Here is a 57,671-nt window from a genome sequence, read left to right as displayed (position 1 = left end):
TCCATAAGCGCCACCAAAAATGGCAAGTACTAAAGCAACCAGCGAGCCTATAATCACTCGTTTATTTTTATAGAGAGGTTGATTAGCATCTGCAGTTGCTAAAGCGATGGTCTCATTTGGTTCAGTTGGTACAGCAGTCTCACTGACTTCCTCATCATTTGGAAGAGGAATCTCTTCTGCGAGGTCAGTTTCCTCTTCCACAACCTTGTCAACTTCCGCAGGTTCACTATCCTCATTGACTGGAATATCAGATGGAGTCTCTTCACTGTCGGTTGAAACTTCTTCTGCTGAGTTCTCTTCCTCTGCTTGTTCCTCATCCTCAGCCATTAGTTGCGATAATTCTTCGCGTTGTTTTTGAATGAAGACATCTAAAGCTGCTGTGTCTAATTGCTCAAAATCAGTTGCCTTAGCCTCAAATTTTTGCGAGGCAACCTCTTCTCTATGCTGTTTGATATACTTATCTAAAACACTATCTTCCTCTGTCACGCCCGCTTTAAGCTCTGATTCCTTACGCATAGCATCACCAACGGTCATATTTTGTGCTTCCTTAAAATCAATGCCTTCATGTTCTGGAGTAACTGAAGACGTCTTATTTTCGTCTGACATGCCCTCTCCTTATTGCTTCACTTGGCGTTTCACACGTTCGCCATAATATTGGTACAAATCAACTCTCAAAGTACCGTTATACAATTTACGTTTTTTATCAGCTTGAGCTCCGTATTTTTTCTCGAACCCTTCATCGCTGGTCAGGATAAACTTACTCCATGTTTTAAGCGGAGCGAAGGTCTGTCCCATTTCATTATACAAAACATCAACTGCTTTGTCATCCAGAAGTCGCTCCCCATAAGGTGGATTTGAAATAATAACCCCGTTAATTTTGTCTGTTCGGAGGTCCTGCAGACGCATTTGTTTCAATTTGATAACATCTCCGAGTCCAGCCTCTTCAGCGTTTTGCTTGGCAATCTCAACCATACGACCATCAATATCAAATCCTGAAATATCAAGTTCGACATCATAATCAGCCTTGCTTTCTGCTTCATCGCGAACAGCTTGGACAAGGTCTTTATCAACCCAGTTCCATTCTTCAAAAGCAAAATCACGATTAAATCCAGGAGCAATATTCATTCCAATCATGGCAGCTTCAATACAGAAGGTTCCAGAACCGCATGTTGGGTCAATGAAAGGCTTGTCTGGGAACCAGTTAGACAGCTCGATAATAGCGGCAGCCATATTTTCCTTAATCGGTGCGCCACCTTTTTCCGTACGGTAACCGCGTTTAAAAAGGCTTGAGCCGGTCGTATCAATCATAACCGTCGCCTTATCCTTCAAAATAGAAACTTCGATTTTAAATTCAGCTCCGTTTTCTTGTAAAGGAACACCTTCTGGGCGATGGTAAACTTTTTGAAGCTTTTTCACCACCGCTTTTTTAGAAATGGCCTGAACACTTGGCTCGTTATGCAATTTTGATTTAACACATTTGGCTTTGGAAATAGGAAACTTGGCTCCGAGTGGCAAGTAATTTTCCCAATCCAAGGCAAACACACCTTGAAACAATTCTTCAAAAGTGCGCGCCGAAAATTCACCGACAACAATTTTCACACGATCAGCTGCGCGCAACCAAAGATTGGTCTCAGCAATAGTCTTTACATTTCCTTCAAAAACGACCTTCCCATTTTCGACCTGACAATCAATACCCATGTTGCGAATTTCTTTGCCGACCACCGCTTCTAGACCAGCGGCAGCTGTCGCAACTAATTTAAACTGTTCTTTCATATTTTCCTCTGATTTCTGATACTCAATCTACTTTTAAACTTAAAAATGGGCTGAGATTTGTAATCCCAGCCTGAAACCTATTATGCAATTTTCTGTAAGCCATGTTTTGTTCCAGAGGCAACTAGGAACTTGCCTCCTTCGATAATCATCTGTCTACTGTAAAACAGTCAGGATAGATTGTTCTGCTTCCTACTATCCCGTGCCCCTACCAAAGTTTGGGTTGCTAGCTTGAGGGGTTTACCGCGTTCCACTTCCTAAGTTTCCCTAGAAACTACGTCACTGTGGCACTTTTCAAAGCTATTAAAGCATATCCGAAGACTTAGCTCGTTCGCTTGCCGTAAGGTATCGCTACCTCCCTAGGCTTATTGATTCGCCTAGCACAAACACTACCGGCATCACAGCCAGTGCTAGCATGGACTTTCCTCATGATGGTAATCCATCACGCGATTATCCAAAAATTGCACATTGCCTCTACTCGACAATCTGTTTGCCAAAAACTTCCTTTTCCAAGCGACTGATACGCTTCAAAATATCAAAGTTAGTTGCTGATTGTGTGACTGGCTGATGAGGTTCCAACACTGAAGACCCTACTGTTGAACGAAGCGGAGTTGATGGTGTTTTCTCCTTAAGTTGTTGCTTTAAACGATTATTTTCCGCTTGTAGATTTTCAAGTTGCTCAATATAACTCTCGTAATCTTTGATAACATTATCAAGAAATTCGTCAACTTCTTTTTTATCATACCCGCGCATACTGTTCTTAAAATCTTGCTCAAAAATATCTTTTGGGCTATAAATAATACTTGCCATTCTATTCTCCAAACTGGTCAAATCGCCGTTATATTACATTTTAAACATTTTATAACAGTATAAATGATACCTAAAATAAACGAAAAAATCAAGCAGAAACGTTATCAAAATGAAAAAGGTCATTCTACTCTTCTAAGAGTTCATTCAAACGGTCAAAGGTTAAAAAGTGAATGTCGTAGCCTGGTGTTTCGGTCATCTGAGCAAGTAGATATTTCAAATTTGTCTCATTTTCCGGGTTATAAAATATGTAGGCCTCGTCGGTATTTGCAATCATAAAGTGGTTATACTGTCTAAACTGCGATGGATTTTCATAGCTTGGATAGGTGTATTTGACAAAATCGACCTGCTTGAAAGCCGCTAATTTTTCTTGATTGGCTTCGTTCCAATTGGCTCCCTGATTTTCAAATGTAAAGATGGTCGCAATCTGAAAATCATAGTCGCTCTGCAATTCCTTTGCTACTTCTAGCGCCCAATACTCAAAGCCAAGATTCCCCATGAAAATAAACCACTCCGCACCATCGTCCAAATAGCGCTCAAAATCCTTTCGAATCGCTTTTTTAATGATAGAAACTCTCGGATCCTTGTCTTGGAAAATGCCAAGTTCAAAACTTTTGTAACCCGTTACCAGAATCGTAGTCTTCAATTTGTAGTCCTCTCTAAAATTATGGTATAATAGTGGTGCTTTTAATAGCACTAAGTTTATGATGTTAGGAGAAATATGGTTAATTACCCTCATCATCTTACTCGCAAACCAGCAAAGACCAACACTAAGAAAAAGACGGTTAATTTTGCTAATCGCGGTATGTCCTTTGAATCAGCTATAAACGCCACCAATGATTTCTATTTATCACGTGGTCGAGCTGTTATTCATAAAAAACCAACCCCAATTCAGATTGTCAAGGTCGACTATCCTATGCGAAGTCGTGCTAAGATTGTCGAGGCTTACTTTAGACAAGCATCAACAACTGACTATTCTGGGGTTTATAAAGGACATTATGTCGATTTTGAAGCTAAGGAAACTCGTCAAAAAACAGCCATGCCTATGAAAAATTTTCATGCTCACCAAATTGAGCACATGGCTAACGTTCTTAAACAAGACGGTATTTGCTTTGTACTCCTTCACTTCTCTGCGCTAAAAGAAACTTATCTTTTACCAGCCTCGCATTTGATTGCTTTTTATCAGATTGATCACGGCACCAAATCAATGCCACTTGATTATATCAAAAAAAATGGCTTCTTGGTAAAAGAGGAGGCTATCCCTCAAGTTCCTTACTTAGACGTTATAGAAGAAAAACTATTAGGCGGTGAATCATAAAATGAAAACATTTCTCAAGGTACTAAAATACGGATTCGGTATCTTCATGGGACTGGTCATTATTGGAATCATCTCTGGTGGGCTACTCTTTTCTTACTACATTAGCAATGCCCCAAAATTATCAGAGAAATCTCTCAAATCGACCAACTCCAGTCTAGTCTATGATAGCAGTAATAACCTGATTGCGGACTTGGGTTCAGAAAAACGTGAAAACGTTAGTGCAGATAGCATTCCACTTAATCTAGTTAATGCTATCACCTCTATTGAAGATAAGCGTTTCTTCAAACACCGCGGAATTGATATCTATCGTATCATGGGAGCTGCCCTTCATAACTTGACAAGCAGTTCTACCCAAGGTGGGTCAACCCTTGATCAACAGTTGATTAAATTAGCTTATTTCTCTACCAAAGAATCTGACCAAACCATGAGGCGTAAGGCCCAAGAAGTTTGGCTAGCTCTTCAAATGGAACGTAAATACACCAAAGAAGAAATTCTAACCTTCTACATCAACAAGGTTTACATGGGAAATGGGAACTATGGAATGCGTACAGCAGCCAAGTCTTACTTTGGTAAAGATTTGAAAGATTTGTCAATCGCTCAATTGGCACTACTTGCTGGTATTCCACAAGCTCCTAGTCAATATGACCCTTACACTAACGCTGATGCTGCAACAACACGTCGTAATACCGTTTTGGAAGAAATGTATGAAGACGGAAATATCACTAGGAAACAATATAAAGAAGCAGTTGCAACTCCTGTAACAGATGGTCTTCAAACTTTAACAGAGCGTACAACTTATCCGAAATATCTTGATAACTACCTCAAACAAGTTATCGAAGAGGTTAAGACAAAAACAGGACAAGATATCTTCTCAGCTGGTCTTAAAGTTTACACAAACGTTAACACAGACGTGCAACAGCATCTATGGGACATCTATAATTCAGATACTTATGTTGCATACCCTGACTCTGACTTGCAGGTGGCTTCTACCATCGTTGATGTATCAAATGGTAATGTCATTGCCCAATTGGGTGCTCGTAATCAGGATACCTCTGTTTCATTTGGTACCAATCAGGCTGTCTTAACCGACCGTGACTGGGGATCAACAATGAAACCAATCACTGACTATGCGCCAGCTATTGAAAACGGTGTTTATAAGAGCACTGCTGCAACTACCAGTGACACAATCACTTATTGGCCTGGCACATCAACTCAGATTTACAACTGGGATCGTCAATATTATGGCTCTATGACTATTCAAACAGCCATCCAACAATCTCGTAACGTACCCGCAGTTAAAGCCCTACAAGCCGTCGGTCTTGATGAAGCTAAAACTTTCCTTGAAGGTTTGGGCATCTATTATCCTGAGCTTTACTACTCTAACGCTATTTCAAGCTCTACCAGCTCATCAGATAGTAAATACGGAGCAAGCAGTGTCAAGATGGCTGCCGCTTACGCCGCTTTCGCTAATGGTGGTACTTACTATGAGCCTCAATATATTAACAAAATTGAGTTCAACGATAATACCAGCAAGACCTATGCAGCAACTGGTAAGCGTGCTATGAAAGAAACAACGGCTTACATGATGACCGCTATGATGAAAACGGTATTGACATACGGTACTGGTACAAATGCTGCTATTTCTGGTGTTTATCAGGCAGGTAAAACAGGTACATCTAACTACTCAGACGATGAACTTGCTCAAGTCCAAGCTAACACTGGCATCTATAATAGCGTTGTCGGTACCATGGCTCCTGATGAAATGTTCGTTGGCTATACCAATAAGTATGCTATGGCTGTTTGGACAGGTTACAAGAATCGTCTAACACCAATCTACGGCGATGGGCTAAATGTTGCATCAGATGTTTATAAAGCAGCACAGCTTTATCTAAACCAAAACTTTGGTAGTGGATCTACAGACTTCACAATGCCTAGTGGTCTTTATGCAAGTGGTGGTCATTACTATTTAAGTGGAACCAAAACAACCAATAGCAACACATCATCTGTGTACAATAATCTTTATAGTAGTACGACTACTACCAGTGAAGAGGCAACTTCTGATAATGATACCAAATCTAGTTCGTCAGAAACCTCAAGTAGTGATGCTACAACTGAAACAAGTACCTCTGACAAGGGCAATACATCCGTTGATTCAGGAACAACAGATTCCTCAACAGATAATAATAATGCCAATTCTAATAACTAATATGAAAAAGACTTGGAAAAGCAAATTTCCAAGTCTTTTTCATTTCATCCATCAATAATTGACTTATTTAGCCAAAGCTCCCATTGGATCCCATGGTGCAAGAACTTGTGGTTCTGCTTCATAAGCTGCTAATTCTTCGGCAGTTAGCAATTCTTTGCGGACAACAATTTGGTAAGTGTATTCGTCCATCCAAGCGTCAGAGGCAACGAAGTAGCCTTTTTGACCAACCTTGTCTCCCCATGAATTTTCGACTTTCCATTTGACAGCTTTGCCATTTTCATCCAAATCGACACCCGTCAAGACCATGGCGTGAGTCATGAGGCTTTCGCTGTAATCCAAACGACCAGCTTTATCTTGCGTCAATTGGATGTCCATGCTAGCACCAAAATCGTAAGTGTTGGTAGCAAGGATACCTTTTTGACGGTCAGAAATTTGACCGACATCAGAACCAAACCAGACAGTCTCACCTTGTTGCATTTGAGCGATAGCAAGCTCTTTGAAGCGTTTCATATCAAGGTTGATGTAACGAACCGCACGACTACCAACGACATTACCAAGCATATCAACCGTGTAAGATTTACCATAAGGTTTGTCAGCTGTTGGGGCATTGATAACTGAAACATAGTCTGACAATTTGAGACCAACGTATTTTTCATAAAAGGCTTGTGGTGTGATATTTTTTTCAGCTTGATAATTGTTATCTTTATCACGGTAAGCAAAATCAAAAGTGCGTGGTGGCAAACCCAAGTTCATAGCAAGGAAGTTGAAGATTTCTTGAAGAAGGGCTTCTTTTTTGCTTTGAACGGCTGTGCTATCTGCTCCGCCTGCAATGAGCTCGCGCAAAATCTGAGCATCTTGGCGCAAGAGTTTGTTGAGGTATTGGTTGAGCTCGCGACTGGCGCTTGAAGAAATGGATTCAGGGTAAACTGATTTTGGTACGACACCATATTTTTCAAAAAGAGCCACGACCATATCCCATTGACCACCGTCTTGTTGGGGAACGTCCAAAAGGAACTTAACCTTACGGCTACCGAGCTCTTGGTCAGCAGTGGCAATCACTTGTTCTAAGAACCAGTTTGATTTTTCGTATTTGTCCCAGAAAAAAGTGTGGGCTTGTGACAACTCAAAGTTTTCCAATTTAAATTCTGAAATCAATTTGTGGCGGAAAGTGTTGAGTGCTGCAAACATCCAGCAACGACCTGATGCTTTCTGATTAGCCACTTCGTCTTTGGTCAAGTCAATTGAGAAAACATGGTCGTTTTCCACTTCACTTTGACGTGTTTCCAATGATTTCAAAAGACCGTTATGAGTAACGGCATTTTCAACTGCGCGGAATTTAGCGTTAGCTTCATAATCCGCAAAAAGTTTATCAGTAAATTGTGTTGATAATTCTGACATAAAATCCTCCATTCTTATTCCTTTTCTATTATATCTCTTCGTAAAATTTATGCAAGCGGTTTTCATAAATAAAAAAGTAGACTTAAGAAACTCCTTAAGTCTGCTTTATAGCTATTCTCATTTCCAAAAATCATCAAAAATGGTGATTGGTAGGTGACGTTTGTGTTCGCCTTTTCGCCACCAGTTTTCAATAGTTTCTTGGGCTTGTGCTGAAATTGTTTTACCTTCCAAGTAATCATCGATTTCATTGTAAGTGACACCTAGGGCAACTTCGTCTGCGATTCCTGGTTTGTTTTCTTCCAGATCAGCTGTTGGGACTTTTTCGTACAATCGTTTGTCAGCGCCTAGCTCAGCTAGTAATTGTTTACCTTGGCGTTTGTTGAGACGGAAAATTGGTAAAATATCGGCACCGCCATCACCGTATTTTGTGAAGAAGGCTGTGATATTTTCTGCGGCATGGTCTGTTCCGATGACAGCGCCAGCCATTTGTCCCGCAACAGCATACTGACTAATCATACGTTGACGAGCTTTGATGTTTCCTTTGTTAAAGTCCGATACTTCAATACCAGCAGCAGCGAGCGCAGCTACCTGCCCTTCAACTGCCTCTTTGATGTTGATTGTCAAGCTGACATCAGGTTTGATGAAGTCAAGGGCACGTTGGGCATCCTCTTCATCAGCCTGCACACCAAACGGAAGACGAATGGCAACAAATTGATAATCTTTGCCTGTTTCATCGCGGAGTTCTTCCATAGCTAGCTGTGCCAAACGACCTGAAAGGCTTGAATCTTGCCCACCAGAAATTCCCAAAACATAAGTTTTCAAGAATGGGTGTTTGAGCATGTAGGCCTTAAGAAAATCAATTGATTTACGGATTTCTTCTTTGGCATCAATTTGTGGTTTGACGCCAAGTTCTTTGATTATGTGTTCTTGCAAAGTCATTAGTTTACCCCTTTTGCATTCGCTTCTTTACGGATACGGTCGATAAGGTCCATTTTATTTTGCCAAACATCACGTGCCAAATCGACTGGATAATCTTGCGGATTTAAGACACGCTTGTATTCATCCCAAAGTTTGTCAAATTCCTTGCGAGCATAAGCTTTGATTTCTTGAAGGCTTGGAAGCTCATAGACAAGCTCCCCCTTATCATAAATATCAACCAAGAGTGGGATTGCATCAAAGTTACGAACGGTCTTATTGATGTAAGTGTAGGTTGGGTGGAACATTTCAATTTCATCCAAGGCGGTGACATCGGTATCAGAGAAGGTGATGTAGTCTCCTTCTGACTTCCCTTTTTCGCAACTGGTGATGCGCCATACTTGCTTCTTACCAGGCGTAGAGACTTTTTCAGCATTGTTTGAAAGCTTGATGGTGTCACGCATTTGACCATTGTCATCTTCGATTGAAACAATTTTATAGACAGCACCAAGAGCTGGCTGGTCATAAGCCGTAATCAACTTAGTCCCGACACCCCAAACATCGATTTTAGCTTTTTGCATCTTGAGGTTGAGGATGGTTGTTTCATCAAGGTCATTTGAAGCGTAGATTTTGGCATCTGGGTAGCCTGCGGCGTCCAATTGTTTACGCACTTTCTTGGAAAGATAAGCAAGGTCACCCGAATCTAAACGCACACCGATGAAGTTAATCTTATCACCCATTTCTTTTGCAACGCGAATAGCATTTGGTACACCGACACGAAGCGTATCATAGGTATCCACCAAGAAAACGCAGTCTTTATGGGTTTGAGCATAGGCTTTGAAAGCTTCGTAGTCGTCACCATAGGTTTGAACAAGGGCATGGGCATGCGTTCCAAGAACAGGAATATCAAAGAGTTTGCCTGCACGAACATTGCTTGTCCCGTTTGCTCCGCCGATAACAGCTGCGCGTGTTCCCCAGACAGCAGCATCTAATTCTTGAGCACGACGTGTTCCAAATTCCATGAAGGGATCATCATCAATCACAGAACGGATACGAGCGGCTTTGGTCGCTACCAATGTTTGATAATTGACGATGTTCAAGATAGCTGTTTCAACCAACTGACATTGCGCGAGCGGTCCTTCAATCTGAACAATCGGTTCGTTGGCAAATACCAAATCTCCTTCACGAGCTGAGCGGACACTCAATTCCATTTTAAGATTTTTAAGATAATCTAGAAAATTCTCTGGATAGCCTAGACTTTCCAAATAAACCAAATCTGTCTCTGAAAAACGCAACTGCTCCAGATAACCAACAATTCTTTCTAAACCAGCAAAAACGGCATAGCCATTTTCAAAAGGCTCCTTGCGGAAATACACTTCAAACACGGCATTTTTATTATGAATGCCTTGGTCAAAATAGACTTGCATCATGTTAATTTGGTACAAATCCGTATGTAGGGTCAAACTGTCGTCTCTAAACATGGGACTACTCCTTTGTGATGCTGAGGCTAAGCCAAGCTTCTTAACCTCTAATGATAATTCTTATGATTGAGTGTGTGAAACAAGTTGGAAAATCTGTTTCAAACTAACAGTACCGTCAGCGTCAAACCTTGGTTCCGACGCTACTTGTCTATCATTATAGCACAAAACGTCTCAAAGAACCTCACTTTGTAACGTTTCGTGCAATCTTTTTCCGAAAACTTTCTTAGAGGATTCTTCTAAAAAAGCTCTGCTATTGCTAACAAAAAAAGAAACTCCGAAGAGTTTCCTAAAGGTCCTATTTTCTAAACTTAAAGTAACTGTAACCACCAAAAGCGATAACCCAAATGGTTGCTCCGATAGCTCCGTACAAGGTTGAACTTTGCATGAACAAGGTTACAAAGACGAAAGCGAAGAAGACCAAAGTCACAGGTGTCAACACTTTATAGGCTGGCATGAGATAGCCGTCTGCCATAAAGTCTTCTGATTTACGGTACTGCCAGTGAGCCAACATAATCAAGGCGTAAATAGAAATATAAACACCCGATGATGATGCTGTAATCAAGGCAAAGGCGTCTGAGATGCCCGGAATGACACTGATTAAAGCTGAGGCACCAACAACGATAGCTGAAGTGATAATGGCTGCGCTAGGAACACCTTGACGTGATAAGCGGTCCAAATTAAAGCGTTTGGTAAAGCTATTTGGCGTTTCGCTAGCCATTTGGAAGAGTTGGCGACCTGTTGAGAAGAGGGTTGAATTTAGTGATGAAGCTGCAGAGGTCAAGACAACAAAGTTAATTAGCGCTGCTGCCCATTTGATACCAGCCAATTTGAAGACCATAACAAATGGTGACGCATCTGCTGGCAACTGACGCCATGGGAAGATTGACATGATGGCAATTAAAGAACCAACGTAAAAAATAATGATACGGATTGGGAGGTCCTTGATAGCTTTCGGCAGGACCTTACGAGGATTGGCTGTTTCAGAAGTAGTAATTCCGACAAACTCGATAACCAGGTAAGAGAAGAATACCATTTGGAAGGCCATGATGAAGCTCTTAGCTCCATTTGGGAACATATGGAAATTATCCGTAATATTAGCTAATGAGACAACACCTTGGTTGGTTTGGAAATTCGTTAGCAACATGAAGATGGCTGTTACAATCAGCCCAACGATAGCCACGATTTTAATCATTCCGAACCAGAATTCCATTTCACCAAATAGTTTAACGGCAATCAGGTTAACCATACTTAAAACGACCAAGAAAACAATTTGGATAATCCAGGCTGGCCAGGATGGGAACCAGAATCGAACGTACTCTCCAACCGCTGTCAGCTCTGCCATTCCAATAAAAATCAATGACAACCAGTAAGATAGACCTGCAAAGTAGCCATAGCCTGGCCCTAGATATTTCCCAATAAAATGAATGAAGGTGTGCTGATTTGGGTCCCTATAGAGCAATTCTCCAAGGGCGCGCATCATGAGGAACATGAAACCACCCGTAATCATATATACCAACATAATAGATGGACCAGTCAAACTAATGGAACGTCCTGCACCCAAGAAGAGACCTGTACCAATCGTTCCAGCAATCGCAATCAATTGGACATGGCGATTCTGTAGACCACGGACCTTCTCGTTTTCAGGCGCCTGTTGACTGCCCTGAGTTTGTTTAGACATAAGTGTCTCCAATCTATAAAAACTTTTACTATTATATCCCTAATTTCAGAAATTTTCAAATCCTTATTTTTCAGCGAATAAAATACAAAAAGTCGAAGATATTCTCCTCGACTTCTGCCATTCATTTTATTTTAAAAATGTTCAACGATGTATTGGTAAACACCTTGACCAGCGATAGCTCCTTCGCCGACAGCTGTCGCGATTTGACGGAGGTCTTTTTGACGCACATCACCAATTGTAAAAATACCGGGACGGCTTGTCTTCATGTCAGTATCTGTGATAATCCAACCAGTTTCATCAGTGATACCAAGGTCAGCTACCATGCTTGATACAGGATTCATACCGACATAGATAAAAATACCACCAAATGATTTTTCCGTCACCTCACCTGTCTTGACATTTTTAATTGTGACGCCAGAAACCTTGACATCGTCTCCCTTAATCTCTGTAACAACAGAGTCCCAAATAAATTTGATTTTTTCATTGGCAAAGGCGCGGTCTTGAATGACCTTTTGGGCACGTAGTTGGTCACGACGGTGGATAATCGTCACCGATTTTGCAAATTGAGTGAGGTAGATGGCTTCTTCAACAGCGGAGTCACCACCACCGACAACGAGAAGGTCTTGGTCACGGAAGAAGGCACCATCACAAACAGCACAGTAGGAAACACCACGGCTAGTAAATTCTTCTTCACCTGGAACACCTAGCAGACTATTTTTAGCTCCGGTTGCAACAACGACTGTTTTAGCTTCGTAAGTGGCATCTTCAGTGATGACGCGTTTGACCTTGCCTTCACCATCATCTTCAACTTTTTGTACGATACCGTAGATATTTTCCACTTGGAATTTTTCAAGCGGTTCGTACATTTTCATTGATAATTCAGGTCCAGAGATGTGATCATAACCTGGGTAATTTTCAATTTCTGAGGTGTTGTTCATTTGGCCACCTGGGGCACCTTGTTCAATCAAGCCAACTTTGAGGTTTGAGCGTGCAGCGTAGAGCGCAGCTGTCATTCCCGCAGGACCTGAGCCGATAATTAAGGTATCGTACATAATTGTCTCCTTTGATTGCTTATGTTCCTATTGTATAGCAAAGTCCTCATTTTTCCAAGAACTATGCCTTGAGCATTAAAATAATGGCTACAAAAGCAAATGATAAGATAGGTGCTGTCATGAGGCTCATCATGAGGACATCGTATAAGAAGGCTTGTCTTTCCTTGACAGTCTTGTCCAAGTGGCGACGCGCCCGCCAAAATGTCCATAATCCTCCTATCAATAGCACCGTAATCACAGAAGCAACTAGACCTTGCATATAATAACTCGCAATTTGTAAAAACATTGTTAATCCGTTGTGGGCAAGCCACGTACACTTTCATTTCATTCTAAGGCTAGCAAAAAGAGGCTAGACCAGCTAACCTCCATTATATCAAATATTCTAGTCTTTTAGGTAAGATTTATTGTAACTAGCAAAAAATTCTTTGGTACGTTCTTCCTTAGGATGGTTGAAAACTTCGTCCGGTGTTCCTTGTTCAAGGATGTGACCTTTTTCAAGGAAAAGAACTTTATCGGCTACTTGGTAAACAAAGTTCATGTCATGGCTGACTAGAACCATGGTCTGACCTTGCTTGGCAGCGTCAGCAATTGATTTTTCAACCTCGCCAACCAATTCTGGGTCAAGTGCTGATGTTGGCTCATCTAGAAGAAGGACATCTGGTTTCATGGCAAGGGCGCGTGCTAGTGCCACACGTTGTTTTTGTCCACCTGATAAATGGCGTGGGTAGTGATTTTCACGGTCAGCCAAACCGACTTTTGCTAGCTCTTCTTTGGCAATCTTAGTTGCTTCTGCGTCAGAGATTTTTTTGACAACCTTAAGACCTTCTTTGACATTATCCAAGGCTGTGCGACGTTCAAATAAATTGAACTGTTGGAAAACCATGGCTAGCTTACGGCGGAGAGTCAGAATCTCATCCTTGCTGATATTTTGAAAATCAACCTTAAAATCGTCGATTTCAATCGTTCCAGCGTCAGGTTCTTCTAGGTAATTCATACTGCGAAGGAAGGTAGATTTCCCAGCACCTGAAGCACCGACAAGGGCAACAACTTCTCCTTTTTGGATGTCAAGGTTTAGTCCGTCTAAAACCTTCTGACCAGAAAATTCTTTGGTTAAATTGGTAATTTTAATCATTAACGGACACCTCCCATAAGCGTTGCTTCTGAGTTATCTGGAATTGGAATTTCCATGCGTTTTTCAATGAAGCGACCGACCTGTTCAATGATGATACTGATGACCCAATAAATGATGGCAACTGAGATGTAACGTTCAAAGTAGCGGTAGTCACTACCACCTGTAATTTGAGCTTGGGCAAACATTTCCACAATTCCTGCGTTGAAGGCAAGTGATGTTCCTTTAGTCAAGCCAATCAAGCCATTGATAAGAGTTGGTGTGGCAACAACAGCCGCATTTGAAATAATGACACGACGATAAACTTGCGCAGAGGTCATCCCCAAGCTACGCGCAGCTTCAATTTCCCCAGAGTTAACAGACTGAATCGCGGCACGAAGAGTCTCACTGGTGTAAGCTGCTTCATTGAGCGCAAAGGCCGTCACGGCAAAGATTGACGCTGGAATAGCGTTGATGTTCCAGTTCAAACCGTATTTTTGGTTGAGGAATTTAAGGAACAAGGGGATTCCGTAGTAGGTCAGCATCAACTGAACCAAAATCGGTGTCCCACGCAAGAAAGAAACAACGACCGCTTGAATCGGGTAGAGAATCTTCACACGATTGATTTTGACAATGGCAAATAGCAGAGCTAAAATCAAGCCAAAGAAAGCACCAGCCACAGTCAAAGTAAGCGTAGTTGGAAGATGCTGTAATATGGTCGGAATAGCGTCAAACACCGCACGCCAAGAGAATAATTTTCCAGCTGGAATATTGGCGACAAATTTATCGTACCAGTCCCAGCCACTTGCTAACAGAATATTGTTCATACGAGGGTCCTTTTCTAAAACTTTAATCGTTACACTATTCTAACACTGATTCTATTGCCTTGTAAAATATTTAAATCCTATCAGCCGATAAAGAAAACCTATCGCTTGATAAGGATAGGCTATTACTCTAATTTTTAAGGCTTGAAACGTAATCTCCGCCAAAATAGGTCTTGCTTAATTTAGCTAGAGTACCATCTTTCTTCAGCGCTTTGATACGTTTGTTAATGAAGGTTTGTAATTTTTTACCATCTTCATTTTTAGGAATCAAGAGGTATTCTAGTCCGTCTGTCGATTCACCGAGACTGTCCTTGACCTTAGAGACTGTCAAATCCATTCCTTGGTCTTTGACAATATAAGCTGATGAAATAGCATCATAAAGAATGAAATCAATTTTACCATTTTCAATATCTTTCAACCGATTCGAAATCCCTGTTGTCCCTGAAACGTAATTGACTTTGATTGGGGCTTTATCTGGATTTTCCTTATTCCAGTTTTCTAGGATTTGAGCATAATTTGAACCTGACAAGACCTCTGTTGTTTTGCCTGAAAGGTCATTGAGCGATGTGTATTTCTTCCCTTTGGCTGCAGTGATGGCATAGTTTGATTTAGAGATAGGGTCTGAGAAATAATATTTTTCAGCACGCTCTTTATTGTAGTTGTAATCGTTGGCTGAAAAATCATACTTGCCAGCATCAATTCCCGTTGGAATGGTGTCAAACGGAACTGTCTTAAAGGTCACTTGATAGTCTGAATCTTTAAAAATAGCTTTGACTACATCAATATCATAACCTTTGAACTTGCCATCCTTCTTGTAAGTAAAAGGAGCGGTATCAGAATCTGTCGCTACTGTTAATGTCGTCTTACTCGCAGCCTGTGCATTTACTGAAAACGCAAAGCCCGCTAAGCCTGCCACTAGTCCTACCAACCATTTTTGATATCTTTTCATTTCTTTATCTCCTCTAGTTTTGCTGTTACTAGTAGTTTAGCACCCCTTATCCGATTTGACTAATACCAATTCCTTATCTTTTGATAAGAAAAAGCTATCACCCCAAAAAACTCCCGATTTCTCAGGAGTTTCTTGTCGCTTAGAAGGACTGTTTCTTAGCCTTACGTTCTGCACGACCCTTGGCACGGTTGCTGGCACGGCGCTCACGTTTACGCTTCTCGTCAACCTTCCACTGAATTTTCTTCTTGTAACCAGGCTTGATTTTCTTCTTTTTCTTCTTAACCAGACCAATCATCTCTGTGTCCAGTTTTTGATATGATTTCTCGCGATTAGCACGACGGTCGCGGTCATAAGTGTCTTGGAATTCACCATCTTTGATGACTTTTGGCACAAAGGCTACGCCCATCTTCTCAAGCTCTCTGATATCAGAATCGTCACTTGGTTGATAGAGCGTAATGGCTGTGCCCGGAAGCCCATTACGGCCTGTACGTCCGACACGGTGCACAAAGAATGATAAATCCTGAGGAATAGCATCGTTGATAACGTGACTTATCCCTTCAATATCAATCCCACGCGCTGCCAAGTCAGTAGCTACAATGTATTCGAACTCAAGATTCTTGACTTGGTTCATGATTCGCTTGCGTTCACGTGGCGGAATACCACCGTGGATTTTGGCTACCTTAAGCCCATTAGCAGACAAGAAAGCATGGAGCTCATCGGCGCGTTCCTTGGTATTAACAAAAATCATAGCCAAATAAGGTTGCAAGATTTTTGACATGGCAAGGATTTGAGCATTCTTATCACGCCCCTTAGTTGATACCAACCAGTTATCAATGGTATCAGCGATAACTGTTGACGTCTTGATTTTTTCCATGACTGGGTTCGTCAAGTATTTCTTCAAGAAAGGTTGTAATTTTTGTGGAATAGTTGCTGAGAAGACCAAGATTTGAACATCTTTAGGAAGTGTTCCAGCAATCTTATCAACCGTATCTAAGAATCCCATATCAAGGGTCATATCCGCTTCATCCACAACAAAGGTATGAGCCTTGTGAATCTCTAAGTCACCTGATTTGACCAAGTCATAGATTCGACCAGGTGTTCCGATAACGATATGGGGTTGGTTGGCTTTCAATTTTTCAATCTGACGAAGTTTATCGGTACCACCCACATAATTGACCACACGAATTTCTTGCTCTGAATGGTCCGCAATTTGCTTGCTTGCTTGGTAAATTTGCGTTGCCAATTCACGACTTGGCGCTGTGATGACAACCTGAACATCCTTGCCTGATTCGTCAATTTTTTCAAAAATCGGAAGCAAGAAAGTGTGGGTCTTCCCTGAGCCCGTCTTTGATTCACCGACTAGGTCACGTCCTGAACGAACGACTGGAATCAGTTTTTGTTGGACATCCGTTGGGTTGACAAACTTCAGCTCGTCAAGCGCTTCTTGGATGTAGCTTTTAAAATTAAAATCTTTAAATGACATGTTTATTTCCTTATTTGTGTTTTCTTCATTATATCATTAAATACTGGCTAACACAAAAAGCATGCCAAACTGACATGCTTTGCTCTGCTATTTTACAAATAAAGAAATGCTAGGGTAATAAGGCTGAGCACTGCTCCTACTGTCCATAGGAAGGCATCAACTTTCCACTCAGACCATTTAGCTCCATTTCCTGAGAGACCTCCAAGTTCCAAATGATGGTGGAATGGGGTCATACGGAAAATACGTTTTCCTTCACCTGTTTTCTTCTTGGTGTACTTGAAGTAAGACACTTGAAGCATAACAGAGGCTGTTTCAAAGACGTAAACAAATCCAATGATAAGAAGGGTCCATTCTTGGCGAAGAGCAATTGAGATTGCTGCTAACATAGCACCGAGGGCTAGTGAGCCGACATCACCCATGAAGACCTTGGCCGGTTTGTGGTTGAAAACGAAGAAACCAAAGAGGGCACCAATCATGGTAACAATCAAAAGTAAGATGTCAAATTGACCTTGGACAAAAGCAATAACGCCATATGCTGCCAAACTAATGGCCACTGAAATGGAAGCTAAACCATCGATACCATCTGTCAAATTGACCGCATTTGAAAATCCGACTACCCAGAATAAAACGAACAAGGCATAGAAAATACCGAGGTGAAGGTGGAAACCGAAAATATTGATGGCATCTGTTCCACTTGGCAAGACATGGACAAAGTAGAAAATCAAACCAGCAATAATTTGGAGACTCATCTTTTGACCTGGTGTCAATCCTTCATTGATTTGTTTAAAGATTTTTAGGAAATCATCTAAGAAACCAATAATTCCGTAGATAATAACGACGGAGAGAATCCCAAGAGTTGCACTCATCTGAGCGTGCCCCTCTTTAGCAATAAACAAACTAAAGATAAGACTGACTAAAACAGCAACAACTAGAAAGACCGTTCCTCCCATGGTTGGCGTTCCCGCCTTAGCCAAGTGCTGCTTGACATCTTCGTGCATCTGCTGTCCACCAATTTTCTTGACTTGGTAGAAGCGGATAAAATATGGCATAGCAACTATGGTAAGCACAAAAGTTACCAAGCCCGCCATTAGACTTAAAAACATGTTAATCTCCTATTGTGATTTTTAATTTCTTAACTTTATTGATATCGGTACCAGAATCGACACTTTGTCGGGTGACTTTTCCAGACGACTTACCTTTATAGGTAATCTTGATACCTGTCCATTTAGCGAACTGCTTGACATTTTTCTTGGTCCAGCCATACATATCAGGAAGTTCTGTGACTTTATTAGTAAGTAGCAAAATTTGCTCATTTTCAGCTAAATTGCTACCAACTTTTTTAGAGGTTTTCGTAATTTTGCTTCCGTTTCCGATAACAACTGGTTGAACAAGATTGCGACGGAGTTCTTCAGCTGTGTCGCCTGGTTGCTTACCAATGACATTTGTCAAGGTGTACTTGGTTTGCTCGGAAGATTTATTGGCTACTGGAGTTTGCAAGGTTTCCTTCATTGCTTCAGCCTGTTCCAAGACTGGGTTGAAAATATCAGAATAATTGGTAATACTGAATTTTTGAGGTTGTTGAACCGTCACATACATAATGAAATCTGGATCATCTGATGGCACCATAGCTACGGCAGAGTTGATAGTATCATTCTCTCCTTGAAGGTATCCGCCCCCATCTTTAGCTGACGCGGCAATCTGAGCCGTACCAGACTTAACCGCAACAGAGGCATTGCCAACTTGGATAACTGGTCCTGATCCACTTGCATAAAGTGTACCATAGTAAGAGTCCGTTCCGACAGCTACCATGTAGTCGCGAGTCTTGCTAGCAGCAGTCTTAGAAACAGGTTTACCAACTATTTCTGAGGTTGCTGAACGTGTCGTACCTGAATTAGGATCATAGATTTTACTAATAAATTGTGGTTCAAGCATAACACCATTATTTGAAATGGCAGTGAAAGCACGAAGCATCTGTGCTTGTGTGACACCAATCCCTTGACCAAAGGCCGTTTGTGCAACAGTGGCTATATTATTTGATGGGAATAAACCACCGTCTTCATATTTCATACCAAAACGTGTTGGGTAACCAAATTTGAATTTAGAAAGGTAACTCAACCATTTATCTTGACCCATTTTTTGTTCAAGAGTGACCATACCAACGTTACTTGAATGGGCAAAGCCTTGCGGGAAGGTCATATATAAACCTGATGTGATACCTTCATTAACGTCCCAGTCTTTAATAGTAGAATCAGCAATTTTATACTCACCACTGAAGTAAGTTTCAGTTTCACTGAAATTACCGGAATCAATAGCCGCCGCCACTGTCATGACTTTCATGGTTGACCCTGGTTCGTATTGACTTTGGTAAAGTAGAGTACTCCAAGTATTGAGGTTTTCCTTATTATAACCATCTAAGGTCTGTGGATTGTAGGTTGGACGTTGGCTGGTTGCTAAAATTTCGCCTGTTTTGGCGTTAACAACTGTGGCACTAGCGTAAACCCCTCCCGTTTTAGCTTGGAAGACATCCATTTGCGTTTCCAAGACCGTTTGAATGGGTTCAGACAAGGTTGTATAGACATCCTTACCATCTACAGCCTGTTTGACTGTTGTTGCTGTTCCTAGAAGAACATTGCCGTTTTTATCTTTTTCGTAGGTCACTTGACCATCTGTACCAGATAAAATGCTGTTCAAAGACGCTTCCACACCTGTTGTCCCAACAAGTTTTGTCCCATCTTCTTCCTCTTTAGATGATGTGAAACCAATAAATTGTGAAGCAAAAATACCATTTGGATAAAGTCGTCCTGGACTTTGACTGAAGCCAATTCCCTCGATTTTTTCCTTCTTCATGGCGTTCTTGATTTCGGTCATGGTCGTGTAAGACAAGCCTGATCCCGATGTTCCGAAGGAAACTTGGAAGAGTTTCTTTTTATTCAGCTGCTTCAAAATATCTGACTTGTCGATACCCAATTTTTCATTAAGAATAGTGGCTACCTTATCATATTGGGAAGACTGCACGTACAACTTTTTCCCCGTCGCCGTGGTGTAATTTTTAGAAATGATGGCGTAAACGCTGTAAGTCGTTGCGTCCTCCGCGATAGCATTCCCATTTCGGTCGTAAATCGTTCCACGCTTGGCTTGGACCTTCACCGTTTGCTGGTAAACCTTCTTAGCATTTTTTGATAAATCGACACCAAATTTTCGGTCCGTCCCAACAATGATGACAAAGTTAATAATGAAAACAAAGAACATGAAGACAGCAAGAATCATCAAATTCTGTCCGACCCGTTCTCGGTTCTTTGCTGGTGTTTTCCGATCTCCGACAACATAGTTCAAAAAGAGTCTAGCTAATTTTTTCATTGGCTAACCTCACGTTGAATATTGCTATTATTGATGGTCAGACCAGCATTTTGTGCAATTTTGGTGATGCGATCACGGTTTGACAGTTCATTCACTTCCTGCTTGGCATTATTATAAGCAGTTTGTTCTTCATTGATTTGACTATTAAGACTGTTGATTTCTTGCTTCACCTGCAAACTACGACTCTGCAAGAAAATGATACCGACAGCCATGGTTATAGCCGTAATAATGATGCTACCGTAGAAAATTTTCTCAATCCGAGAAAAGATTCGCACATGCTTTTGGAGGGCCTTAGTAATCGCCTCACTACGTTTTTCATTTGACATAAGGTTCTCCCTTATTTACGAACTTTACGCGCCACGCGCAATTTAGCTGAGTGGGCACGGTTGTTAGCTTCTAGTTCTTCTTGATTTGGCAAGATGGGTTTGCGATTAACCACTTCCATCTTAGGTTGCATATCTTCTGGAATGAAAGGCAAGCCTTTTGGCACTTCCACCGTTGATGCTTCTTTGAAGAGTTGCTTGGTCAAGCGGTCCTCAAGTGAATGGAAGGTGATAACCGAGATACGACCGTCAAGGGCTAGCAAATTCATAGCTTGTTGAATAGACTCATCTGCCGCACCCAATTCATCGTTGACTTCGATACGGATGGCTTGGAAAATCTGTTTGGCAGGGTGTCCCTTCTTCTTCAATTCCTTTGCAGGCTTAGCTGATTTGATGAGCTCTGCCAATTCTGTCGTAGTCTCGATTGGTTTGACCTGACGGACCTGCTCAATCTTACGAGCAATCTGTTTTGAAAACTTGTCTTCACCGTATTTGAAGAAAATACGCACCAAGTCATGGTAGTCGTAAGTATTGACCACATCATAGGCCGTCAGGCTCTGCTCCCGATTCATACGCATGTCCAGCGGAGCATCTTGCTTGTAAGAAAAACCGCGCTCGCGCTCGTCAAGCTGAGGGCTAGATACCCCCAAATCATAACAAATGCCATCAATCTCATCCACACCGAGGGCATGAAGATTTGAGGCTAAGTTTCTAAAATTATCTTTGATAAATGTCACCTGACCCTTGTCCACATAATCTTTTAAACGAATATGAGCATTATCAATTGCTTTTTGATCCTGGTCGAAGGCGTACAAATGACCATTCGGTCCCAATTGCGATAGTAAGTATTCACTGTGCCCAGCACCACCCAAAGTCGCGTCAACATAGACGCCGTCTGTTTTGATGTCGAGCATGTCAATTGTCTCGTGCAAGAGCACGGTAATGTGATGAAAATCATTTGCCATGACTTTTATTTTACCACAAATACTGAGGTTTATACAAAAGAAAAAAGAAGTGAGTGGCTAAGCCAAATAAGGTCTGGTTCCCCTCACTTCCTAATCTAAATCTCCGATAGTTCCTGATTAACTTGGGCAAGAAGCTGTCTGACATCTTGTTCAAGTTTCTTAAGATTTTGCTCTGTCTGCTTCAACTCACCTTGCACACGAAAATTGGTAATGATATTGTCAGCCTAGATATCCCATAATCGGTCGTTCCTGCTGTCAGCAATCCCAGTCACTAAGGTCAGATTAACATCTGCCAATTCTTTTTGAGCACGCTTGAGCTTTTCTCCTACAAGTTCTATACCTTCGTTGACTTTTTGAATCCTTCGGCGTTTGAGCATACTGGTTAGGAAATCGCCACCCAGAATATCAAGAATGCCCCAATTTTTAGCAGCTTCTAACTCTGTTTGAGTCTCTGTAATAGCTTTGAGAACCTTCTCCAAGGATAGGCGGACCTCTTCAAGTTCTGTCTTTCGTTCCATCCTAACTTACTACTTGCGAACCTGACCGTTTCCGTTGATGTAGAACTTGGTTGAGGTCAAAGCCTCAAGCCCCATTGGGCCACGCGCGTGCATTTTTTGAGTGGAGATACCGATTTCGGCACCTAGTCCGAAGACAAAACCGTCTGTGAAGCGGGTTGAGGCATTGACATAGACTGCTGCAGCATCCACCAAGTCTTGGAATTGTTCGGCGTGTTCCAAATCACGGGTCACGATGGCTTCTGAGTGGTGGGTGGTGTAGCGGTTGACCCAATCCACGGCCTCTTCAAAGTTGTCTACAACCTTGACGGACATAATGTAGTCCAAAAATTCTGTGGCGTAGTCTTCCCCTGTTGCTGGCACTGATTTTTGGAAAATGGCTTGCGCTCTGTCATCTGCACGGAACTCTACTGGTTGAACGGTTGCTAAAGCTGCTTCTAATTTTGGTAAGAAGTCTTGAGCGACTGCTTGGTGGACAACAAGACTTTCTGCCGCATTACAAACACTTGGACGTTGTGTCTTGGCATTGATAACAATCTTGGTTGCCATGTCAAGGTCTGCAAATTCATCCACGTAGATGTGGACATTGCCGACACCTGTTTCGATGACTGGGACTTTTGATTTTTCCTTGACTGTTTGAATGAGACGGGCTCCACCACGTGGAATGAGGACATCCACGTAATCAACGGCCTGCATCAATTCTTCAGCAACAGCGTGGCTGGTATCCTCTACTAACTGTACCGCATCTGGTGTTAAACCTTTCGCTTCAAGTGTGGCGCGGATGCAATTGACCAAGGCGGTATTTGAAGACAGAGCGTCACGACCACCACGCAAAATGATAGCATTACCAGTCTTGAAGGCTAGGCTGAAAGCGTCCACTGAAACGTTGGGGCGGCTTTCAAAAATCATAGCGATAACCCCTAGCGGAACGCGCTTTTGAACAATCTTTAAGCCGTCAAGATTGGTGTAACCACGCACCACTTGGCCAATTGGGTCTGCTAGGTCTGCCACTTGGCGCACCCCTTCTGCAATGCCTTCAATGCGGCTGGCATCCAGCTTCAAACGGTCCACCATGATGTCTGAAATGCCGTGCTCCTTAGCCTTGGCAATGTCTTTGGCGTTTTCTAGCAAAATCTGGTCAGTCTGAGCAATCAAGTCACGAGCAACCTGGTACAAGACCGCATTCTTAGTGGCTGTGCTCAGTTGCGCCATCTTCTGACTAGCTACCTTAGCCGCCTTACCTAAATCATCAATATAAGTCATCTTACTACCTCACTTGGTTTTAGCAAAATAAGTACCGAGTTTCTCACCGTCAAGCACACGAAGGATGTCACGCGGATTTTCCCCATTCATCAAGACCATCTGCCCGTCGATGTCGAACATGATTTGAGCGCTCTTGATTTTGCTGAGCATGCCACCTGTACCAAATTTGCTACCAGCACCGCCTGCGGACTTGATAATCTCGTCGGTGATTTTAGGCACATGGCTGCGCAAAACCGCATCTTCATAGACATTAGGATTTTTATCGAAAAGCCCGTCAATGTCAGACAGCATAATCAACAAATCCGCCTTGGTAATCTTAGCAACAATGGCAGACAAGCGGTCGTTATCACCGAACTTGGTCTGGTGGTCCATTTCATCAACGCTGGTCGCATCATTTTCATTAACAATGGGCAAAATCCCCATGCTAAGCAAACTCTCAAAGGCATTGGTTACATTGTCCAAACTCTCTGGATAGACCACCACATCGCGGGTCAGGAGAATTTGAGAGACGTTGGTCTGATAATGAGCAAAAATCTGAGAATAGAGGCTCATCATGGCCACCTGTCCGACACTGGAAACAGCTTGTTGCTGGGCAATGTCAGTCGGTCGCTTTTCCATTTTCAAGACATCAAGCCCAAATCCCATGGCCCCTGATGAGACCAAGATGACTTCTAAGCCCTTGTTCATGAGGCTTGAAATCACAAAAGCCAGCTGGTCAATCTTGGTCAGATTGATTTTGCCAGTCGGCATGACAAGGGAAGAAGTTCCCACTTTAATCACAATTCGTTTGACAGTTTCAAAATTTCGTTTCATAGTCAGATTATAGCATATGAAGAGCTTTTAAGCCATGATTATTCTGAAAATTGAGACCATTTACCAATAATAAAAGCCACTTCATGAAGAATAAGCAAAACTGATTGTTGATATTTTCTAACGTAGCAAGTTTATCAATAATTAAAATCACTGATAAACTTCGGTAAACGCTATGGCGACTTACCTAGCTACCTTACTAACTCCATTTTCAAAATAATATCGATTTTGAAAATTCCGTGTCGTTAAGTAGTGCGGACGCAAGCAGCTTCCTTACGGAATCTCATTGCTAATCTTTGAGCCCAAGGTCTCAAAGATTCCGTTATCAGTGACACTTACTGCGAAAATATCAGGTTTGGATCACTTCGTTCGCTCTCATCTATGAGAGTTACTGTGTTTGTAAAGCAAGTTCAGTTTTGATTTCTACTTAATGTAAAGTGACTTTCTATACTATTTAGAGACCAGCCAAGATTTACTAATCCTAATCTAACTAGTCTTTGCTGTTTTCTTCTGCTTTGGTAGCTGCTTTAGCTGATTTGCTTCCAGCTTGTCTTGCGATTTTGTCTGCCATGTACTTGCGGCCTGCGTTGTAAGGTGTTAGGAGGTCGATGGCAATGGTGTCATTGATTGTAGCTGCCCTAATCGCTAGGTAGTCGCCTAAGGTGCGGTAGCTTTTTAGCAATTGCTGACGTAGGGTCTTACTGTCATAGGTGACCTTGTGGCTGTTAGCTGTTGCTCGCTACTCAAAGTCAGCTTGGCTATTGACCAAACGATTGATATAAGTCTTGATGTTTAAAAGGGTGACAGCCTCTTTATTGGGGCTAATCGCTAGCTTCTCCAAGAGGCTTTTAATCATGCTAGACTCACGCTCGTAGTCGGTGTCCTTAGCAGACTTAAAGGTTTTAAAGAGGCGATTGAGGTCCTCGTAGGCGCGCTTCTTCTCCTCGTCCTCCTCATAGCGATAGAGACCGATGGCATCAAAGAGCAACTGCAAGGTTTGGTCACGCAGGCGGTCCAGCTGGCTCAACTTAGCTGAATCACTGCTCCCCTTGACCTGATTGAGACTCTTTTGAAAGGTCGGCAAGGTCTCGCGAATCTGTCCCTGTGTCACAAAGCGCTGCACCAATTGAGCAGCATCTACATTCGACAAAAGTCTAACATTTAGAGCGGCTACCATATACTTATCCATAAATTTTACCCCCATTAGTTGGTTAGCCGTTCTTACTCTCAGAGCTTCTCTTGCTTTTAGATACTTTTGGAAAATAGCAGAGCAGTTAAGTTGATTGGTTCCTCAGCAGACAGCTGGTGCACCGTGTATCTGACCAGAACCACATGTCGGACAAGTTAGTACACCGTGTATCTGAGGGACAAACAAGTCAAACACCCCTGCCCCTTAGCCAACAAGGAAAGCCACTCCCCTATCTCCCCAAAAACCTCCGCAGTTAAGAAGAATGCTGAAAGAGTTTCCATGATACCATAGGAAAGCAAGCCCTGACAAGATCAAATTCGCATTTTTCAGAAAATTTCGAGTAAAAGGGATTGTGTGTATCCCTAAATTAGCCCCAAGCTGATACATTTAGACTGGTACTTTTAGCACACCCCTACAAACAAGCAAGCCGATTTCCAACAGACAGAAAGAAATCAAGCAACTCATGCTCATCTTAAAATCCATCTATGAAACAGCCAAAAAGGACCATCATATCATGCAATGATCCTTTTGATAGGCTTGTTGTAGGAGGGCTAATGATTGAGATAGAAGCCTTGACTTTCTCATTTTTCAGTTTGGCTTACGAGCTAGCAAGTCAATCCAACTGCCCCCAAAACTGACGATTGACCGTCCATTGTAAGCTAGCCAGTAAGATGGCAAGTAGCGCTAATAGGCTGATATTAACGGCAAGAACATTGATTGCTTGCGCTAAAACGATACTGATACCAATCAGGATAGTCCCAAGAATCATATTCCCAAAAACAAGACCGAAAACTAACCACTGACCACTACCACGATTGAAGAGCTGGGTGACTTCCTGCCAGTTAGTTTCCAAATGCTTATAGTCGCGTTTAAACATGAATTGACCTTGAATAATGCTCATGCTGACCATACCTGCTAGACAAGCAAGCACTACTAGGATTGGAAGTTTCAAAACTACCAATCCCACCAAGCCATAAACGATGAGGGGAACAATCACTTGCGCCCCAAGCAAGACCATGAATTTTTCTTTTAAGAAGGTCTTGAAGGAAAAGGGAAGGGTTTTGATAAAGTAAAAATTAGCCCGTTCCAAAGAAATCCCCACCCCAACGAAGGACATTGGCGTTGCGCAGATACTACCAATCAAGCAACCTAGTAGGAAAGCTACGCCAAAATACTGCCAAGTGATAAGGTGGCTAAATCGCGCGCCATCATTGATGATAGGAACCATGAACATGATGACGTATAAGAGTGGCATCATGTAGGTATTGGTCACTAGGGTGGTCTGTTGCAGGGTTGAGAGGTGGTGTTTGACCATGACGCGCTTCAAACTTTCAGGCTTGGCGCTAGCTTTAGCTTTTGAAGCCTTTTTAACCTTTGCGACTCCCTGATAAAGCACTTCTTGATAATAAGTAGGCATGACCTTGATAAAAATCCCTGCAATCATTAGGCCGACCAGCACTAGCGGAAGCCAAAAATTCAAAAGGCTTGCGCTTGAGAAAGGAGCGACAGCGATGTCATAAAAGCCTCTAAAATAAGGAATGATAGGTCTGTCCACCAAAGTTAGGCCGTCCACTGCTGCCGGTGTCATGTTCAAAAAGAGGATAGGGATAACGGCACCAAAGGTCGCAAGGGTCATGAGGACGGTGGAAATCAGCTTGCGATGAGCACTGCGCACGATGATTCTGCCAATGAAGCTGTTAACCCAGAGGGCCAGAGTCATCGTTGTTAGAAAGAGGAGAGCAAAGCTCACCAAGCCCAAGAGAATGCCCAGTGGTCCTATGAGTCTCCAGTAGGTGATGAGAAGCAAGGTCAAAAGGGGCATCAGGAAAATCATCCCTTGACCTAGAGTCGATACGAATTTAGCTAGGTAGAGCTCCCGAGGTTTGACGGGTAGGTAAACCATAGTCTTAACATCGTTACTTTCATAAAAGACGCTATACATGGCAATGAAGGCATTAACCATTGCCATTAAGGTGAAAACAGCCATGTAAAAAGTGAAGTAACCCGGGTATTTGACAAAATCAATCATGCCAAACACAAAGATATAGAGCACAGAGAAGAGCAAAATCTGAAGTAGCTGACTGCGCATCATGCGCTTGTAGGCTGAGAAGTTCTTCTTTTTCTTCTTGACCTGCTGTTTTCGCAGCATGGTCAAAGATTGAGGATTGGAGTAGAGAATATTGATTTTAATCAGTTCCCAAATACGAGACTTGTCCATAAACTAGCCCTCCTTCTGTGCCTGACGACCCGCTAGTTCCAAGTAGATGGTCTCCAAGTCCTTGTCAGGATGATTGGCTTTAAGCTCTACGATGCTCCCCACAAAAATCAACTTGCCATGCTTAAGAATGCCGATACGGTCGCATAATTGCTCCGCGACGGCCAGAACATGGGTGGAGAATAAAACGGTCTTACCAGCTCGGGCATGAGCCCTCATCATCTCTTTCAAATCAAAAGAGGCTTGCGGATCCAGACCAGTCAAGGGTTCATCCAAAATCCAAATATCAGGATTGGAAATAAGGGCACCAATGACAATCACCTTCTGACGCATCCCATGTGAAAAGCTATCAATGACATCATCCACCTGTTCCTTCAAATCAAAGAGGGCTACCAAGTCAGCCAAGCGCTTCTCCGTCTCATCGTCTGCAACACCGTAAATCTTGGCTAAAAAGTGCCAGTATTCATTGGCTGTCAGATTGAGGAAAATATCTGGTGAATCCGGCACATAGCCGATTTTCTTCTTAATCTCATCCCGATGCTCTGCTAAAAGCAGGTCATCCACATAAACCTGACCGTAAGTCGCTTCAATAATGGAAGTCAGAATACTAATGGCCGTTGTCTTCCCAGCACCATTATGCCCAATCAAGCCAAAAATCTCACCATTTTCGATAGTCAAGGACACATCACTGAGCGCCTCTTTATCTCCATATAATTTCGAAACATGTTCAAATCTAATCATTATAATCTCCTATTTCTTCCCAAAACCAAATAAAGTTAGCATTACAGAGGGCACCTTGGCTACCCTATAATTCTGAGCCTCAACTTGCAACTTCTGCTTTAAAACAAGCATAGCCTGAGGTAATTTCAAGGCATGACTAGCCAAATAAAGGTCCAACTGACGATTAAGACGCGCAGCCACCAGAGATACATTTTCCGACCGAATCAACTGGTTAGAAGCAGTCAGCAACATTTGGGACAGTTCCTCATTTTCTCTAATGCCAGCATTTCCATAGGACAATTGAATCTGTCTGTAAAGACTATGACATTCCTTATTCATGATGCGACCTCCATTCTTAGTTATGCAGTTCCCTTGTATTGTCAAAGTGATACAAGCTTTAAATTATCATTAATATACCACCAGCTAAAAATCTTGTCAAACGTTTTCATCACCTAAAAAACAGAGCCCAAGGTCATGGATTCTGTCTTTAGCTTATTCTTTAACACACTAATTGCGCTGCATCTTCTTGGCAGTTGTCATCATGAGGCGGAGGCGGTTGAGTTGGTTAACTTCTGATGAGCCTGGGTCGTAATCGATTGGGGCGATGTTAGCACCCTTGTATTGTCGGCGGAGCTCTTTGAGCATTCCTTTACCGACAATGTGGTTTGGCAAACAACCGAAAGGTTGCAAGCAAACGATATTAGGAACACCACTGTTCAAGAGCTCAATCATTTCACCCGTCAAGAACCAGCCTTCACCTGTGTGATTCCCGATTGAGATAATCTTGGAAGCGTCGCTGGCAATGTCATAAATAGACTCAATACCATCAAAACGTTCTGATTTTTCAAGAGCCTTGTTCATCGGTTTTTCAAGGAGGTTGATGGCATCAATGCCTAGCTTGGCAAAACGTTTGCTCTTTTGACTCATGTTGAGCTCGTCAGCCTTCCAAATTTGATTGAAGAGGGAATAATTCATGAAACCAATCAAGTCTGGCACGACGGCTTCGCCCCCTTCATTTTCAATCAGACCGACAATGTCATTATTGGCAGTCGGCGCATACTTGACCAAAATTTCACCGACAACACCGACCCTTGGCTTGCTGCCGAAATCATTGGTTGGTAGCTGGTCGAAGTCTCGGATGATGCGTTTCATATTGCGATTAAACTCAAAGTATGAACCCGTCGCAACATTGTGGCGCGCAATTTCTAGCCATTTGTCATAAAGGGCATTGGCAGAGCCTTTTTCAGATTCATAAGGGCGCACACGGTAAAGAAGGCGTTCAAAAAGGTCACCGTAGAGAACGCTAATGAGTAGGCGTTTGACGAAACCGTAAGACAAGCTCCAACCTGGTGAAGTTTCTGTCCCTTGATTCCCCATGGAAATGGAAACAACCGGAATCTGTGGGAAACCTGAATCTTTCAGAGCCTTACGCAACAAAGGAATGTAGTTAGTCGCCCGACAACCACCCCCCGTTTGGGTTAGCATGACACTGGTGTTATGAAGGTCATAATCGCCACTTTGCAGAGCTTCAACCAGCTGTCCAATAGTGATAATGGCTGGGTAGCAGGCATCATTATGGACAAACTTCAAACCAACATCAACAGCTTTTCGGTCTAGAGCAGGCAAAACAACCACCTGATAACCAGCTTGTTTAAAGGCTTCTTCGATGAGCCCATTTTGGTGGATGGGTGACAACATTGGCATAAGAAGCGTGTGCTTTTTCTTCATTTCCTTGGTGAAGACAGGTTCTTCTTCCTCAACCTCGTCAATTTCAGGAACCTGATTGAGATTTGGATGATAGCCACTTTGTTGCCACTTCTTATCTCTTTCTTCCACGGCTGCTTTCAAAGAACGAAGGCGGATTCGGATGGCTCCCATATTGCTACCTTCGTCAATTTTGAGAACCGTGTAAAGTTTGTGGTGTCCGCGCATGATTTCTTCCACTTGGTCGGTTGTGACAGCGTCCAGTCCACAACCAAAGCTATTAAGCTGAACCAGTTCTAGATTAGGATTTTTAGCCACAACCTTGGCTGCTGCGTAGAGGCGTGAATGGTAAACCCATTGATTAACCACGCGCAAGCCTGACACTTCTTCCAAACCTGACACCATATCCTCAGTCAAGACATGGAAACCTTCTTGGGTGATGATATTAGCAATCCCGTGATTGATTTCAGGGTCCAAGTGATAAGGACGCCCTGACAAGACGATGGCCTTTTCTTTTTTCATGGCAATGGTCATCAAGAGCTCATCTGCTTTTTCTTGAATGTCTTTTTTGAAATCACTGAGCGCTTGGAAACCATGTTCAACCGCCTTGCGGATATCGTCTTCATTGATGTCTCCGTAGTCAGCGAAAGCCTTAGACAGAGAGAAAACCAGCGTTTCAGGGTCTGCCAAATTCACAAAAGGATGGTAGAATTTGACCTCACTATCGCGGATAGGGTCCATATTCTTTTCAATAACCTCTGGATATCCTTGCACAATCGGGCAATTGTAGTGATTGGGAGCCTTGCTATTTTCAATTTGTTCGTAGATGACACTTGGGTAAAAAATTGCATCAACCTTGCGGTCAATCAAGGCTTGAATATGACCGTGAACCATCTTAGCAGGATAGCAAACCGTATCAGAAGGAATGGTTTCAATCCCCTTTTCGAATAAACGTTTATCAGATTTTGGCGATAACTGCACACGGAAACCTAAGTCCGTCAGAATTGTATGCCAAAGAGGATAGTTTTCATACATGTTGAGCACACGAGGCACCCCAATAATCCCATGAATAGCTTCCTTTTTAGATAAAGCCTTGTACTTAAAGAGTTTTTTGTACTTGTAATCAACGAGATTTTCTTTTTGATTGCTTCGGTCAAATTTAATTTTAGTAACTTTCTCAGCACCACGTTCACAACGGTTACCCGTTACAAATTTTGAACCATCATTGAAAATCGTCACCGTCAAGGCACAGTTATTTTCACATAAACCACAGCGGGTGAATTCTTTTTGTGCTGAAAAGCTATCAAGCTCATCCAAGCCCATCAAGCTAGACCCTGTTTGTCTTGTTATTGTTTCTACCATTTCTCCAACTCCTAGGCGAGAACAGCTGGCGCTTCTGCGACAAGAGCCATCTCATCCTCATATTTTTCTTGTGAAATCAAAGCGCAGCCATAAGCTCCCATCAAACCTGCGATACTTGGACGAACGACCTCGCGTTCACTGACCAATTCAAAGGCTCTAAGCACCGCCTCATTGTAGAAGGTCCCCCCCTGCACTACAATCTTTTGCCCTAAATCTTCGGGACGTTTTACTTTGATAACCTTGTAGAGTGCATTTTTGATGACGGAGTAAGACAGCCCAGCTGAAATATCAGCAACGGTTGCCCCCTCTTTTTGAACCTGTTTCACTTTTGAATTCATAAAGACGGTACATTTTGACCCCAAATCCACTGGATGCTTAGCAAGCAAGGCCACTTGAGCAAAATCCTTCACATCGTATTTCAAAGACTTGGCAAAGGTTTCAATGAAAGAACCGCAACCAGATGAGCAGGCTTCATTCAACTGAATACTTGACAAAGCCCCATCCTGAACACTCATAGCCTTCATATCCTGACCACCAATATCCAAAATGAAATCAACACCTGGATTGAAATAATTGGCTGCCTTAAAGTGAGCAACGGTTTCAACCTCACCGTAGTCCACCCTAAGCGCTGCCTTGATGAGTTGTTCCCCGTAACCCGTCACACAAGAGCGGGCGATAAAGGCATCATCAGGCAACTGACGGTAAACTTCCTTCAAAATCTTGATAATATTTTCTAGCGGTTGCCCTTCATTATTGCCATAATGTTGGAAAAGGATACGCCCTTCAGTGTCAATTAAAATCACCTTCGAGGTCGTAGAACCCGCGTCAATTCCCAAAAATGTTGGACCAGAGGCTGTGGCGATATCCGCATATTGAGCGCTAGCCTCATTGTGGCGTTCACGCCACTCACTAAGCTCCGCCTCATCCTTGAAAAGAACGTCCAAAGTCTTCTTAGGTACCAATCTGTCTGAGCTATTGTTCTCCAAGTTGTGGATAATTTGCAACAAGGTAAGCGTCACTTGATTGTCATCAAAAGCTGCACCCATAGCCACGAAAAGTTGCGGATTTTCTGGAAAAACCACGTGATCTGGGGTGATGTTTAGCGTTTCGATAAATCGCTGGCGCAACTCACTCATAAAGAAGAGAGGACCGCCCAAAAAAGCGATATTTCCGATAATCTTCCGACCTGACGCCAAGCCAGCAATAGTTTGATTAACCACCGCTTGGAAAATAGATGCCGCAATGTCTTCCTTACGAGCTCCTTCGTTGATTAAAGGTTGAACATCGGTTTTAGCAAAGACACCGCAACGACTAGCGATTGGGTAAATTGTTTCATAGCCCTTGGCTAGTTCGTTGACACCATTGGCATCTGTTTTTAAAAGCTCTGCCATTTGGTCGATAAAGGCACCCGTACCACCTGCACAAGTACCGTTCATGCGTTGTTCAAGAGAATCGCCAAAGAAAGTCATCTTAGCATCTTCCCCTCCCAACTCAATGACGACATCTGTCTGTGGAATGAGTTTTTCAACAGTCGTTGTTGCGGCAATCACTTCCTGAACAAAAGGAATAGCTGCGACATCTGAGAGCCCCATACCACCAGAACCAGTAATAGCAATAGAAACGGTCTGGTCTCCAAGCTCTGCAATGACTTCATTTAGCACCTTAATCGTTGCCGCCTTTACATCTGAAAAGTGACGTTCATAACGTGAAAACAACAAGTCATTCTTTTCATTTAAAACAACTAACTTAACTGTCGTTGACCCGACATCAATTCCTGCTCTATTCATCATTTCACCTAACTTTCAAAACCTTTTTGCCAACAGATTGTCAATGAACCTACAAATCGTTGCTTATCAAACAGTCTGTTTGTTATAATTATTATAAGACTAAGATTTGAAAATTCAATCGCTACTTTTTTGGAAATTGTTGTTTAAACAACACATAACCAACTATCTGTCGTTTATCTAGGAGATGGATTATGAAATTCACAGATATCCGCTATTTAAGAACCGAAAAACTCATTTTTGATGCCTTCACAAAATTGCTCAGCCAAAAACCTTATGACAAGATTACTATCCAAGACATTGCTGACGAGGCCATGATTAACCGCACCACTTTCTATGCTCATTATGCCGACAAGGATCAGCTTCAAAAAGGTATCCAGGAGCAAATGATGATGGAGCTCTCTGACATGATTGACGCTGCGCAGATTACCAAAGGTGATACGGTCAAGGTGAAAAAAGCTGAGCGTCTGCTGACCAACTTCTATCGAACCCTTGAAAAAAACCAAGCTATCGCTAAAATCGTTCTGCTGAGTATTTCTCACGAAATTCTCCAAGCTAACTTTGCCAAACTCCTCCACGATAAATACGCCGATATTTTGGACAAACTCAATGTCATTGAATCTGGTGGAAGCGTTCCAACTGATTTCGTGGTTGCCTATCTCACTAGCATTTTCACAGGTACTCTACTCTGGTGGATTAAATCTGATTTTGACATGTCAGCCAAAGACCTTGCCCACCTGGTCATCACACTCATCAGCAACGGTCACCTCACCGTTATGGGAATTACCATCAATCGTGATGACGAAGATTGATTGATAAAAAATAGGCTCATTGTCACCTGTAGTGGGTGACAATGAGCCTTAATTTTCGTTGTGTGCATTTTCTGAAATCAATAGTTCCTTCATACGTTTGACGTGACCGTTCTACCGATTATCATGCTAAAACAAAAGACCTGCACTGAATGTATCGCAACCTCAGTTATCTTAGAATGATTTATAAAGGGCTACGGTATTATCAACTGTGAAACCGTACTCTTCAAAGATTTTAGTTCCTGGGGCAGATGCTCCCCAAGTATCGATGGTAAGTGTTTTACCTTGGAGACCAACGTATTTACCCCAACCAAAGCTTGAGCCAGCTTCGATAGCAAGACGTTTTGTGACTGCTGCTGGGAGAACTTCTTCTTGGTAAGCTGCATCTTGTTCGTCAAAAAGGTTTTGTGATGGCATTGAGACCACACGTACATGAATGCCTTGAGCTTCAAGTTCAGCTTGCGCATCAAGAGCCAATTTCACTTCAGAACCTGTTGCGATAAGGATACCATCAAGGTCACCTTTAGCTTCTGAAATCACGTAAGCTCCTTTGTTGACACCAGTTTCTGCCAATTCAGCAGTGCCTTCAAGGACAGGCAAGTTTTGGCGCGTCAAGACAAGCATTGTTGGACGGTCAGTTTCAGCTACCGCGCGTTTCCAAGCAGCGTTTGTTTCATTTCCATCTGCTGGACGAATAACGTTAAGATTTGGCATTGAACGAACTGAAGCCAATTGTTCGACTGGTTCGTGAGTTGGTCCATCTTCACCAACAGCGATTGAGTCATGTGTCATGACGTAAACTGTTGGAAGACTTTGAAGCGCAGCCATACGAACAGCTGGAAGAAGGTAGTTTGAGAAGACGAAGAAGGTTCCGCCGTAAACACGAGTACCACCGTGAAGGGCAATACCATTCATAGCAGCAGCCATGGCAAATTCACGGACACCAAACCAAATGTTACGACCTGCGTAGTTATCAGCTTGGAAATCATTTTCAGCAGCAACCATTGTGTTGTTTGAAGCTGATAGGTCAGCTGAACCACCCCAGAAGTTTGGTAATTGAGCTGATAATTGTTGGATGGCTTGTTGGCTTGACACACGACTAGCAACTGATGAGCCTAGTTCGTGAGCTTCCAAATCAACTGTTTCTGCTTCACCAGCAAAGGCTGCTTTATATTCTGCCGCCAACTCTGGGTACTCTTTTTCATATTTAGCAAAAAGTGAGTTCCAGGCATTTTCTTTTTCTTCACCGCGGAATTTGATACCAACTTCAAAACGGCGAGCAACTTCGTCAGGAACTGTAAATTCTGGATAATCCCAGCCATAAGCTTTTTTAGCGTAAGCAATGCCTTCTGCACCAAGTGGCGCACCGTGAACTGCTGACGTTCCTTGTTTTTCAGCACCAAAACCGATGATAGTTTTGACTTCGATGATTGATGGTTTTTCAGTTTCAGCTTTAGCGGCTTCGATAGCGCTAGCGATGACTTCCAAATCATTACCATCTTCTACCAAGATATGTTGCCAACCGTAAGCTTCAAATTTACCTTTAACATCTTCTGTAAAGGCTTGTGAGGTTGGTCCATCAAGTGAGATATCATTTGAATCGTAAAGAAGGACCAATTTACCAAGTTTAAGGTGACCTGCAAGGCTAGCAGCTTCTTGGCTAACGCCTTCCATCAAACAGCCATCACCGTGAAGAGCGTATGTGTAGTGGTCAACCAAGTTAAAGCCTGGTTTGTTAAATTTAGCTGCCAAGTGAGCCTCTGCCATTGCCATACCCACGGCGTTAGCAATCCCTTGTCCAAGAGGACCAGTTGTTGCTTCAACACCATCAGTATGATTCACTTCTGGGTGACCAGGTGTTTTAGAACCCCATTGACGGAATTGTTTCAAATCGTCGATTGATAAATCGTAACCAGCCAAGTGAAGGAGGCTATAAAGAAGGGCAGAACCATGTCCAGCTGAAAGCACGAAACGGTCACGGTTAGTCCAGTTACGGCTTGTTTTTGGATTGACATTCAAGAATTTATTCCAAAGCACATAGGCCATTGGTGCAGCCCCCATTGGAAGTCCAGGGTGACCTGAGTTAGCTGCTTGGATAGCATCGATAGAAAGCGTGCGGACGGTATTGACCGCTAATTGATCAATAGAATCAAAAGTCATGATAAAACCTTTCTGTTTTTAACAACTAAATTATGCATTGTTCGTCTTTTATATTATAACATAAAATGATAGGAACGTTACTGAAATTTTCAGGCTATCTTTCTGAATTATCCTCAAGTTCAGCGAAAACTTGCGTTGCTCTTACTGCACGTTTCCAACCTCTATAAAGTCGTTCACAGTCTTCTTCGGATAACTGCGCCTGAAAAATATCGCCATCAGCATTGAGCGCTTTTAAGGTCTCCAGATTTTTCCAGTAGCCGACCGCCAAACCTGCAAAGAAGGCGACACCAAGCGCAGTCGTTTCTAAATTTTCCGCACGCGCTACTGTATTTCCCAAAATATCTGCCTGAAATTGCATGAGATAACGGTTTTGGGAAGCCCCGCCGTCCACCCGTAATTTCTGAATGGCAATGCCTGAATCTAACTCCAAGGTTTCGATGATGTCGCGCACTTGGTAGGCGATAGATTGAAGCGTCGCCTTGACCATGTCTGCCTTGCTGGACCCACGCGTCAAGCCAAATATAGCGCCACGCGCTTTTGAGTCCCAGTAAGGTGCCCCAAGCCCTGTGAAAGCTGGCACCACATAGATTTCATCGTCATTTCTTGACAAATAGGCTAGCGCTTCTGTCTCACTTGAGGAATCAATCATCTCCAGCCCATCACGAAGCCACTGAATAGCACTACCCGCAATGAAAATAGACCCTTCAAGCGCATAAGAAACCTGACCATCAATGCCGTAAGCAATAGTCGTCAGTAAATTGTGCTTAGACAACTGAGCCTGTTGACCTGTATTCATGACAATGAAAGAGCCTGTTCCGTAAGTATTTTTGACCATGCCAGGCTCAAAAGCCAACTGACCAAAAAGCGCAGCCTGTTGGTCACCAGCCATCCCCGCAATCGGAACACGCCCGCCGTAAAAATGAAAAGGCGCTGTATAGCCATAAATTTCTGAATTGGAACGAACCTCTGGAAGCATGATTTTAGGAATATTGAGCAAGTCTAAAATATCATCATCCCACTGCAAATCAGTAATATTATAAAGCATGGTCCTTGAAGCATTGGAATAATCCGTCACATGAACAGCTCCGTCTGTGAATTTCCAGAGCAACCAAGTGTCGATGGTACCGAACAATAGCTCGCCATTCTCTGCTCGTTCTTGAGCGCCAGCCACATGGTCCAAAATCCAACGAATCTTAGTCGCTGAAAAATAAGCATCAATGACCAAGCCAGTTTTCTCATGAATCATATCTGTATGCCCAGCTACTTTCAAATCGTCCGCCAGGTCAGCAGTCTGGCGAGATTGCCAGACGACAGCATTATGGATAGGAAGACCAGTCTCCTTATCCCAAATAACCGTTGTTTCACGCTGATTAGTGATACCAATGGCTTCAATCTGATGGGGTTTGATTCCAGATTCAATAAAAGCATCCGCAATGACCGACTGAACCGAGTGCCAAATTTCCATAGCGTCATGCTCAACCCAGCCAGCCTGAGGAAAAATCTGCGTCAACTCCTTTTGACTTGAAGCGATAGCCTTACCATTGTGATTGAAAATAATAGCACGCGAACTGGTTGTTCCTTGGTCGATTGACATGATGTATTTTTTAGTCATTGAGATGGCTCCTTCGTGTTGATTTTACTTCATTATATCACCCGGAACAGAAAAAATCCCCTCACAGCTTGTGCAAAGGGATTGGAATCTTATGAATTTGGATCGTCCAAACTACGGCCATGCAGACCTTTTTCACGTTGGACTTGGCGAAGTTTCTCAGGTGTCACGTCATTTCCTTCTTCATCCACAATTTTAATACCTTCGATGTGGTGGCGAACTGAACGTTTAAAACCTGCAATATATTCTTCGCGCAATTTAGATTGCTCAACCTTTTCTTCACCGGTCAAGCCTTCTGTTTTCTTCTTTTTAGCGAGCTCGTTAATACGAGCGATTTTTTCTGGGGTCATTTAAGATACCAAGAGCGACCAGAAAGCGTCAGAATTTTAGGAAAATCACTAGCTTTCCGATCGGGTTCAATTCCTTTCTCCGATTTTTTCTATTTAGTATTCAACAAGTTAAAGACTGCTACTTTTTTAGCTTTAGCAACAAGGCTTGCAAGGAGAGCTAAGCGATTGTTTCTGATTTTTTCGTCTTCTGCCATGACCATTGTGTTGTCAAAGAAGTCATCGATGACTGAGCTGAGGGCGAAGAGTTTGTTCAAATTAGCTGACATGTCGTCTGTCAATTCAAGTGAAGCAACAGCTTGGTTGAGGGATGTTTCTTGGGCATTTTCAAAGAGAGAGCTGTCAACTTCAACAGAAGCGTCAGCCTTTTCTGCCAAGTTAAAGGCACGTGAAAGACTCTCAACTGCAGCCTTGTAGCCATCTTCTTTGCTCTTTTGGGCAATGGCTGCGCTAGCTTCAAGAACAAGGCGAACCACATAAGTGTCTGATGCCAAAACAGCAGCACGGATATCCTTAGCAATAGAGGCATCGATCATCTTCTCAATACGAGCTGAAAGGAAGCTCATGACTTCTTCTTGGTTAGTGTAAGTCAAGCTGTCAAATGACAAGTTGTAAAGGTTAGCTACCAACTCATCAAGCGGAATTTCCCAACCGAAGGCATCAAGAATACGAACGATACCTTGAGTCGCACGACGAAGGGCGTAAGGGTCGTTTGAACCGCTTGGAATCAAGCCAACTGAGAAGAATGACAAAACTGTATCCAATTTGTCAGCGATGGCAAGAACAGCACCGACTTTAGTTTCAGGAAGTTCACCGTCAGCTGATGTTGGCATGTAATGCTCACGAATGGCAGCTGCAACGGCAGGTGTCTCACCAGCAAGTAGGGCATATTTTTCACCCATGATTCCTTGCAATTCATCAAACTCATCAACCATTCCTGTTAAAAGGTCGAATTTGTAGATGCCAGCTGCACGAAGCACTGCTTCTTTTTCATCTGCTGAAAGTCCAGCTTGGTCAGCAAGGTGGTCAGCAATGACTTTTGTACGTCCCATGTGTTCGTAAAGTGAACCGATTTTTTCATGGAAAGTCACGTGTTTGAGTTTTTCAACAAGGTCAGCAATCTTAAGTTTTTGATCTTCATGCCAGAAGAATTCACCATCTTCAAGACGGGCAACCAAAACTTTTTCATTCCCTTTGATGACATTTTCGATATGCTCAGCGTTACCGTTACGAACCGAGATAAAGTTTGGCAAGAGTTTACCTGCTTGGTCACGGACAACGAAGTAACGTTGGTGGTTCTTCATTGAAGTCACCAAGACTTCTTCCGGCACTTCAAGGTATTTAGTGTCAAATGAACCAACAAAGGCAGTTGGGTATTCGACCAAGTTAAGGACTTCGTTAAGAAGATCTTCATCGATTTCCACTTGAACATTACGATCAGCTTCGATAGCCTTGATTTGGTCCACAATCATTTGCTCGCGTTCTTTAGCGTTTACGATGACAAATTGCTGGCGCAAATCATCCTCATAAGAGTTGGCTGAAGCAATTTCAGTTTCTTGACCCAAGAAACGGTGACCACGGCTAACACGTCCTGAGTGGATATCAAGGAAAACCATGTCCAATGCTTGGTCATCAAGAAGTACTGTCAAGGTATGAACAGGACGGATGTACTCAAATGAGTTACCAGCCCAGTGCATGTTAACTGGGAAAGTCATGCTTGCAAGTACTTCTGGTACACCAGCAAGTACCTCTACAGCAGGTTTTCCAGCTTCATGTTTAGTGACATAAACGTATTCTTCACCCTTAACTTCACGGAATTCAATGTCATCAACGGTCAACCCTTTTCCACGAACGAAACCTTGGGCTGCTTTTGAGAAGTTGCCTTCAGCATCTAAAGCAATTTTCTTAGAAGGTCCTTTAAAGTCTTCCGTCAAATCCGTTTGTTGATCAGCCAAGCCTTTGACACGAACAGCCAAACGACGTGGTGTTGAGAATGTTTCTACTGATTCGAAAGGCAAGCGGTTGTCTTCCAAGAATTTAGCCATTTTTTGACCTAATTGTTGTTCACTTGGAGTGACAACATAGGCTGGAATCTCTTCTAATCCAAGTTCTACTAATAAATCTTTCGTCATTATTCTGCGTCCTCCTTCAACAATTCTGCACGAGTTGCTTCATCCAACAATGGGAATCCAAGTTTTTTACGCTCAGCAACGAATGTTTTAGCAACTACACGCGCCAAATTACGAATACGAGCGATGTAGCCAGCACGTTCTGTTACAGAAACGGCTCCGCGGGCATCAAGCAAGTTGAAAGTGTGTGAGCATTTCAAAACGTAGTCATAGGCTGGGTGAACAAGACCTTCTTCTAAAGCACGATTAGCTTCTTTTTCAAATTTTTCGAAGTTTTCAAGAAGCATATCTTGGTCAGAAATTTCAAATGAGTATTTTGAATGTTCGTACTCTGGTTGTTTGAAGATTTCACCGTATTTAACACCTGGAGCCCATTCGATATCATAAACAGAATCCACTTCTTGGATGTATGATGCCAAACGTTCCAAACCGTATGTGACTTCTGAAGTTACAGGACCAGTTTGCAAGCCACCAACTTGTTGGAAATATGTGAACTGAGTGATTTCCATACCATCAAGCCAAACTTCCCAACCAAGACCAGCAGAACCTGTCGATGGGTTTTCCCAGTTATCCTCAACGAAACGGATATCGTGTTCAAGTGGATTGATACCAAGCAATTCCAATGATTTAAGATAAAGCTCTTGAATATTCGATGGTGATGGTTTCATAACCACTTGGAATTGGTGGTGTTGGTAAAGACGGTTAGGATTTTCACCGTAACGACCATCGGCAGGACGACGAGATGGCTCTACGTAAGCTGCGTTCCATGGTTCTGGACCGATGGCACGAAGGAAAGTGTAAGGTGACATAGTCCCCGCACCTTTTTCATTATCGTAAGCCTGCATAAGCATACAACCTTGGTCATTCCAAAATTGTTGCAAGGTCAAAATAATCTCTTGGAAAGTCAATTTCTTAGACATGTTTTTCTCCTCATTATTTTCTTTTGTTTTGAGTTTAGCATACGAGAAAAGAACCACATCTTTCTGCTCCTATGCCTTTTCTGACATAGGGGCGTCGAAACGCGGTTCCACCCTAATTTATTACTTCATTACTTACATTTATGAACTTGATGACTCATCAAGCGAAAGTGCCAATCATTTCTGCCATCCTGTCTAGCTCTCACTGTCCTAGACTCGCTGAGAAATTCTTTCAGAAACAACCTCTTTCTTTGACACGTATTATAGCAAAAAAAAATTCATTTGTCCAATTTGGATAAATACTCAGTTTTTAAAAAAGGTTGACCATATTGTTAATCATAAAAACAACCATGGGCAAAATTAAATAATCCGTTTCAATGTAGAGTATGGATAAAACAAAGTTACTCCCCATATACATAAAGAGGCTTGGTAGACTAATGGCACCATGAACTAAGGCAAATAGCAAAGCTGATACAAAGATAGAGATGTTTCTGGAAGAAGCTATTAAACATAAAACCCTGGAAAATCATGCTTTCAAAAATGGGGTAGACAAAGACTGCCGAAAAAGGCATGAGTAAGGGAACGTTTTCAATCGAAGAAGTCAGTGCACCTTCAACAGCAGTAGTCTCCGTATCCAAAACCGAAATCCACCATAAACCGATTTTATCAATAACAGACAAAGCTAGTAAGCTAATCACAATCAGGCTGAAATTTTTGAAAGCGAAGAGATTATCATCAACTCGCAACCAAGCTCAGCGCTCACAAAAGGTAATCAAGCCAAATAAAAATAGACCATGGGGAAACAAACTCGAAAACTCTATGATTTCTTGAAGACTATGGTCGCTGGTAACACATAAAAATTCTGTCGCTAGTAAACCACAAAAGATGGCTATAAAAACTAATGCCAGCTCAAACTCCTTAGCTTTATATTTTGTCAATTAGTCACTCGTTCTCTGTATAAATTTCTCTTTTAAAGATACTTGTTCTGATACTATTTGTCAATGATAAACATTAAACTTTCTAATAGTTAATCAAAAATGAGGCTGAGCTAATCCCAGCCTCTTCAATAATTAAGCTTCCCAGACTTTTTGCCCGTCCAGATAAGTAGCTTGCAGGTCTAAATCCTTATCAAGAACGATAAAATCCGCTACATAGCCTGCTTTAATTTGACCGCAGACATCATCAATTCCTACTGAAATAGCTGGAATCAGGCTAGCCATACGTATGGCTTCCTCGGCGCTAGCAATGCCCCAAGAAACGACATTTTTAAGCCCATCTTTTAATTTCAAGATGGAACCCGCCAAATTGCCACCTTCTTTCAAACGAGCAGTGCCATCAGCGACGGTGACTGGAAATTCACCCAGCATATAGTCGCCGTCAGGTTGACCACCCGCCGCCATACAGTCAGTAATCAGAGCAACGTGATTGTGGTTTTTTTGTCGCATGAGAATATCACAAGCAACTGGGCTAACATGGTGCCCATCGCAGATAAGTTCAGCGTAGGTATTTTGAATATTGTAAACCGCACCGACCATTCCTGGTTCACGGTGATTGAGACCACGCATGCCATTATAAGCGTGCACCCAGACAGAGGCTCCTGCTTCTACGGCAGCCTTGGCTTGCGCGTAAGTCCCGTCAGAATGTCCAAGGGCGACCGTCACCCCTTCTTTGGTCACTGTTGAGACAAATTCGGCAACGCCCTCGCGTTCTGGGGCCAAGGCGATTTTTTTAATCAAACCGTTGGCAGCTTTTTGCCAAGTGGCAAATTCTTCCAAACTTGGATTTTTCATGTAGGTTGCATTTTGAGCACCCTTGTACTTTTCAGTGAAATAGGGACCTTCAAAGTAAATGCCCTGAATTTTGGCACCTTTTTCCGTTCCTGCCACATCTGCAACCGATTTCGCTGCGGCAGCCAATCGTTCAGTGTCAGAGGTCAAAGTGGTTGGTAAAAATGATGTAACACCCGTTGACAACAATTCTTGACTCATGGTCAAAATACCATCCGAATCACAATCCATGACATCTGCCCCAGCATAGCCATGAATGTGCGTATCAACTAAGCCAGGAGCAATTTGATAACCTGAATAATCAACAATCTCAGCATCTTCTGGAGCCTGCGCTAGCCATTGACCAAACTTACCATCCGTCACTTCTAGATAACCCGTCGGTTTAACCTGGTCCGCATAGTAAAAACAATCTGCCTTAATATATTTTGTCATGATTTCTTCCTCATTTCTACTTAAATTATAGCGCTTTCTTTATTTTTTGTAAATGGTATAGACCTATTCTTTGAGAACAAATCGTTGAACCGCGTCAGCCACTCCGTCTTGCTCATTGCTCAAGGTCACTAGGTCAGCCTGAGACTGGACTTTAGCGCTAGCATTTGCCATGGCAACCGCCATGCCCGCCCAAGCAAACATCTCCAAGTCATTAACCGCATCTCCAAAAGCCATCACTTCTTCCGGTAAAATACCACAATCCTTCGCCAAATCAGCTAAAACTTTAGCCTTGCTGACGCCATGAGGCATAGCCTCAAAACAGTAGTCAAGCCCTCGGACCGTGTGGAAGTCGGGAGTTAAAAGGGGCTCAATCTCGGTCTGGACCTGATCGAGTTTATCCGCTTCACCCATGAAAAGCCCCAGTAAAATCGGCTCATCAAGCTGAGCTAGCGCTTCTGCACTAATCATCGTCACCTCTTGAAAATGTGTCTTAGCATCACGCGCAACAACATCAGAAACCTCATGCTCATAAACATAGCGCCGACTAGGCATCTGCAAAACAAGAGCAACCCGAGGATGCTCCTCAGATAGCGTCAGTAATTTGTTCACCTGCGTTTCCGTCAAAAAATGCCCATTAGCTATCGACCAATCTCTGCTAGTATAAGTTGCACAGCCATTACTGGCAACAATGCTAATAGGAAGTTCAAGATTCAGCCGTTCCACATATGGACAAATTCCCCAAATAGGACGCCCCGATGCCAGCACAATCTTGATTCCCTGTTTTTCAGCTTTCTGCAGGGTCTCAACCGTCTTATTCGAAATCGTCTTATCATTTCTCAATAATGTCCCATCCAAATCAATGGCTAACATTTTTATCATAGGCTTATCTCCTCCAATGATAGTATAGCATTTCTGCAAAACTTACTGCTACTTTTATTAAAATATTAGGTAATTTGACCTTAAAACTTCCTACAATTATGATATAATTAAAACCCGTGGTGCTAGTTAATTTCAAAATACCATAAAAAGCCCAAAGGGACTATATTGTAAGTGACTAAACAAACAGAGAAGACGTCCCAATGAGCCACTGACAGTATACCGCTAAATCCCATCACTTACAATGGAATATTAAGCAATTATCAAAAATTTGTTATCAGCTGTATCGTGATTATTGCCCTGAACCTTTCAAACATCGTCGCAATATTAGTCTATCTAAAGTTTCAGACCAATCTCTATTAGTCTTGCTTATCTTGCAAGCTGAACTAGGCATTAAGTCACAACGTCATTTATATCGTATCTGTCAACTCTTTCCTTGTGGTCGTCTCCTTGAAAGAAGTCGTTTTAATCGGCGAGCACGACAACTGATTGGGTTAGTTCAACTCATCAGACAAGTAATGAATAACCAAATCTCTCCTGATACCATCGTTATCATAGACAGTTTTCCCTTATCACTATGTCAACCTGTCCGTAATTATAGGACACGTATTTTTAACGGCTTGGCAGACAGTGGTTATAATGCCTCCAAGAATCTATGGTTCTATGGGTTCAAAGTTCATATGCTGGTCACCCTATCAGGCTATATTCTGAACTACGTTGTGACACCAGCATCTATTCACGCTATTAGAGCCATTGAGGACTTACTGGAAAACTGCCATCACTCTTACATTTTGGCTGATTTGAGCTATCTTAGTCGCGAGCTTAGAAATAGTTTGGAGCAAAAAGGTTATCACCTTTGGACTCCCTTGCGTCAAAATATGGCAGGGGCTAAGCAACCTAATCATTGGAAACTAATGGCTATGAGGAGACTATTGAGACACGTTTTTCAGAACTTTGTACGCTTTTCGATATGGAACAAACACTAGCTAGAGGAGAAACAGGATTGCAATTGAGGATAGAGCAAATCGTACTAGCCTATAATCTGAGATATTTTGAAATTAACTAGCACCACGGGTAATTAAAGTAATTATATTCACTTTAGGAGAGAGACTATGAAATTGGATAAAAAAGAGATTGGCGCTTTGATTGCAAGCCTCATTCTCCTTATTTTTGCTGGGACTATGTTTTTCATTTTTAAGGATAAGGGAACAGTGAAAGTCGCCGTTGAGACTAAAGCTAGCACGTCAAGTGTCAGCCTGACAAAAATTGAAGAATTGTTAAAAAAAGCCGAAGCTGACCCATCTGAGCAAACTATTAAAGCTGTTGAAACACTATTGAACAAATTGGTTGATTCAAGTAAGAAAAATAATTTCAACAAGCGTCTAGACGCCGTTAAAATTAAACTCGCTGAAAAACAAGCTGAAGATAAGGCTATCAAGGATGGTTCTGACGCTGTTAGCGCTCTTGAGCAAAATCCTAGTGACGACAATGTCACCAAGGCCCAAGAAGCTGTTAATAAAATTAAAACCCAAGAAACGAAGGATCAACTTCAAAACCGCATAGATGCTGTTAAAGCAAGTCTTGACAGTGCAACAACTACTGAGACAGGGAACGAGGAGGTGGCAGCAGACGCTGACTCAACTACAATTGCAAACCAAGAGCAAACGACAACTAATAACCAAAGTCAAAGCTACTACAATAATTATGTCCCTGCAAATAACTATAATTATATTCCTGCTAGTGGTAACTCCAATTCAACTCCAGCTTCTTCTGAACAAACTTTAAGTTCAACAACAGAAACGAATACCAATACTAACACGGGTAATAATTTGGCTGATACCCCGAGCAACTCTGGTGAAAGTACAAACACAACTCCAGCTACAGGGGGAGATTCTCAATAAAAGTAGTGATTTTCAAACCTAACGACTAACATCCGTTAGGTTTTCTTTAATGAGAATCAATTTCGCCCTCTCAAAAGCTAGTCAGCTCAACTGATTTCAGCACTAGAAAAAGAAAAATCGCCACGAAACATGGCGATTTTTCCCTTTTGTAAGCCTCAATGAAACGTCAAAGCGTTATAATAGACTTGTAACAACTATTAGCGAAGTCTTACGATGAAAATTATAACACAACTTAGCTTATTTGAGGAGCTAGAACTCGGTGATTTGGAAAAAATTTTAGCTGGGTAACTTCGCAAAGTAACTTCCAGTTTGACTAGAGGACTGGAAGTTACTTTGCGAAGTTACCTGAAGACTTTCGGAATTAGTTCAATGATATTTAACCTTTCCATAATTCAGAATTAAAGGTATAATAGAAAGTATTGAATAAGATTATTCTCGGAAAGGATTTTTATGAGAACCTCAAAAAGTGAAGTTGCCTACTTCATTCTAAGTATTATTATGATTGCCGTTGCACTTGGCATCTATATTTTATTTGGCGACCAAAATACGGTTAAAACTACCGATGTGGAGCCTAAGTCTAGTCTCCAAACATCTTCATCAAGTAGTTCTGATGGAGAAAAACTTGTCCAAAAAGCTACGCAATTGGTGAAAAAATACGAAGATAGCTTTGATGAATCAATGAAAAGCTCTGTGCAAGATGCCATCAAGGCTATTCCACAAAGCCATCAATCTGATAAAGACTCTCTTCAAAAGAAGTTTGACAGTATTTCAACCGATATTACCAATCAAAAAACTGCCAATGATGCTATCTCTCAAGCCAACGCAGCACGAACAAGTTCCTCTGTAGAGCAAGCCCAAGCAGCAATCGATGCCGTATCAAATGCCACTAAAAAAGCTGAACTTCAAGCTCAGCTAGCTCCTATTAAAGCAGCTGTCGATGCTGCTGTCGCAAGTACTTCTTCAGTAGTAACTACCCCAACAGAATCAGAAACTACCTCTGATCAAGTCTCTGATTACACAACGATTACAACAGAAGAATAAAAAGAAAGAAGTTGGAAGATAAAACCAACTTCTTTCTTTTTATTCAGCAATCATCAAATTTCATACCCCAATAAAATCCCACCATCTTCACCATAAAAACTACATAGTCCTGATGTTTCTGTGATGATGATATCTACGTCTGGAAACTGCTCTCTTAGTTTTTCTGAAATTTGTTGGCAGATTTTTAGGTTGTTAGCATGAGCGATGACGAGACGACCACCGTTGTAACCAGCTTTTAGCATTTTATCGACGGTGACTTGAACTGATTTTTTCTGACCACGCGCCTTATGTAGAAGCTCTAATTCTCCCTTGGGACTGGCTTCCCCAACCATGCGAATATTCAAGAGTCCAACAACTTTACCAATCAATTTGCTTAAACGACCATTTTTAACAAGGTTATCAACTTTAGCCAACACAAAGAGTAATTTTGTTTTTTCCTGATAGGCTGTGATGGCAGAGACAACTTCTTCAAAAGAGAGTCCTTGCTCAATCAAGCGTTGCAATTCTAACACGATGAGATCCATCTCACCACCAGCTGATAAGGAATCAATCACATGAATATTAACATTTGGGTGTTCTTCCAACAAAAGATTCTTAGCAAGCTGAGCGCTATTTTGACTACCAGAAAGTGAACCTGTAATCGTCATGGCAATGACATTTTCCGCTCCTTGATAAGCTTGCAAGAAAGCATCTGGGCTGGGACAACTTGACCGAGTAGCACTGTCGGTCGCATACATGGTTTCCATCATTTTAGCAACATCCAACCCTTCATCATCAATAAAAATTTCCGAACCAATTTGAAGACTCAAGGGCACACGCGTAAAATTTAATCCTTCTTTGGGATTTTCTAATCTTTTTAAATCACATCCTGAATCAACAACAATCTTCCAGGTCATCTTCCCATCCTCCATCTTTCATTTCTAAGCCTAAAAAAGCCATTTTGCTACATTTTAATTTGACAAACAAAGTATTTTCTCTTAAAATTATATCATTAAAAGACTTTCATTTCTCTTAAAAAATGTCCGATGTCACACTTGAAAGGAGTTTGTTATGACTGAAAAAGCCATCTCACCAAACTCACTAGCCAACCTCAAGCAATCCAATCGCGAGAGTAATCAATTGACCCGCGAAGCTATTGAAACAGCCCTATTGAGGTTACTCGAGGAAAAATCGCTGGCGCAAATAACAATCTCCGAGCTGGTGAGCAAGGCTGGTGTTTCCAGGAATGCCTTTTACCGAAATTATCGCTCTAAAGAAGCTATCTGCGAGCATATTTTGCTGACCATTGTCCGACCTATCTTTCGAGGAATTAAGTCCTTCAACCTCAAAACGCAAGCCTACCAAGCCTGGCTTTACCTCTTTCAAGAAACTAAAAAGCAGGCTCATATCCTTAAACTCATTTTTCAGCAACAACTAGGAAATCTGGTAACCGACATCGTTGCAAGGCGCTTGATTGCCTATCAAAAGTTCAAAGGCAAAAAACATTCCAGCTACATCACGTCCTTTTGGAGCAATGCCATTGTCTCTGTGCTTTCTAATTGGGTAGCAGACAACATGGTTGTGCCAGAAGAAGAGATGGCTGCAATGGGGCTCCCACTTCTTCCTTAAGATACAAAAGACTCTCAACATCATCAAAAGATGTCGAGAGTTTTTATTATGCCTCATTACCTTTTAAAGTTACGACAACGTAGCGATTTGGGTCATTGCCCTCAGAATAAGAATCCACACCAGCGATAGCCGCAACTGTTTTATGAACAGTCTTACGCTCACTGTTGCTCATAGGGTCCATGATGTAATCCTGACCAGATTCCAAAACACGCGCAGCAATTTTCTGCGTAAAATCAATCAAAGTCTCTGTGCGATGCTCAACATAATCGTGAACATTCAAGGATACTGAGAAATTCTTTGAATAACGGTCATGCAAGAAATTCTGTGCCAAGAGCTGCATTGATTTCAAGACTTTTCCGTGATAACCAATCACACGACCAGCCTCAGGCGTTTCAATCTGCAAATTAATTTGGCGACGGTTATTGCTTGTCTCAATACTTGCCTCAATGTCCATTTCGTAAATGATTTTCTGAACGTAGTCAGTTACTTCTTGAGCTGCCTGCTTGATGTCAGTGCTAAGCTCCTGTGGACCAAATTCGTTAATCACAAAACTTTCAAAACTATCTTCTTTTTCTGGCGTTGATGTTTCCTCAACTGCTGGCTGGTCAGCAGGCTCTACCAATTGTGGTTCTGGAACAACTCCACGCGCACGTTCTAATTCTTCAAGAAGCTCTGCTTGATTGGCTTCCTTCAAAATAGTTTCTTCAGATTTTTTATTTTCTAGGATAGCTTCTTTGACGTCCTTTGATACCTGTTCACCAACCTCCTCTTTTTTCTTGAGAATGCTAGTTACTTTATTTGTCGTAATGGCATCTTCTTTTGGGCTAGAGACGGGCTGGGCTTGTTGGACAACTTCTTCTGGCACACCACGAACAGCTTTTTGGTCTGCTTTATGGATAGTCAGTTCGTCAATTCCTTCAATATCAACCTCAGCAGGGCGTTTGCCGAATCCTAAAAATCCTTTTTTCTCACGAGAAACGACCTTGATATGTGCTTTGAGACGTGATAAGTTCAGCTCACTCAAGCCCTTTTCAATAGCCTCTTCAACAGTAGAACCTGTGAATAATACCATGATTTCTCCTCCTATTTTCTCTTTTTCTGTGCTTTCTTCTTAGCGCGACGAATCTTAGCTTCGCGCTCTTTTTCTTCTGTGACCAGACGCTGGCGCTCTTCAATAATTTTGAAAGGATTATTGAGCAGCATGATTTGGAAAACTTGGAAAGCATTTGACACTGCCCAATACAAAACAACCCCACTGGCACAACTGAAACCAGTCACCAAAATAATGAGAGGCATAACATAAGTCATGAGGGTCATGGCAAAGTTCTTTTCAGGCGCAGCCTTATTGGTCAACCAAGATGACAAGAAGGTAAACACAGCTGCCAAAATTGGTAGGATGAAGTAAGGATCCGTGTGGGATAGTTCAACCCACAAGAAGATTCCTGTCTTCAAGAAGGACACTCGAGTGAGCGCCTGGAACAAGGCCAACAAGATAGGCATTTGAATCAGCAAGGGGACCAAGCTGGCGTAAGGGTTAACCCCGTATTCTTTATACAAGACTTGGCTTGCTTCTGCCAACTGAACACGATTGTCAGCGCCTGGATATTTTGCTTGCAATTCACGCAATTGTGGTTGCAATTCCTGCATCTTCTGACCAGATTTAATCTGGATATTGTAGAGTGGCATCATCAAGACACGCAAGATGATGGTGAATAAGATGATTCCAAGACCTGTTGAACCACCGATGGACAACCACTGAATAGCCTTGGCAAAGAAAAAGACAATTTGTTCCCAAGCGTTGGTTGAACTAGCAGTTACTTCTCCTCGACCGCAGGCAGCAAGTAAGGTGATGGCCACTAAGCCAAGACCTGTTAATTTAATTTTTCTCTTCACTTTCTGAACCTTCCTCATATAAACCAGCAACTTTCAAGACATGGAGCAGGTTGCGTTTGACTTCCTTATAATCCATCTCTTCGACACCTTTACGGGCAATTAAGACAAAATCTTCTGTCTTAAGGTCATCTCGAACCTCCATCAACACATGACGGAGTTTACGCTTGATGGCATTACGAGTAACGGCATTACCTAATTTTTTACTGACTGAAAGCCCTACGCGAAAATGGTTTTGATTAGTATTTAAGTGGTAAACAACGAATTTTCGATTGGCAGCATTCTTTCCCTGCCCAAAAATCAGACGAAAATCCTTGTCCCGCTTCACACGATAGGTTTTCTTCAAAATATATCTCCAAATATCTAAATTACCCCTATTATACCATAAAATGGAAAAAAGCCTCAACCCCTTAAAAATCACCGATTTCCTGCCTTTTTCTGGATAAGCTGACGGGTAAATAGCGCTATTTGCTAAATTTCCACAAAAAACAAGTCAATCCTTTGATAATCTACAGCGATTACAGACAATCTCATCTCTCTTATGATATAATAATATAGTGTAATCTAGTTAATAGAAAGAGTAATTCCATGACAAAACAAAAAATTGCTGTCCTAGGACCTGGTTCATGGGGCACAGCGCTTGCTCAGGTTCTCAATGATAATGGACATGAGGTTCGTCTTTGGGGAAATATTCCCGCTCAGATTGAAGAACTTAATACAAGTCATACTAACAAACATTACTTCCAAGATGTCGTTCTTGATGAAAACATCAAGGCCTTTCTTGATTTGAAAGAGGCTATTGCTGATGTTGCCGCCATTCTCTTTGTCGTTCCGACTAAGGTGACACGCCTGGTTGCCAAACAAGTGGCTGAAATTATTGACCATAAAGTTGTTGTCATGCACGCTTCTAAGGGGCTTGAACCTGGAACGCATGAACGTCTCTCAACCATTTTGGAAGAAGAAATTCCAGCTCAATATCGCAGTGAGATTGTCGTCGTTTCTGGACCAAGTCACGCTGAAGAGACAATCGTCCGCGACATCACCTTGATTACGGCTGCCTCTAAAGATATTGAAGCCGCTAAATATATCCAAAAGCTATTTAGCAACCACTACTTCCGTCTTTATACCAATACTGATGTTGTCGGTGTTGAAATGGCTGGCGCCCTCAAAAATATTATTGCCGTTGGAGCTGGCGCTCTGCATGGTATGGGCTATGGTGACAATGCTAAAGCTGCTATCATCACTCGCGGTCTGGCTGAAATTACCCGTCTCGGTGTCAAATTGGGCGCTGACCCGCTAACTTTTAGTGGCTTGTCTGGTGTCGGAGATTTGATTGTGACTGGAACATCTGTTCACTCACGTAACTGGCGTGCAGGGGATGCCCTCGGTCGTGGTGAAAAATTAGAAGATATCGAAAAAAACATGGGTATGGTCATCGAAGGTATTTCAACTACCAAGGTAGCCTATGAAATTGCCCAAGAACTCGGTGTCTACATGCCAATCACGACTGCCATTTACAAGTCCATCTATGAGGGTGCCGATATTAAGGAAAGTATCATGGAGATGATGTCCAACGAATTCCGTTCAGAAAATGAATGGCACTAATTTATAACCGATTATATAAAAATAAAATATTAGGAGTTTTATATGCAAAAAGTAAGAAAAGCGATTATCCCTGCTGCTGGTCTCGGAACACGTTTCCTACCTGCAACAAAAGCCTTAGCTAAAGAAATGCTGCCAATCGTTGATAAACCTACCATCCAATTTATCGTCGAAGAAGCCCTCAAATCTGGCGTTGAAGACATCTTGGTTGTCACAGGTAAATCAAAACGTTCTATCGAAGACCACTTTGACTCAAACTTTGAATTGGAATACAATCTTAAAGCCAAAGGTAAAAATGACCTCTTGAAACTGGTCGATGAAACAACTGGGATTCGCTTGCACTTTATCCGCCAAAGTCACCCCCGCGGTCTTGGAGATGCGGTTCTTCAAGCCAAAGCTTTTGTCGGCAATGAACCATTCGTTGTCATGCTTGGTGATGACCTCATGGATATTACTAATCCTAATGCTGTGCCATTGACCAAACAATTGATGAACGACTACGAAGCTACTCACGCTTCAACCATCGCTGTCATGCAAGTTCCTCACGAAGACGTTTCCGCTTACGGGGTTATTGCTCCTCAAGGTGAAGGCGTCAACGGTCTTTACAGCGTTGAAACTTTCGTTGAAAAACCTGCGCCAGAAGATGCTCCTAGCGACCTTGCTATCATCGGACGCTACTTGCTAACACCAGAAATCTTTACCATTCTTGAAACGCAAGAACCTGGTGCTGGCAACGAAATTCAATTAACCGATGCCATCGACACCCTCAATAAAACACAACGTGTCTTCGCTCGTGAATTTACCGGCGACCGCTATGATGTCGGTGATAAATTTGGCTTCATGAAGACATCCATCGACTACGCCCTTCAACACCCACAAGTCAAAGATGATTTGAAACAATATATCATCGACTTGGGCAAAAAACTAGAAGGCAAAGAAACTACTCAAACAGAAGAATAACTTGGAACAGGGACTCGCTTTAAGTGAGCCCCTGTTTTTTTAGTTACGTGTTGCTCTAATGACAGCGGTCATAGGTTATGTAAGAAATGCCCTAGACTAACCCAGTCGAACCACTGAAAATGCAGTAGTCAGCCTCCCGCAGACTTGCGACAGACTAAATACTCAGTTTTCTACTCCCTGCAAATTTGCGACAGAAAATTTACTCGGTTTTCAGCTCCCTGTAAAATTGCAGCAGACAATTTACTCAATTTTTACCTTCCTGCAAAATTGTGACAGGCTAAATACTCAGTTTTCAGCTTCCTGCAAACTTGCAGCAGAGCAAAAACTCGATTTTTAGGATTTCCCGACTCAACCTAAAGCCCTCGACCGCTTCTTATAAGAAATAGGGAAAATTGCGGCCATAGCAAGGCAATCTTTTCATTTTCTGCTACTTTGTCAGCCCCGAAAAACAAGTTAAACAGTCATATCCAAAAGAACTGAGCTCTGCTTATCACAGAAACTCAGTTCTTTTAGATATAGGTAATTGCTAGCAAAATTAGAGATAGGCCTACAAATCCTGCCAAACCTAGTTGGCGTTGGGACTTAGTGAAAATATTGGAGTCATAGGCGGGTCTTAGGAAGACTGCACAAAGCGCACCACCGACCAGACCGCCTAAATGCCCAGCTATGCTGACATCAGGGGTGAAGAGGTTGAAGACTAAGTTCAGGACAATCAAGGCTTGGTAGGAGCGGCCTATTTGTTTAAGGTAGGGATTTCGCCCAAAACGACCAGTCAAGGCGATGGCTGTGAAGACACCAAAGAGTGAGGTTGAAGCGCCCGCAGCGATGACTCTTGGGGTGAAGGTCAAGGTGAAGAGATTTCCCATCACTCCTGACAACAGGTAAAGCGTTAGAAATTGACGCGCTCCCCAAATCTGCTCTGCCATTTGCCCAACAAAATAAAGGGCTAGAATGTTGAAGAAATAATGTTCCCAGCCGATGTGGACAAAAATAGGGCTAATCAAGCGCCATAATTGAGTCGGCATGAACTTCACATATTCGCCATACATACCGCCAACGTTGAAAATGGCTTGACTTGACGTGGATTGTCCAAAATAAAGCACCTGTGTAACTAAGAATACAGCTGTCGTGACTATGACCAGCATCATGGTCACTGAATTTTTTCTAAAGGCATCTTTCATCGACGCAATACCTCCTGAACGGGAATATCATAGGGGTCGGGCGTAAAGGATTGCTCTTGAAAATCATAGATGGTGCTTACCGTCCGTCCCGTAAAATCTGATAAATAGCGGTCATAGTAACCAGCCCCATAGCCAATGCGGTGCCCTGACTCATTGAAAGCAACCCCCGGAACATGGATGAGGTCGATGTCTGACTTAGGAACCTCCTCATCACTGATAGGCTCCATCAAGCCAAAGCGAGTTGGCGCAAGCTGGTCCTTGTCATAGGCAACAAAAATCATTCTGCCCTTGGGATATGTTTTTGGCACTAAAATACGTTTGCCATCTTTTAGCGCCTGCTCGATCAAGGGAACGGTGTTAAATTCATGACCAAAGGCCAAGTAGGTAGCAATAGTCTGACTGTGCTTGTAGGCATGGCTAGCAAACAAATCACTCAGCAATTGCGCATCACGCATCTGCTTGACCTCAGAAGCATGCTCCTTCATCTGGCTAATAATCACTTGTCTCATTGTCTTTTTTTCCATGTGTCTATGATAGCATGATTGTCCTAAATTTTCTAATATTAGGTTGGCAACACTACGTTAGTTTTTCTGATTTTTCTAATAATAATCATTTAAAGTTTTTTTCAGCTTAGTTTAAGGTTTCTTTAAGCTTCCTTGCCTATAATAAAACTATTCTAAAATTAACGGTTTATCCCGAACCGTTGGGAAAATAATCTCTCCTAAGTTATTTTCCTTTTTCATAAATCTCCTGAGCGTAGGTAGTCATATCTGTGCTCATCCCTTTTACCAGCTGTCCTCCTAAGCAGCTGGTTTTTTGGTGCTTAAAAACCTCAAGTACTGAACTTGAGGGCAACTTTTTATTGATTAACTTTCATCTTCAAGAAGTGACTGATTTTTTCAACGCCAAATGACAGAGCTGCTTCATTTGGACTCATCTTAGGGTGGTGAAGAGCGTAAGGAGTGTCAATTCCTAGCCAGAACATGACACCAGGAATCTTGTTCAAGAGGTAACCAAAATCTTCTCCCGTCATAGCAGGCAGACAATCGATAAGATTAACCCCTTCTTCTGCTGAGAAGAAATCCATTAACTCACTAGCGAGTTTAGGATTATTTTCAACAGGCAGGTATCCACCTTGTTTCAATTGCACATCAACTTCGATGCCAAAGGACATGGCAAGTCCTTCAGCTAATTCGCGGACGCGTTTTTGAATGAGAAGGCTTATGTCTTGCGTAAGGGTACGGATTGTCCCGTGAAGCGTAGCTGTTTCAGCAATAACATTGTTAGTCGTTCCTGCATGCATAGCCCCAAAGGTCACTACTCCTCCTTGAATCGGGTCCACATTACGGCTGACAATGGTTTGCACCTGGGTTACAAAGTAAGATGCAGCAACCAAAGCATCATTTGCCTCATGTGGAAAGGCCGCGTGCCCTCCCTTACCTTTAAAGGTAATGAAGACCTCACAGGTTCCCGCAAAGAGAGTGGCCGTGTTGGTTGCGATGTCGCCTACTTTCAAGTCGGGACGCACATGCAAGCCATAAAATTCATCAGGTTTCCAGTCACCGAAAGCTCCGTCTTCGTACATGAGCATGCCACCCGCTTCATTTTCCTCGGCAGGTTGGAAGAGGAAGAGAATGTTATTTTTAGGCTGCGTCTGCACAAGCTCATTAAGCAGGCCAAGGGCAACGGTCATGTGCATATCATGTCCGCAAGCGTGCATACGCCCTTCGTGGGTACTAGCAAATTCAAGACCTGTCTGTTCGACGATTGGTAGGCCATCAATATCTGTACGCCAGCCGATAGTCTTCTCCGGAGCAGAGCCATTTAAGAAAACCAAAATTCCTGTACGCCAAGTGCGTTGCTCCACAAAATCTTTTCCTGCCGTGATTTCAGCGATACGTTCCAGCAAGAAAGCCTGTGTTTTAAACTCCTCAAGACCAATTTCAGGAATTTGGTGAAGAGCGCGACGAATGTTTACTAAATCCAAAGTCATGTCATATCCTTTCAAAGAAAGAGAGTGGGACAGAAATCGGTAAGACCAAGTCTTCGATTTTCCCTCACGTCTTTATATTTTTCGGTTCGGGCTGAAACAGTCTCTCCCCAGACTGTTTCACTCCCACCTCCGCACAGTTGAGTAGGTCTCTAAGTGCTGATTTATCAGTGCTTAGAGACCACTCAACCACTGCGACTCACAATAAGTCCGTACGAAAAGTGAAAAGATTGAGATTTTGTCTCAACCTTTTTTAATTCTTACAAGTTACGAAGTGCATCTTCCAAGGCTGTTTTTTGTTGTGTTTTTTCATCAATTTCTTTGATGACACGGGCTGGCACACCTGCCACAACAACGTTTTCGGGAACGTCTTGAGTAACAATAGCTCCCGCTGCAACAACAGAACCGTTACCAACTTGAACCCCTTCGATAACAACAGCATTAGCACCTACTAAAACATTGTCACCAATACGAACTGGTTCAGCAGAAGCAGGCTCAATAACACCAGCAAGAACAGCGCCAGCACCGATATGGCTGTGTTTACCAACAGTAGCACGTCCACCAAGGATAGCCCCCATGTCAATCATGGTACCTTCGCCGATTTCAGCACCGATATTGATAACAGCACCCATCATGACAACGGCATTGTCTTCGATAGTCACTTGGTCACGGATGATAGCGCCTGGCTCGATACGAACGTTGAGGTGGCGTTTGTCAAGCAATGGCACAGCTGAGTTGCGCCCATCTTGTTCTACGACATAGTCTTTGTTTTCAGTCAAGTTAGCAAGCAATGGCTCAACGTCTTTCCAGTCACCGAAAAGAACATTGCCAAGCTTAGTCACTGATGCAGGAACAGCACCAGCCAATTCCCCTTCAAAAGTAACTTTAACATTCGTTTTCTTCTCAGCATTCCCGATAAATGCAATAATTTCTTGCGCAGACATTTTTTGTGCAATCATATAATTCTCCCTATTTCTATTCGATAACCTTTATTATATCAAATAGTCAGAAAATTGGGTAGATTTTTAGACAAAAAAGATGAACAATCTACTCTCTAACATCAAAATTTCTTCAAATTAGCAAAAAAGAGCCCTCACGGACTCTTTTTCGGCTCTATAATTTCTGTAGTGGGTAAATCTACTACGGAGATTATGGAGCTTTTTCAGTGTATCAAAAAAGCTCCATAAGACTTATAATGAAAAGCGACTAAACAACTCATTAGGAAGACCTTATGGA

Annotated in this window: 53 protein-coding genes, 1 other RNA gene and 1 pseudogene (1 of these 55 running past the window's edge); 9 read left to right on the top strand and 46 right to left on the bottom strand. The window is 42.4% G+C overall.

Annotation, left to right across the window (positions count from 1 at the left end; genetic code table 11):
* From IYQ92_RS05470 to IYQ92_RS05450, 5 genes are all read right to left on the bottom strand, one after another.
* Positions 1 to 606, bottom strand: partial view of a cell division site-positioning protein MapZ family protein gene (locus IYQ92_RS05470; RefSeq protein ID WP_195675721.1) — the start only. 897 nt of this gene lie to the left of the window's left edge; 606 of the gene's 1,503 nt are visible here — the first part of the coding sequence; its start codon is at positions 604 to 606; the stop codon falls past the left edge of the window.
* 9 nt (positions 607 to 615) lie between these two features.
* Positions 616 to 1,773 carry a THUMP domain-containing class I SAM-dependent RNA methyltransferase gene (locus IYQ92_RS05465; RefSeq protein WP_195675720.1) on the bottom strand — a complete coding sequence of 386 codons (1,158 nt, stop codon included), beginning with the start codon at positions 1,771 to 1,773 and terminating at the stop codon, positions 616 to 618.
* A gap of 90 nt (positions 1,774 to 1,863) precedes the next feature.
* An RNA gene (rnpB, locus tag IYQ92_RS05460) (RNase P RNA component class B) lies at positions 1,864 to 2,232 on the bottom strand.
* Between the two features lie 12 nt (positions 2,233 to 2,244).
* The gene (gpsB, locus tag IYQ92_RS05455) at positions 2,245 to 2,580 is read right to left on the bottom strand and encodes a cell division regulator GpsB (protein WP_195675719.1); all 336 of its coding nucleotides are present in this window, start codon (positions 2,578 to 2,580) and stop codon (positions 2,245 to 2,247) included.
* A 124-nt stretch (positions 2,581 to 2,704) separates the two neighbouring features.
* A complete protein-coding gene (locus tag IYQ92_RS05450; RefSeq protein WP_195675718.1) occupies positions 2,705 to 3,223 on the bottom strand; it encodes a DUF1273 domain-containing protein in 519 nt (172 codons plus the stop codon).
* A gap of 75 nt (positions 3,224 to 3,298) precedes the next feature.
* Here IYQ92_RS05450 and recU point away from each other — a divergent pair, with 75 nt between their 5' ends.
* Complete coding sequence (recU, locus tag IYQ92_RS05445) at positions 3,299 to 3,895, top strand: Holliday junction resolvase RecU (protein ID WP_195675717.1); 597 nt, start codon at positions 3,299 to 3,301, stop codon at positions 3,893 to 3,895.
* Position 3,896: 1 nt separating this feature from the next.
* The gene (pbp1a, locus tag IYQ92_RS05440) at positions 3,897 to 6,101 is read left to right on the top strand and encodes a penicillin-binding protein PBP1A (protein ID WP_195675716.1); all 2,205 of its coding nucleotides are present in this window, start codon (positions 3,897 to 3,899) and stop codon (positions 6,099 to 6,101) included.
* A gap of 63 nt (positions 6,102 to 6,164) precedes the next feature.
* On the opposite strand, the gene pepC is transcribed toward pbp1a, so the two are convergent.
* The 24 genes from pepC to IYQ92_RS05320 all read right to left on the bottom strand — a co-directional run bounded on the left by pepC (position 6,165) and on the right by IYQ92_RS05320 (position 33,199).
* Positions 6,165 to 7,499, bottom strand: coding sequence for an aminopeptidase C (pepC, locus tag IYQ92_RS05435; RefSeq protein WP_195675715.1), 1,335 nt, complete (start codon positions 7,497 to 7,499; stop codon positions 6,165 to 6,167).
* A gap of 117 nt (positions 7,500 to 7,616) precedes the next feature.
* Positions 7,617 to 8,438, bottom strand: a complete 822-nt coding sequence (gene nadE, locus IYQ92_RS05430) for an ammonia-dependent NAD(+) synthetase (protein WP_195675714.1) — start codon at positions 8,436 to 8,438, stop codon at positions 7,617 to 7,619.
* Positions 8,438 to 9,895, bottom strand: coding sequence for a nicotinate phosphoribosyltransferase (locus IYQ92_RS05425; protein WP_195675713.1), 1,458 nt, complete (start codon positions 9,893 to 9,895; stop codon positions 8,438 to 8,440). Before IYQ92_RS05425 ends, nadE begins: the two co-directional genes overlap by 1 nt.
* Before the next feature lie 295 nt (positions 9,896 to 10,190).
* Entirely contained in the window at positions 10,191 to 11,573 is a 1,383-nt protein-coding gene (locus tag IYQ92_RS05420; RefSeq protein ID WP_195675712.1) for an amino acid permease, read from the bottom strand.
* A 131-nt stretch (positions 11,574 to 11,704) separates the two neighbouring features.
* Positions 11,705 to 12,625, bottom strand: coding sequence for a thioredoxin-disulfide reductase (gene trxB, locus IYQ92_RS05415; RefSeq protein ID WP_195675711.1), 921 nt, complete (start codon positions 12,623 to 12,625; stop codon positions 11,705 to 11,707).
* Between the two features lie 61 nt (positions 12,626 to 12,686).
* Entirely contained in the window at positions 12,687 to 12,911 is a 225-nt protein-coding gene (locus IYQ92_RS05410; protein WP_195675710.1) for a DUF4059 family protein, read from the bottom strand.
* A gap of 96 nt (positions 12,912 to 13,007) precedes the next feature.
* Positions 13,008 to 13,757 (bottom strand): amino acid ABC transporter ATP-binding protein, encoded by a 750-nt coding sequence (locus IYQ92_RS05405; protein ID WP_195675709.1) that lies wholly within the window; start codon positions 13,755 to 13,757, stop codon positions 13,008 to 13,010.
* Positions 13,757 to 14,560, bottom strand: coding sequence for an amino acid ABC transporter permease (locus IYQ92_RS05400; protein ID WP_195675708.1), 804 nt, complete (start codon positions 14,558 to 14,560; stop codon positions 13,757 to 13,759). Before IYQ92_RS05400 ends, IYQ92_RS05405 begins: the two co-directional genes overlap by 1 nt.
* A gap of 127 nt (positions 14,561 to 14,687) precedes the next feature.
* Positions 14,688 to 15,506, bottom strand: coding sequence for a transporter substrate-binding domain-containing protein (locus IYQ92_RS05395; protein WP_195675707.1), 819 nt, complete (start codon positions 15,504 to 15,506; stop codon positions 14,688 to 14,690).
* A gap of 139 nt (positions 15,507 to 15,645) precedes the next feature.
* Positions 15,646 to 16,989, bottom strand: a complete 1,344-nt coding sequence (locus tag IYQ92_RS05390) for a DEAD/DEAH box helicase (protein WP_195675706.1) — start codon at positions 16,987 to 16,989, stop codon at positions 15,646 to 15,648.
* Positions 16,990 to 17,081: 92 nt separating this feature from the next.
* Entirely contained in the window at positions 17,082 to 18,092 is a 1,011-nt protein-coding gene (gene mraY, locus IYQ92_RS05385; protein ID WP_195675705.1) for a phospho-N-acetylmuramoyl-pentapeptide-transferase, read from the bottom strand.
* A gap of 1 nt (position 18,093) precedes the next feature.
* Positions 18,094 to 20,346: a penicillin-binding protein PBP2X gene (gene pbp2X, locus IYQ92_RS05380; protein WP_195675704.1), complete on the bottom strand. Its 2,253-nt coding sequence runs from the start codon at positions 20,344 to 20,346 to the stop codon at positions 18,094 to 18,096.
* A complete protein-coding gene (gene ftsL, locus IYQ92_RS05375; RefSeq protein ID WP_195675703.1) occupies positions 20,343 to 20,672 on the bottom strand; it encodes a cell division protein FtsL in 330 nt (109 codons plus the stop codon). Before ftsL ends, pbp2X begins: the two co-directional genes overlap by 4 nt.
* 11 nt (positions 20,673 to 20,683) lie before the next feature.
* On the bottom strand, positions 20,684 to 21,634 hold the full coding sequence (gene rsmH, locus IYQ92_RS05370) for a 16S rRNA (cytosine(1402)-N(4))-methyltransferase RsmH (protein WP_195675702.1): 951 nt from the start codon (positions 21,632 to 21,634) through the stop codon (positions 20,684 to 20,686).
* A gap of 224 nt (positions 21,635 to 21,858) precedes the next feature.
* Positions 21,859 to 22,152 (bottom strand): hypothetical protein, encoded by a 294-nt coding sequence (locus tag IYQ92_RS05365; RefSeq protein WP_195675701.1) that lies wholly within the window; start codon positions 22,150 to 22,152, stop codon positions 21,859 to 21,861.
* A 9-nt stretch (positions 22,153 to 22,161) separates the two neighbouring features.
* Complete coding sequence (locus tag IYQ92_RS05360) at positions 22,162 to 23,412, bottom strand: glutamate-5-semialdehyde dehydrogenase (protein WP_195675700.1); 1,251 nt, start codon at positions 23,410 to 23,412, stop codon at positions 22,162 to 22,164.
* A gap of 9 nt (positions 23,413 to 23,421) precedes the next feature.
* Positions 23,422 to 24,225, bottom strand: coding sequence for a glutamate 5-kinase (gene proB / locus IYQ92_RS05355; RefSeq protein WP_195675699.1), 804 nt, complete (start codon positions 24,223 to 24,225; stop codon positions 23,422 to 23,424).
* Positions 24,226 to 24,712: 487 nt separating this feature from the next.
* Entirely contained in the window at positions 24,713 to 24,904 is a 192-nt protein-coding gene (locus IYQ92_RS05350; RefSeq protein ID WP_195675698.1) for a hypothetical protein, read from the bottom strand.
* 57 nt (positions 24,905 to 24,961) lie between these two features.
* Positions 24,962 to 25,411: a DUF6261 family protein gene (locus tag IYQ92_RS05345; RefSeq protein ID WP_195675697.1), complete on the bottom strand. Its 450-nt coding sequence runs from the start codon at positions 25,409 to 25,411 to the stop codon at positions 24,962 to 24,964.
* A gap of 613 nt (positions 25,412 to 26,024) precedes the next feature.
* Positions 26,025 to 27,629 (bottom strand): ABC transporter permease, encoded by a 1,605-nt coding sequence (locus IYQ92_RS05340; protein ID WP_195675696.1) that lies wholly within the window; start codon positions 27,627 to 27,629, stop codon positions 26,025 to 26,027.
* Between the two features lie 3 nt (positions 27,630 to 27,632).
* Positions 27,633 to 28,367 (bottom strand): ABC transporter ATP-binding protein, encoded by a 735-nt coding sequence (locus IYQ92_RS05335; RefSeq protein WP_195675695.1) that lies wholly within the window; start codon positions 28,365 to 28,367, stop codon positions 27,633 to 27,635.
* A gap of 9 nt (positions 28,368 to 28,376) precedes the next feature.
* Entirely contained in the window at positions 28,377 to 28,685 is a 309-nt protein-coding gene (locus IYQ92_RS05330) for a bacteriocin immunity protein (protein ID WP_195675694.1), read from the bottom strand.
* 168 nt (positions 28,686 to 28,853) lie between these two features.
* Positions 28,854 to 31,412 carry an acyl-CoA dehydratase activase-related protein gene (locus IYQ92_RS05325; RefSeq protein ID WP_195675693.1) on the bottom strand — a complete coding sequence of 853 codons (2,559 nt, stop codon included), beginning with the start codon at positions 31,410 to 31,412 and terminating at the stop codon, positions 28,854 to 28,856.
* An 11-nt stretch (positions 31,413 to 31,423) separates the two neighbouring features.
* Positions 31,424 to 33,199, bottom strand: coding sequence for an acyl-CoA dehydratase activase (locus tag IYQ92_RS05320; protein ID WP_195675745.1), 1,776 nt, complete (start codon positions 33,197 to 33,199; stop codon positions 31,424 to 31,426).
* Between the two features lie 191 nt (positions 33,200 to 33,390).
* Between IYQ92_RS05320 and IYQ92_RS05315 the strand changes: the two genes are divergently transcribed.
* Positions 33,391 to 34,008: a TetR/AcrR family transcriptional regulator gene (locus tag IYQ92_RS05315; protein WP_195675692.1), complete on the top strand. Its 618-nt coding sequence runs from the start codon at positions 33,391 to 33,393 to the stop codon at positions 34,006 to 34,008.
* Between the two features lie 171 nt (positions 34,009 to 34,179).
* Here the strand turns inward: IYQ92_RS05315 and tkt are convergent, their stop codons facing one another.
* The 9 genes from tkt to IYQ92_RS05270 form a co-directional block, all read right to left on the bottom strand.
* Positions 34,180 to 36,165: a transketolase gene (gene tkt / locus IYQ92_RS05310; RefSeq protein WP_195675691.1), complete on the bottom strand. Its 1,986-nt coding sequence runs from the start codon at positions 36,163 to 36,165 to the stop codon at positions 34,180 to 34,182.
* Positions 36,166 to 36,259: 94 nt separating this feature from the next.
* Positions 36,260 to 37,783: a glycerol kinase GlpK gene (gene glpK / locus IYQ92_RS05305; RefSeq protein ID WP_195675744.1), complete on the bottom strand. Its 1,524-nt coding sequence runs from the start codon at positions 37,781 to 37,783 to the stop codon at positions 36,260 to 36,262.
* An 83-nt stretch (positions 37,784 to 37,866) separates the two neighbouring features.
* Entirely contained in the window at positions 37,867 to 38,124 is a 258-nt protein-coding gene (locus IYQ92_RS05300; RefSeq protein WP_195675690.1) for a DUF896 family protein, read from the bottom strand.
* Positions 38,125 to 38,213: 89 nt separating this feature from the next.
* Positions 38,214 to 40,253, bottom strand: coding sequence for a glycine--tRNA ligase subunit beta (glyS, locus tag IYQ92_RS05295; protein ID WP_195675689.1), 2,040 nt, complete (start codon positions 40,251 to 40,253; stop codon positions 38,214 to 38,216).
* On the bottom strand, positions 40,253 to 41,170 hold the full coding sequence (gene glyQ / locus IYQ92_RS05290) for a glycine--tRNA ligase subunit alpha (RefSeq protein WP_195675688.1): 918 nt from the start codon (positions 41,168 to 41,170) through the stop codon (positions 40,253 to 40,255). Before glyQ ends, glyS begins: the two co-directional genes overlap by 1 nt.
* Positions 41,171 to 41,477: 307 nt before the next feature.
* Entirely contained in the window at positions 41,478 to 41,633 is a 156-nt protein-coding gene (locus IYQ92_RS10700) for a hypothetical protein (protein ID WP_195675687.1), read from the bottom strand.
* Positions 41,602 to 41,913 (bottom strand): hypothetical protein, encoded by a 312-nt coding sequence (locus tag IYQ92_RS05280; protein ID WP_195675747.1) that lies wholly within the window; start codon positions 41,911 to 41,913, stop codon positions 41,602 to 41,604. Before IYQ92_RS05280 ends, IYQ92_RS10700 begins: the two co-directional genes overlap by 32 nt.
* A 324-nt stretch (positions 41,914 to 42,237) precedes the next feature.
* Positions 42,238 to 43,386, bottom strand: a complete 1,149-nt coding sequence (gene nagA / locus IYQ92_RS05275; protein WP_195675686.1) for an N-acetylglucosamine-6-phosphate deacetylase — start codon at positions 43,384 to 43,386, stop codon at positions 42,238 to 42,240.
* 63 nt (positions 43,387 to 43,449) lie between these two features.
* A complete protein-coding gene (locus IYQ92_RS05270) occupies positions 43,450 to 44,265 on the bottom strand; it encodes a Cof-type HAD-IIB family hydrolase (RefSeq protein ID WP_195675685.1) in 816 nt (271 codons plus the stop codon).
* Positions 44,266 to 44,513: 248 nt separating this feature from the next.
* Between IYQ92_RS05270 and IYQ92_RS05265 the strand changes: the two are divergent.
* The 3 genes and pseudogenes from IYQ92_RS05265 (at position 44,514) to IYQ92_RS05255 (ending at position 47,204) form a co-directional block, all read left to right on the top strand.
* Positions 44,514 to 45,328 (top strand): annotated as a pseudogene (locus IYQ92_RS05265) (IS982 family transposase).
* 46 nt (positions 45,329 to 45,374) lie between these two features.
* Complete coding sequence (locus tag IYQ92_RS05260; protein ID WP_195675684.1) at positions 45,375 to 46,163, top strand: peptidase; 789 nt, start codon at positions 45,375 to 45,377, stop codon at positions 46,161 to 46,163.
* A 450-nt stretch (positions 46,164 to 46,613) separates the two neighbouring features.
* Positions 46,614 to 47,204: a hypothetical protein gene (locus IYQ92_RS05255; protein WP_195675683.1), complete on the top strand. Its 591-nt coding sequence runs from the start codon at positions 46,614 to 46,616 to the stop codon at positions 47,202 to 47,204.
* A 53-nt stretch (positions 47,205 to 47,257) separates the two neighbouring features.
* Here IYQ92_RS05255 and IYQ92_RS05250 read toward each other — a convergent pair whose 3' ends face one another.
* Entirely contained in the window at positions 47,258 to 48,100 is an 843-nt protein-coding gene (locus IYQ92_RS05250; protein ID WP_195675682.1) for a DegV family protein, read from the bottom strand.
* A gap of 154 nt (positions 48,101 to 48,254) precedes the next feature.
* On the opposite strand from IYQ92_RS05250, the gene IYQ92_RS05245 reads away from it, so the two are divergent.
* Positions 48,255 to 48,812: a TetR/AcrR family transcriptional regulator gene (locus IYQ92_RS05245; protein WP_195675681.1), complete on the top strand. Its 558-nt coding sequence runs from the start codon at positions 48,255 to 48,257 to the stop codon at positions 48,810 to 48,812.
* Between the two features lie 46 nt (positions 48,813 to 48,858).
* On the opposite strand, the gene jag is transcribed toward IYQ92_RS05245, so the two are convergent.
* The 3 genes from jag to rnpA are packed head-to-tail and all read right to left on the bottom strand — an operon-like array spanning position 48,859 to position 51,048.
* Entirely contained in the window at positions 48,859 to 49,884 is a 1,026-nt protein-coding gene (jag, locus tag IYQ92_RS05240) for an RNA-binding cell elongation regulator Jag/EloR (protein ID WP_195675680.1), read from the bottom strand.
* Between the two features lie 11 nt (positions 49,885 to 49,895).
* Positions 49,896 to 50,723: a YidC/Oxa1 family membrane protein insertase gene (locus IYQ92_RS05235; RefSeq protein ID WP_229311320.1), complete on the bottom strand. Its 828-nt coding sequence runs from the start codon at positions 50,721 to 50,723 to the stop codon at positions 49,896 to 49,898.
* Positions 50,689 to 51,048 (bottom strand): ribonuclease P protein component, encoded by a 360-nt coding sequence (gene rnpA / locus IYQ92_RS05230; RefSeq protein WP_195675678.1) that lies wholly within the window; start codon positions 51,046 to 51,048, stop codon positions 50,689 to 50,691. The genes IYQ92_RS05235 and rnpA overlap by 35 nt, the downstream gene beginning before the upstream one ends.
* 242 nt (positions 51,049 to 51,290) lie before the next feature.
* On the opposite strand from rnpA, the gene IYQ92_RS05225 reads away from it, so the two are divergent.
* A complete protein-coding gene (locus tag IYQ92_RS05225) occupies positions 51,291 to 52,307 on the top strand; it encodes an NAD(P)H-dependent glycerol-3-phosphate dehydrogenase (protein WP_195675677.1) in 1,017 nt (338 codons plus the stop codon).
* A 42-nt stretch (positions 52,308 to 52,349) separates the two neighbouring features.
* Complete coding sequence (gene galU / locus IYQ92_RS05220) at positions 52,350 to 53,264, top strand: UTP--glucose-1-phosphate uridylyltransferase GalU (RefSeq protein ID WP_195675676.1); 915 nt, start codon at positions 52,350 to 52,352, stop codon at positions 53,262 to 53,264.
* A gap of 509 nt (positions 53,265 to 53,773) precedes the next feature.
* Here the strand turns inward: galU and IYQ92_RS05215 are convergent.
* From IYQ92_RS05215 to dapD, 4 genes are all read right to left on the bottom strand, one after another.
* Positions 53,774 to 54,445 carry a rhomboid family intramembrane serine protease gene (locus IYQ92_RS05215; protein WP_195675675.1) on the bottom strand — a complete coding sequence of 224 codons (672 nt, stop codon included), beginning with the start codon at positions 54,443 to 54,445 and terminating at the stop codon, positions 53,774 to 53,776.
* On the bottom strand, positions 54,442 to 54,954 hold the full coding sequence (locus tag IYQ92_RS05210) for a 5-formyltetrahydrofolate cyclo-ligase (RefSeq protein WP_420705749.1): 513 nt from the start codon (positions 54,952 to 54,954) through the stop codon (positions 54,442 to 54,444). Before IYQ92_RS05210 ends, IYQ92_RS05215 begins: the two co-directional genes overlap by 4 nt.
* A 350-nt stretch (positions 54,955 to 55,304) precedes the next feature.
* The gene (locus tag IYQ92_RS05205) at positions 55,305 to 56,438 is read right to left on the bottom strand and encodes an N-acetyldiaminopimelate deacetylase (RefSeq protein ID WP_195675673.1); all 1,134 of its coding nucleotides are present in this window, start codon (positions 56,436 to 56,438) and stop codon (positions 55,305 to 55,307) included.
* A 257-nt stretch (positions 56,439 to 56,695) separates the two neighbouring features.
* Positions 56,696 to 57,394: a 2,3,4,5-tetrahydropyridine-2,6-dicarboxylate N-acetyltransferase gene (gene dapD, locus IYQ92_RS05200; protein ID WP_195675672.1), complete on the bottom strand. Its 699-nt coding sequence runs from the start codon at positions 57,392 to 57,394 to the stop codon at positions 56,696 to 56,698.
* Positions 57,395 to 57,671 lie beyond the last annotated feature (277 nt).

The organism is Streptococcus sp. HF-1907, from assembly GCF_015594605.1.
Classification (GTDB): Bacteria; Bacillota; Bacilli; order Lactobacillales; family Streptococcaceae; genus Streptococcus.
This window is presented reverse-complemented; position numbering and strand designations above follow the sequence as displayed.

Bases quoted from the DNA above. Each gene is read 5' to 3' on its own strand.
- IYQ92_RS05465 (WP_195675720.1), bottom strand. From the start codon at position 1,773: ATGAAAGAACAGTTTAAATTAGTTGCGACAGCTGCCGCTGGTCTAGAA.
- gpsB (WP_195675719.1), bottom strand. From the start codon at position 2,580: ATGGCAAGTATTATTTATAGCCCAAAAGATATTTTTGAGCAAGATTTT.
- recU (WP_195675717.1), top strand. From the start codon at position 3,299: ATGGTTAATTACCCTCATCATCTTACTCGCAAACCAGCAAAGACCAAC.
- pbp1a (WP_195675716.1), top strand. From the start codon at position 3,897: ATGAAAACATTTCTCAAGGTACTAAAATACGGATTCGGTATCTTCATG.
- pepC (WP_195675715.1), bottom strand. From the start codon at position 7,499: ATGTCAGAATTATCAACACAATTTACTGATAAACTTTTTGCGGATTAT.
- nadE (WP_195675714.1), bottom strand. From the start codon at position 8,438: ATGACTTTGCAAGAACACATAATCAAAGAACTTGGCGTCAAACCACAA.
- IYQ92_RS05425 (WP_195675713.1), bottom strand. From the start codon at position 9,895: ATGTTTAGAGACGACAGTTTGACCCTACATACGGATTTGTACCAAATT.
- IYQ92_RS05420 (WP_195675712.1), bottom strand. From the start codon at position 11,573: ATGTCTAAACAAACTCAGGGCAGTCAACAGGCGCCTGAAAACGAGAAG.
- trxB (WP_195675711.1), bottom strand. From the start codon at position 12,625: ATGTACGATACCTTAATTATCGGCTCAGGTCCTGCGGGAATGACAGCT.
- IYQ92_RS05410 (WP_195675710.1), bottom strand. From the start codon at position 12,911: ATGTTTTTACAAATTGCGAGTTATTATATGCAAGGTCTAGTTGCTTCT.
- IYQ92_RS05405 (WP_195675709.1), bottom strand. From the start codon at position 13,757: ATGATTAAAATTACCAATTTAACCAAAGAATTTTCTGGTCAGAAGGTT.
- IYQ92_RS05400 (WP_195675708.1), bottom strand. From the start codon at position 14,560: ATGAACAATATTCTGTTAGCAAGTGGCTGGGACTGGTACGATAAATTT.
- IYQ92_RS05395 (WP_195675707.1), bottom strand. From the start codon at position 15,506: ATGAAAAGATATCAAAAATGGTTGGTAGGACTAGTGGCAGGCTTAGCG.
- IYQ92_RS05390 (WP_195675706.1), bottom strand. From the start codon at position 16,989: ATGTCATTTAAAGATTTTAATTTTAAAAGCTACATCCAAGAAGCGCTT.
- mraY (WP_195675705.1), bottom strand. From the start codon at position 18,092: ATGTTTTTAAGTCTAATGGCGGGCTTGGTAACTTTTGTGCTTACCATA.
- pbp2X (WP_195675704.1), bottom strand. From the start codon at position 20,346: ATGAAAAAATTAGCTAGACTCTTTTTGAACTATGTTGTCGGAGATCGG.
- ftsL (WP_195675703.1), bottom strand. From the start codon at position 20,672: ATGTCAAATGAAAAACGTAGTGAGGCGATTACTAAGGCCCTCCAAAAG.
- rsmH (WP_195675702.1), bottom strand. From the start codon at position 21,634: ATGGCAAATGATTTTCATCACATTACCGTGCTCTTGCACGAGACAATT.
- IYQ92_RS05365 (WP_195675701.1), bottom strand. From the start codon at position 22,152: ATGGAACGAAAGACAGAACTTGAAGAGGTCCGCCTATCCTTGGAGAAG.
- IYQ92_RS05360 (WP_195675700.1), bottom strand. From the start codon at position 23,412: ATGACTTATATTGATGATTTAGGTAAGGCGGCTAAGGTAGCTAGTCAG.
- proB (WP_195675699.1), bottom strand. From the start codon at position 24,225: ATGAAACGAAATTTTGAAACTGTCAAACGAATTGTGATTAAAGTGGGA.
- IYQ92_RS05345 (WP_195675697.1), bottom strand. From the start codon at position 25,411: ATGGATAAGTATATGGTAGCCGCTCTAAATGTTAGACTTTTGTCGAAT.
- IYQ92_RS05340 (WP_195675696.1), bottom strand. From the start codon at position 27,629: ATGGACAAGTCTCGTATTTGGGAACTGATTAAAATCAATATTCTCTAC.
- IYQ92_RS05335 (WP_195675695.1), bottom strand. From the start codon at position 28,367: ATGATTAGATTTGAACATGTTTCGAAATTATATGGAGATAAAGAGGCG.
- IYQ92_RS05330 (WP_195675694.1), bottom strand. From the start codon at position 28,685: ATGAATAAGGAATGTCATAGTCTTTACAGACAGATTCAATTGTCCTAT.
- IYQ92_RS05325 (WP_195675693.1), bottom strand. From the start codon at position 31,412: ATGGTAGAAACAATAACAAGACAAACAGGGTCTAGCTTGATGGGCTTG.
- IYQ92_RS05320 (WP_195675745.1), bottom strand. From the start codon at position 33,199: ATGAATAGAGCAGGAATTGATGTCGGGTCAACGACAGTTAAGTTAGTT.
- IYQ92_RS05315 (WP_195675692.1), top strand. From the start codon at position 33,391: ATGAAATTCACAGATATCCGCTATTTAAGAACCGAAAAACTCATTTTT.
- tkt (WP_195675691.1), bottom strand. From the start codon at position 36,165: ATGACTTTTGATTCTATTGATCAATTAGCGGTCAATACCGTCCGCACG.
- IYQ92_RS05300 (WP_195675690.1), bottom strand. From the start codon at position 38,124: ATGACCCCAGAAAAAATCGCTCGTATTAACGAGCTCGCTAAAAAGAAG.
- glyS (WP_195675689.1), bottom strand. From the start codon at position 40,253: ATGACGAAAGATTTATTAGTAGAACTTGGATTAGAAGAGATTCCAGCC.
- glyQ (WP_195675688.1), bottom strand. From the start codon at position 41,170: ATGTCTAAGAAATTGACTTTCCAAGAGATTATTTTGACCTTGCAACAA.
- nagA (WP_195675686.1), bottom strand. From the start codon at position 43,386: ATGACAAAATATATTAAGGCAGATTGTTTTTACTATGCGGACCAGGTT.
- IYQ92_RS05270 (WP_195675685.1), bottom strand. From the start codon at position 44,265: ATGATAAAAATGTTAGCCATTGATTTGGATGGGACATTATTGAGAAAT.
- IYQ92_RS05260 (WP_195675684.1), top strand. From the start codon at position 45,375: ATGAAATTGGATAAAAAAGAGATTGGCGCTTTGATTGCAAGCCTCATT.
- IYQ92_RS05255 (WP_195675683.1), top strand. From the start codon at position 46,614: ATGAGAACCTCAAAAAGTGAAGTTGCCTACTTCATTCTAAGTATTATT.
- IYQ92_RS05250 (WP_195675682.1), bottom strand. From the start codon at position 48,100: ATGACCTGGAAGATTGTTGTTGATTCAGGATGTGATTTAAAAAGATTA.
- IYQ92_RS05245 (WP_195675681.1), top strand. From the start codon at position 48,255: ATGACTGAAAAAGCCATCTCACCAAACTCACTAGCCAACCTCAAGCAA.
- jag (WP_195675680.1), bottom strand. From the start codon at position 49,884: ATGGTATTATTCACAGGTTCTACTGTTGAAGAGGCTATTGAAAAGGGC.
- IYQ92_RS05235 (WP_229311320.1), bottom strand. From the start codon at position 50,723: ATGAGGAAGGTTCAGAAAGTGAAGAGAAAAATTAAATTAACAGGTCTT.
- IYQ92_RS05225 (WP_195675677.1), top strand. From the start codon at position 51,291: ATGACAAAACAAAAAATTGCTGTCCTAGGACCTGGTTCATGGGGCACA.
- galU (WP_195675676.1), top strand. From the start codon at position 52,350: ATGCAAAAAGTAAGAAAAGCGATTATCCCTGCTGCTGGTCTCGGAACA.
- IYQ92_RS05215 (WP_195675675.1), bottom strand. From the start codon at position 54,445: ATGAAAGATGCCTTTAGAAAAAATTCAGTGACCATGATGCTGGTCATA.
- IYQ92_RS05210 (WP_420705749.1), bottom strand. From the start codon at position 54,954: ATGAGACAAGTGATTATTAGCCAGATGAAGGAGCATGCTTCTGAGGTC.
- IYQ92_RS05205 (WP_195675673.1), bottom strand. From the start codon at position 56,438: ATGACTTTGGATTTAGTAAACATTCGTCGCGCTCTTCACCAAATTCCT.
- dapD (WP_195675672.1), bottom strand. From the start codon at position 57,394: ATGATTGCACAAAAAATGTCTGCGCAAGAAATTATTGCATTTATCGGG.